Origin of the sequence: Maricaulis alexandrii (genome assembly GCF_005871165.1) — a bacterium.
In the GTDB taxonomy this organism is placed as follows: Bacteria; Pseudomonadota; Alphaproteobacteria; order Caulobacterales; family Maricaulaceae; genus Maricaulis; species Maricaulis alexandrii.
In genome coordinates this window covers 1-56727 of sequence record NZ_SWKP01000005.1, presented here as the reverse complement: position 1 = coordinate 56727, position 56727 = coordinate 1, and the positions used below count along the sequence as shown (strand labels likewise).

At 63.5% G+C, this 56727-nt stretch carries 51 protein-coding genes and 1 pseudogene (1 of these 52 only partly in view); 34 read left to right on the top strand and 18 right to left on the bottom strand.

Going from position 1 to position 56727, the window contains the following annotated elements:
* Positions 1-628, top strand: partial view of a hypothetical protein gene (locus FCS99_RS03590; protein ID WP_138510686.1) — the 3' portion only. It extends 146 nt beyond the left edge of the window; only the last 628 of its 774 coding nucleotides appear in the window; the start codon falls outside the window, past its left edge; it ends in the stop codon at positions 626-628.
* On the opposite strand, the gene FCS99_RS03585 is transcribed toward FCS99_RS03590, so the two are convergent.
* A complete protein-coding gene (locus FCS99_RS03585) occupies positions 625-1182 on the bottom strand; it encodes a tryptophan-rich sensory protein (RefSeq protein ID WP_171036227.1) in 558 nt (185 codons plus the stop codon). The two genes, FCS99_RS03590 and FCS99_RS03585, sit on opposite strands and share 4 nt — an antisense overlap.
* A 141-nt stretch (positions 1183-1323) precedes the next feature.
* On the opposite strand from FCS99_RS03585, the gene FCS99_RS03580 reads away from it, so the two are divergent.
* Together FCS99_RS03580 and FCS99_RS03575 are read left to right on the top strand one after the other, a co-directional pair.
* The gene (locus FCS99_RS03580; protein WP_138510682.1) at positions 1324-1866 is read left to right on the top strand and encodes a GNAT family N-acetyltransferase; all 543 of its coding nucleotides are present in this window, start codon (positions 1324-1326) and stop codon (positions 1864-1866) included.
* Positions 1867-1956: 90 nt separating this feature from the next.
* On the top strand, positions 1957-2802 hold the full coding sequence (locus FCS99_RS03575; protein ID WP_138510680.1) for a universal stress protein: 846 nt from the start codon (positions 1957-1959) through the stop codon (positions 2800-2802).
* Between the two features lies 1 nt (position 2803).
* On the opposite strand, the gene FCS99_RS03570 is transcribed toward FCS99_RS03575, so the two are convergent.
* The gene (locus FCS99_RS03570; RefSeq protein ID WP_138510678.1) at positions 2804-3535 is read right to left on the bottom strand and encodes a LytTR family DNA-binding domain-containing protein; all 732 of its coding nucleotides are present in this window, start codon (positions 3533-3535) and stop codon (positions 2804-2806) included.
* A gap of 157 nt (positions 3536-3692) precedes the next feature.
* Between FCS99_RS03570 and FCS99_RS03565 the strand changes: the two genes are divergently transcribed.
* The 8 genes from FCS99_RS03565 (at position 3693) to sucD (ending at position 11098) form a co-directional block, all read left to right on the top strand.
* Positions 3693-4112 (top strand): DUF2141 domain-containing protein, encoded by a 420-nt coding sequence (locus FCS99_RS03565; RefSeq protein WP_138510675.1) that lies wholly within the window; start codon positions 3693-3695, stop codon positions 4110-4112.
* Positions 4113-4122: 10 nt separating this feature from the next.
* The gene (locus FCS99_RS03560; protein ID WP_171036226.1) at positions 4123-5637 is read left to right on the top strand and encodes a carotenoid oxygenase family protein; all 1515 of its coding nucleotides are present in this window, start codon (positions 4123-4125) and stop codon (positions 5635-5637) included.
* 9 nt (positions 5638-5646) lie between these two features.
* A complete protein-coding gene (locus tag FCS99_RS03555) occupies positions 5647-6045 on the top strand; it encodes a DUF2306 domain-containing protein (RefSeq protein WP_138510671.1) in 399 nt (132 codons plus the stop codon).
* A gap of 78 nt (positions 6046-6123) precedes the next feature.
* The gene (locus FCS99_RS03550) at positions 6124-6867 is read left to right on the top strand and encodes a hypothetical protein (RefSeq protein ID WP_138510669.1); all 744 of its coding nucleotides are present in this window, start codon (positions 6124-6126) and stop codon (positions 6865-6867) included.
* 157 nt (positions 6868-7024) lie between these two features.
* Positions 7025-7453 (top strand): TQO small subunit DoxD, encoded by a 429-nt coding sequence (locus tag FCS99_RS03545; RefSeq protein ID WP_138510667.1) that lies wholly within the window; start codon positions 7025-7027, stop codon positions 7451-7453.
* Between the two features lie 81 nt (positions 7454-7534).
* Positions 7535-8884 carry a hypothetical protein gene (locus tag FCS99_RS03540; RefSeq protein WP_138510665.1) on the top strand — a complete coding sequence of 450 codons (1350 nt, stop codon included), beginning with the start codon at positions 7535-7537 and terminating at the stop codon, positions 8882-8884.
* A 106-nt stretch (positions 8885-8990) separates the two neighbouring features.
* Positions 8991-10190, top strand: coding sequence for an ADP-forming succinate--CoA ligase subunit beta (sucC, locus tag FCS99_RS03535; protein WP_138510663.1), 1200 nt, complete (start codon positions 8991-8993; stop codon positions 10188-10190).
* Positions 10190-11098: a succinate--CoA ligase subunit alpha gene (sucD, locus tag FCS99_RS03530; RefSeq protein ID WP_138510661.1), complete on the top strand. Its 909-nt coding sequence runs from the start codon at positions 10190-10192 to the stop codon at positions 11096-11098. Before sucC ends, sucD begins: the two co-directional genes overlap by 1 nt.
* A gap of 77 nt (positions 11099-11175) precedes the next feature.
* Here the strand turns inward: sucD and FCS99_RS03525 are convergent, their stop codons facing one another.
* The gene (locus FCS99_RS03525) at positions 11176-12036 is read right to left on the bottom strand and encodes a LytTR family DNA-binding domain-containing protein (protein ID WP_171036225.1); all 861 of its coding nucleotides are present in this window, start codon (positions 12034-12036) and stop codon (positions 11176-11178) included.
* A gap of 174 nt (positions 12037-12210) precedes the next feature.
* Between FCS99_RS03525 and FCS99_RS03520 the strand changes: the two genes are divergently transcribed.
* The 3 genes from FCS99_RS03520 to FCS99_RS03510 all read left to right on the top strand — a co-directional run bounded on the left by FCS99_RS03520 (position 12211) and on the right by FCS99_RS03510 (position 17239).
* Positions 12211-13434, top strand: coding sequence for an acyltransferase family protein (locus tag FCS99_RS03520; RefSeq protein WP_138510645.1), 1224 nt, complete (start codon positions 12211-12213; stop codon positions 13432-13434).
* Between the two features lie 73 nt (positions 13435-13507).
* Complete coding sequence (locus FCS99_RS03515; protein WP_138510643.1) at positions 13508-15931, top strand: prolyl oligopeptidase family serine peptidase; 2424 nt, start codon at positions 13508-13510, stop codon at positions 15929-15931.
* A gap of 144 nt (positions 15932-16075) precedes the next feature.
* Positions 16076-17239: an ATP-binding protein gene (locus FCS99_RS03510; RefSeq protein WP_138510641.1), complete on the top strand. Its 1164-nt coding sequence runs from the start codon at positions 16076-16078 to the stop codon at positions 17237-17239.
* A gap of 72 nt (positions 17240-17311) precedes the next feature.
* Here the strand turns inward: FCS99_RS03510 and FCS99_RS03505 are convergent, their stop codons facing one another.
* The 4 genes from FCS99_RS03505 to FCS99_RS03490 form a co-directional block, all read right to left on the bottom strand.
* Positions 17312-18130, bottom strand: a complete 819-nt coding sequence (locus FCS99_RS03505; RefSeq protein ID WP_138510639.1) for an enoyl-ACP reductase FabI — start codon at positions 18128-18130, stop codon at positions 17312-17314.
* A gap of 31 nt (positions 18131-18161) precedes the next feature.
* Positions 18162-19376 carry a beta-ketoacyl-ACP synthase I gene (gene fabB / locus FCS99_RS03500; RefSeq protein WP_138510636.1) on the bottom strand — a complete coding sequence of 405 codons (1215 nt, stop codon included), beginning with the start codon at positions 19374-19376 and terminating at the stop codon, positions 18162-18164.
* Positions 19377-19396: 20 nt separating this feature from the next.
* Complete coding sequence (gene fabA, locus FCS99_RS03495; RefSeq protein ID WP_138510634.1) at positions 19397-19915, bottom strand: bifunctional 3-hydroxydecanoyl-ACP dehydratase/trans-2-decenoyl-ACP isomerase; 519 nt, start codon at positions 19913-19915, stop codon at positions 19397-19399.
* Between the two features lie 89 nt (positions 19916-20004).
* The gene (locus tag FCS99_RS03490; protein ID WP_138510632.1) at positions 20005-20571 is read right to left on the bottom strand and encodes an SH3 domain-containing protein; all 567 of its coding nucleotides are present in this window, start codon (positions 20569-20571) and stop codon (positions 20005-20007) included.
* A 159-nt stretch (positions 20572-20730) separates the two neighbouring features.
* Here FCS99_RS03490 and FCS99_RS03485 point away from each other — a divergent pair, with 159 nt between their 5' ends.
* The 3 genes from FCS99_RS03485 to FCS99_RS03475 all read left to right on the top strand — a co-directional run bounded on the left by FCS99_RS03485 (position 20731) and on the right by FCS99_RS03475 (position 24160).
* Positions 20731-21648, top strand: coding sequence for an MBL fold metallo-hydrolase (locus FCS99_RS03485; RefSeq protein ID WP_138510630.1), 918 nt, complete (start codon positions 20731-20733; stop codon positions 21646-21648).
* A gap of 91 nt (positions 21649-21739) precedes the next feature.
* Positions 21740-21958 carry a hypothetical protein gene (locus FCS99_RS03480; RefSeq protein WP_138510628.1) on the top strand — a complete coding sequence of 73 codons (219 nt, stop codon included), beginning with the start codon at positions 21740-21742 and terminating at the stop codon, positions 21956-21958.
* Positions 21959-22024: 66 nt separating this feature from the next.
* Positions 22025-24160, top strand: a complete 2136-nt coding sequence (locus tag FCS99_RS03475; RefSeq protein ID WP_138510626.1) for an alpha/beta hydrolase family protein — start codon at positions 22025-22027, stop codon at positions 24158-24160.
* On the opposite strand, the gene FCS99_RS03470 is transcribed toward FCS99_RS03475, so the two are convergent.
* On the bottom strand, positions 24157-24900 hold the full coding sequence (locus FCS99_RS03470) for a HesA/MoeB/ThiF family protein (protein WP_138510624.1): 744 nt from the start codon (positions 24898-24900) through the stop codon (positions 24157-24159). The two genes, FCS99_RS03475 and FCS99_RS03470, sit on opposite strands and share 4 nt — an antisense overlap.
* 115 nt (positions 24901-25015) lie before the next feature.
* Between FCS99_RS03470 and FCS99_RS03465 the strand changes: the two genes are divergently transcribed.
* Positions 25016-25513, top strand: a complete 498-nt coding sequence (locus FCS99_RS03465; RefSeq protein WP_138510622.1) for a hypothetical protein — start codon at positions 25016-25018, stop codon at positions 25511-25513.
* Positions 25514-25545: 32 nt separating this feature from the next.
* A complete protein-coding gene (locus tag FCS99_RS16350) occupies positions 25546-26862 on the top strand; it encodes an ATP-dependent DNA helicase (RefSeq protein WP_138510620.1) in 1317 nt (438 codons plus the stop codon).
* 150 nt (positions 26863-27012) lie between these two features.
* On the opposite strand, the gene FCS99_RS03455 is transcribed toward FCS99_RS16350, so the two are convergent.
* From FCS99_RS03455 to FCS99_RS03425, 7 genes and pseudogenes are all read right to left on the bottom strand, one after another.
* Complete coding sequence (locus FCS99_RS03455; protein ID WP_138510618.1) at positions 27013-27504, bottom strand: hypothetical protein; 492 nt, start codon at positions 27502-27504, stop codon at positions 27013-27015.
* A gap of 3 nt (positions 27505-27507) precedes the next feature.
* Positions 27508-28461, bottom strand: a complete 954-nt coding sequence (gene cysK / locus FCS99_RS03450; RefSeq protein WP_138510616.1) for a cysteine synthase A — start codon at positions 28459-28461, stop codon at positions 27508-27510.
* A gap of 63 nt (positions 28462-28524) precedes the next feature.
* Positions 28525-28980: a dUTP diphosphatase gene (gene dut / locus FCS99_RS03445; protein WP_138510614.1), complete on the bottom strand. Its 456-nt coding sequence runs from the start codon at positions 28978-28980 to the stop codon at positions 28525-28527.
* 144 nt (positions 28981-29124) lie between these two features.
* Positions 29125-30307, bottom strand: a pseudogene (gene coaBC, locus FCS99_RS16380) (bifunctional phosphopantothenoylcysteine decarboxylase/phosphopantothenate--cysteine ligase CoaBC).
* Positions 30308-30383: 76 nt separating this feature from the next.
* Complete coding sequence (locus tag FCS99_RS03435; RefSeq protein ID WP_138510612.1) at positions 30384-30929, bottom strand: protoglobin domain-containing protein; 546 nt, start codon at positions 30927-30929, stop codon at positions 30384-30386.
* A 55-nt stretch (positions 30930-30984) separates the two neighbouring features.
* Positions 30985-32523: a 2-polyprenylphenol 6-hydroxylase gene (ubiB, locus tag FCS99_RS03430; RefSeq protein WP_138510610.1), complete on the bottom strand. Its 1539-nt coding sequence runs from the start codon at positions 32521-32523 to the stop codon at positions 30985-30987.
* 75 nt (positions 32524-32598) lie between these two features.
* Positions 32599-33381: a class I SAM-dependent methyltransferase gene (locus tag FCS99_RS03425; protein ID WP_138510608.1), complete on the bottom strand. Its 783-nt coding sequence runs from the start codon at positions 33379-33381 to the stop codon at positions 32599-32601.
* Positions 33382-33528: 147 nt separating this feature from the next.
* Here FCS99_RS03425 and mutM point away from each other — a divergent pair, with 147 nt between their 5' ends.
* The 7 genes from mutM to recF all read left to right on the top strand — a co-directional run bounded on the left by mutM (position 33529) and on the right by recF (position 41132).
* Positions 33529-34392: a bifunctional DNA-formamidopyrimidine glycosylase/DNA-(apurinic or apyrimidinic site) lyase gene (gene mutM, locus FCS99_RS03420; protein ID WP_138510606.1), complete on the top strand. Its 864-nt coding sequence runs from the start codon at positions 33529-33531 to the stop codon at positions 34390-34392.
* A 113-nt stretch (positions 34393-34505) separates the two neighbouring features.
* On the top strand, positions 34506-35429 hold the full coding sequence (locus FCS99_RS03415; RefSeq protein WP_171036224.1) for a TraB/GumN family protein: 924 nt from the start codon (positions 34506-34508) through the stop codon (positions 35427-35429).
* Between the two features lie 118 nt (positions 35430-35547).
* Positions 35548-36324: an enoyl-CoA hydratase gene (locus tag FCS99_RS03410; RefSeq protein WP_138510602.1), complete on the top strand. Its 777-nt coding sequence runs from the start codon at positions 35548-35550 to the stop codon at positions 36322-36324.
* Positions 36325-36435: 111 nt separating this feature from the next.
* A complete protein-coding gene (rpsT, locus tag FCS99_RS03405) occupies positions 36436-36702 on the top strand; it encodes a 30S ribosomal protein S20 (RefSeq protein WP_138510600.1) in 267 nt (88 codons plus the stop codon).
* A gap of 485 nt (positions 36703-37187) precedes the next feature.
* Entirely contained in the window at positions 37188-38672 is a 1485-nt protein-coding gene (gene dnaA / locus FCS99_RS03400; RefSeq protein WP_138510599.1) for a chromosomal replication initiator protein DnaA, read from the top strand.
* Between the two features lie 172 nt (positions 38673-38844).
* Positions 38845-39963: a DNA polymerase III subunit beta gene (dnaN, locus tag FCS99_RS03395; protein ID WP_138510597.1), complete on the top strand. Its 1119-nt coding sequence runs from the start codon at positions 38845-38847 to the stop codon at positions 39961-39963.
* Between the two features lie 65 nt (positions 39964-40028).
* Entirely contained in the window at positions 40029-41132 is a 1104-nt protein-coding gene (recF, locus tag FCS99_RS03390; RefSeq protein ID WP_233352643.1) for a DNA replication/repair protein RecF, read from the top strand.
* Here the strand turns inward: recF and FCS99_RS03385 are convergent.
* On the bottom strand, positions 41129-41878 hold the full coding sequence (locus FCS99_RS03385) for a CPBP family intramembrane glutamic endopeptidase (RefSeq protein ID WP_138510593.1): 750 nt from the start codon (positions 41876-41878) through the stop codon (positions 41129-41131). The genes recF and FCS99_RS03385 overlap by 4 nt on opposite strands.
* A gap of 109 nt (positions 41879-41987) precedes the next feature.
* On the opposite strand from FCS99_RS03385, the gene FCS99_RS03380 reads away from it, so the two are divergent.
* The 8 genes from FCS99_RS03380 to gyrB all read left to right on the top strand — a co-directional run bounded on the left by FCS99_RS03380 (position 41988) and on the right by gyrB (position 51856).
* Complete coding sequence (locus tag FCS99_RS03380) at positions 41988-42650, top strand: TetR/AcrR family transcriptional regulator (RefSeq protein ID WP_171036223.1); 663 nt, start codon at positions 41988-41990, stop codon at positions 42648-42650.
* 234 nt (positions 42651-42884) lie between these two features.
* Positions 42885-44285 (top strand): circularly permuted type 2 ATP-grasp protein, encoded by a 1401-nt coding sequence (locus tag FCS99_RS03375; RefSeq protein WP_138511226.1) that lies wholly within the window; start codon positions 42885-42887, stop codon positions 44283-44285.
* 1 nt (position 44286) lies between these two features.
* The gene (locus FCS99_RS03370; RefSeq protein ID WP_138510589.1) at positions 44287-45228 is read left to right on the top strand and encodes an alpha-E domain-containing protein; all 942 of its coding nucleotides are present in this window, start codon (positions 44287-44289) and stop codon (positions 45226-45228) included.
* Between the two features lie 5 nt (positions 45229-45233).
* Positions 45234-46034, top strand: coding sequence for a transglutaminase family protein (locus tag FCS99_RS03365; protein WP_138510587.1), 801 nt, complete (start codon positions 45234-45236; stop codon positions 46032-46034).
* 34 nt (positions 46035-46068) lie between these two features.
* Complete coding sequence (locus FCS99_RS03360) at positions 46069-46800, top strand: proteasome-type protease (RefSeq protein WP_138510585.1); 732 nt, start codon at positions 46069-46071, stop codon at positions 46798-46800.
* 32 nt (positions 46801-46832) lie between these two features.
* Positions 46833-48752: a hypothetical protein gene (locus tag FCS99_RS03355; protein ID WP_138510583.1), complete on the top strand. Its 1920-nt coding sequence runs from the start codon at positions 46833-46835 to the stop codon at positions 48750-48752.
* A gap of 7 nt (positions 48753-48759) precedes the next feature.
* The gene (locus FCS99_RS03350) at positions 48760-49386 is read left to right on the top strand and encodes a LysE family translocator (RefSeq protein WP_138510581.1); all 627 of its coding nucleotides are present in this window, start codon (positions 48760-48762) and stop codon (positions 49384-49386) included.
* Positions 49387-49459: 73 nt separating this feature from the next.
* Complete coding sequence (gyrB, locus tag FCS99_RS03345) at positions 49460-51856, top strand: DNA topoisomerase (ATP-hydrolyzing) subunit B (protein WP_138510579.1); 2397 nt, start codon at positions 49460-49462, stop codon at positions 51854-51856.
* 185 nt (positions 51857-52041) lie between these two features.
* Here the strand turns inward: gyrB and FCS99_RS03340 are convergent, their stop codons facing one another.
* Both FCS99_RS03340 and polA read right to left on the bottom strand, forming a co-directional pair.
* Entirely contained in the window at positions 52042-52890 is an 849-nt protein-coding gene (locus FCS99_RS03340; RefSeq protein ID WP_138510577.1) for a CPBP family intramembrane glutamic endopeptidase, read from the bottom strand.
* A 648-nt stretch (positions 52891-53538) separates the two neighbouring features.
* On the bottom strand, positions 53539-56325 hold the full coding sequence (polA, locus tag FCS99_RS03335) for a DNA polymerase I (RefSeq protein ID WP_138510575.1): 2787 nt from the start codon (positions 56323-56325) through the stop codon (positions 53539-53541).
* Positions 56326-56727 lie beyond the last annotated feature (402 nt).

The window sequence follows — 56727 nt, the reverse complement described above, 5'->3', positions numbered from 1 at the left end:
CTGTCCCGACGGTAGCGGCACGCAGGTCGAGACCTGGGATGCGCTGTCCAATTCCAGCTGGGGGCGCCATCTCGACTGGGAGCCGGTCTCCTATATGAGTTTCCCCTATCCGGTCGCGATCTGTGAAAACGGTTTCGTGGTCGACCGGCGCGGCGAGGATCAGACGGAAGACTGGATTGCGACCCGTACAACCCTGATCGCGGACCCCGGCTATCAGGCTCTCTTGGGAGAGCACACATCGCACTTCATCTATGCCCGCCTGCTTGAACTGGAGGGGGCACCGGCCGCCGAAGTGTCCTGGCAATACCTCCTGTCCAGCTGGGAGGCTGATCAGTGTGGCATGACGGACGCTTATGAGGCCTATGTCCGTGAATATCTGCGGGTCGCCAGTGCCGAGCTGGACGCCATGACGCCAGAAGACGAACTCTTCACGGTCTACAATCTCCTGGTCATCAACATGCACCGCCGGATTGGCGATTTCGCCGAGGCCGATGCCCGGCTGGCAGAGTTCCAAGCGGACCATGCTGATCTGATCAATGAGAGCTGGGAACAGGCCTTCTCACGGCTCGACGGGGCCCTGGCTGCGCGAAATTCGGGCCAGGTGGAGATCAATCCGCGGGAAGACTAGAGCCCGCCGCCCCAGGTCGCGCCGGTGTTCAGGCGCATGAGTTCAAAGCCGAGAATGACCAGGAAGGTGTGCCAGGCCAGCGGCAGCCACAGAAGCACGCCCGCCGCGCGGGAGCTGCGGCTGACCAGATAGCTGGCCAGCATGGCATAGGCCCAAAGGCCCAGGGCGATGACAAATCCGGTGGCGACATCTCGCAGGGAGAAGAAGGCGATGATCTGGCTGACCATGCCGGCGAGCCAGATCAGGACCAGAAGGCTGCCCCAGAGACGCGTTCCGTCCCGTCCGGAATGCTGCACGATCCACAGGGCGATGACGGCGAAAGCCGGCACGAACAGGCCGATAATGTTCAGAATGGAATAGGCAGGCGTCCAGGTCGGGGCATTCAGCTCGGTCAGCCAGGCATAGGCGCCGCTGGCATGCACCCAGCCGGACAGGCCGCCGGTCAGGCTGGCAGCGCCGATCAGATAGACCAGCAGGGTGACAATTCCGGGGCCGTGATGCTTGTCGGCCATGGTGATCCATTCACTCCAGGCAGCGGTTTGCCGTCTCGCCATGCAAGACCAACGCCATGAACACTCATTCAGGTTTGCGGTCACACTAGACCAGGCCGATGACACTGGCAGTCCATGGGCAGTCATAAAGAATGCGTGTATGGACAGAAGGACTTGCAGTGCCCCAACCCCGGATGCCCCGTCATGCTTCCTGTCACGCTCGAGACCGACCGTCTCATTTTGCGTCAGCCCAACCTGTCGGATTTTGAACCGCTCTGTGAAATGATGGCGGATGAGGAAACCACGCGTTTCATCGGCGGCACACAGACCCCGCCCATTGTCTGGCGCAGCCTATGCGGCATTGTCGGCCACTGGCATTTGCGCGGATACGGCTTCTTCAGCGTCATCGAGAAATCCAGCGGCAACTGGCTGGGCCGGATCGGTCCCTGGCATCCGCATGGCTGGCCGCAGCCGGAAGTCGGCTGGTCGCTCAACCGGGCCAGCTGGGGCAAGGGCTATGCGACCGAGGCGGCCCGCATCACCATGGATTGGGCGTTCGATACGCTGGGCTGGGCCGATACGGTCCACCTCATCCACCCTGACAATGCGCCCAGCCAGGGCGTGGCGCGCAAGCTGGGTTCCCGCAATACCGGCGAGCAGGTTGAAGCAGCCGGATTCAACATCATGGTCGATGTCTGGGGCCAGACGGCGGATGAGTGGAAAGAGAACCGCAAGGCCCTGCTGTGATCTGCCCTGCGACAAGCTGGTAGTCGACAAGCCCGCCGCGGCGTCGGACAATCAGGGCTGACCCGGCATTGAAGGATCAGGGAGGCCCTCATGAGTATTCGGCGCATCTTGGCGGTTCTGACAGGATCCGAGCGCGATCAGGAGCTCCTGGTCCGGACCCTTCCTTTTGCGCGATCCTGGAAAGCGTCGATCGACGGTCTGTTTGTCCGGCGCAATGTGGCCAGTGGCGCGGACTTCCTGGGCACGGCCTTCTCCACCTATGGCATGGAAGCCGTCCTGGAATCCCTCGACGATGCCGCCTCTGCGGCCAGCGTCCAGGCGCATCAGGCCTTCGAGAGGATGGCGGATGATGCGCCGTCGAGCGCGGTCGGGCGGTTTGTCGAATTTGTCGGCCTGCCGACCGAGGCCATGGCCGTCGAGGGCCGGCTGAGCGACCTCCTCGTTCTGGACAAGCCGGACAATGACCAGCTGGCCTACAACCAGATCCTGATCATCGAGGCCGCGGCCCGCGAGTCCGGACGTCCGGTTCTGGTCCTGCCGACCACGGGCGACGCCATCGCCGTCTTCAAGACGGTGGTCATCGCCTGGGACGGATCGCTGGAAGCCTCGCGCGCCGTGATGGAAAGCCTGGCGATCCTGCAGGAGGCGGACACGGTCCGGATCATCCATGCCGGACCGGAAGGCGAGGTCTCGGCCTCGACCGTGGCCGCCCTGGCGCACTATCTCGCCCTGCATGGCGTGGAAGCCGCGACCGACACGGTCAGTGTCGAGGGTCAAACGGTGACGGAAGCCCTCGTCGAGGCGGCCGAGGCCGCCGGCGCGGACCTTCTCGTCATGGGCGGTTTCGGGGCCAAGACCTGGCAGCGCATGCTCAGCCGGGACGAAACCACCGGCTTGCTCCGGGCGACCTCCCAAGCTCTCTTGCTCGCCAACTAGATCAGTACCAGCCCGCCTCGCGCAGGGCCGGGGCGTAGGTGCGGCTGACCGGCGCTTCAAGCCCGTTGCTCAGGGTCAGAACCGCCCGGCCATCGCCGCGGCTGACGCGCTCGACGGCATTGCGGGCCACCCACCAGGAACGGTGCGTGCGGGCCCCGTCCAGGGCCTCGACGGCTGCGATCGCATCGCTCAACCGCATCAGGATGAGAGCATCGCCGGCATCGGTATGGACGCGCAGATAATGATCTTCGGCTGCCAGGGCGAGGAGGGTGGCGCGGCGCAGGCGATGCGGCAGCTTCTCGGTCAGGGCGGGCAGGGCCCGGGCCGCATCCGGTTCACGCTCACCCTGCCGGGCTTCGGCGATCATCGATACGGCCACCACGGCCGCTGAAATCACCCAGACGAAGAAGAACATCATCGGCAGGACATAGAGCGGGAAAGGCCCGCTCAACCAGAACTGGATCAGGGCAACGGCGACGGTGACCGGCAGGGTGACGACAATCGTGGTGACCAGGCCGCGCGGAATGCGGGGCCAGTCCGGGGCGTAACGGTCCAGAACCCAGCCGCACAGATCGCCGGCGACCCATCCCAGGCCGATCAGGCCGGTCCAGTAGACCCAGATCCAGGGCACACCCAGCCGCCCCGTCTCATAGGGCGCAAGAATGGCCAGCAGCGTGCCGACGCTCACGATCGCGGCCAGTTTGGGCGCGTAGGTTTTCAAACGGTCGATCATTCAACGCCTGTCATTCGCGAAGCGCGAATGAACACCTAGCGCAATTCGCGCAGCCAGACAGCCCGTTTGCGCAATCCGTGTTTCCCGACGGCGGGCTCTTGGTCATCCCTGTTTTCGACGCCGGTCACCAGGCCGGTCCCAGACAGGAGATGACCCGATGATCACATCCATGATGACAGCCATGCTTTTGGCCGCAGCGGCCGGATCGGCGCCGGAGAGCGAAGCCAGTCTGACGGTGACGGTGGATGGCCTGGCGCCCCAGGGGGCCGTGATGATGGCCCTCTATGCCGACGAGCCGAACTGGAATGGCGGGGATGCCGTGGAAGGTCGCCGTGTGGCGGTCGAGGGTTCCACCGTCACGGTCGAGTTCGCGGCCCTGCCCGCCGGCGACTACGCGATCCGCTTCTATCATGACGTGGATGGCGATGGTGAGCTGGACACCAATCTGATGGGCATTCCCAGCGAGCCTTTCGGCTTTTCCAACAATGCCCGCGGCAATTTCGGTCCGGCCGCTTGGGCGGACTCGGTTTTCACCGTGGCGCCGGGTGGCAATACCCACGCCCTGCAGCTGGACTAGGGAGCGACCCATGGAGATGAACCGCCGACACATGCTGTCCCTGCTGGCCGCCGGCGGCACGGCCACGGCCCTGCCGGGCCTGGCCTTTGGTGAGACGCCGGCCGACCCGGTCTTTGCCGCCTTCGAGGCCGCCAGCCAGGACGATCCCTGGACGCTCGGCTTCACCGATGCGCCGGCAGACGGCTTCCAGTCGACCGCACGCCGCCTGCACGGGCGGCTGCCCTCCGGTCTGTCCGGGGTCCTGCATCGCAATGGACCGGCCCGGTTCAGCCGCAATGATTGGCGCTATCGCCACTGGTTTGACGGCGACGGCATGGTTCATGCCTGGCGTCTGGACCGCGGGTCTGATGTCACCCACACGGCCCGTTTCGTCCAGACCCATAAATGGCAGGCGGAGCAGGCTGCCGGCCGTTTCCTCTATCCTGCCTTCGGCTCACAGCCGCCCAATGCCCGGGGCCTGCACGGTCCTGACGACATCAATGCGGCCAATACCTCGGTGATGATGGTCAATGGCGAGCTGATGGCCCTGTGGGAAGGCGGATCGGCCTGGCGGCTGGATCCGGACACGTTGGACAGCCGCGGTCCGCGCAATTGGGGGGAAGGCCTGGGCGGCCTGCCCTTCTCCGCCCACCCCAAGGTGGACCCGGACGGTACGATCTGGAATTTCGGCCAGGCCGCGTCGCACGACATGCTGGTCATGTATCAGATTGGTGTCGACGGCCAGCTGCGCCGGGCCGATCTCATCCATGACATTCCCGGCGGCATGATCCACGATTTCGCCGTCACGGACCGGTCCCTGCTCTTCCTGGTCGGCAATCTGGCCTTCCGGCGCATGCAATTGCCCTTCCTGGACAGTTTTGGCTGGGATGACAGCCGCGGCATGCGGGTCATCGCCATCGACAAGGGTGACTGGTCGCGCCGCCGCACCTGGGAATTGCCGCCGGGCTTCCTCTTCCATGTCGGCGGGGCCTGGGAAGATCCGGATGGGACCATCCATGTTGATGCCGCCCTGTCGGATGATTCCGAAGTGGCGACCGGCCATGCCCGCGATGTCATGCTGGGCACGCCGCGCCTGGAGCACCAGAGCATCAGCCGCATGCGCCAGATCACCCTCTATCCGGACGGGCGGGCCGAACAGGCCGTCTTTTCCGATGTCTGTGCGGAGTTCCCGCAGGTCGATCCACGCTATACGGGCCTGGCCCGGTGCCTCACCTGGCATGTCGGCTGGCCGGATGGCCATATGCGCGGTGCCACGCAGATCGTGCAGCGCGACGTCATTTCCGGCCAGACCCGCCGCTATGATTTCGGCACCGACATTGTGGTGGAGGAGCCGCTCTTCATTCCGTCCTCCGAACGCTCGGAAGAGGGCGAGGGCTGGCTGGTCCATACCGCGCTGAACAAGCGGGAAGCGGCGACCGAACTCCATGTCTTCGACGCACAACGCCTGGAAGACGGGCCGGTGACCAGCTGGCGTCTGCCCTATGCCTGCCCGCTGGGCTTCCATGGCTGCTGGCGCGACCTCTAGGGGCGGGCGATGAATCTCCAGGCCTTCCTCGACGCTTCGCCTGTCATTCAGCTGCATGCGCTGGCCGCGATCGCCGCATTGCTTCTTGGGGCCGTACAATTGTTCGGCCCCAAGGGCACCCTGCCGCACCGCTGGCTGGGCCTGGTCTGGGCGGGTTTGATGGCGCTCGCCGCGATCACCGCGATTTTCATCCGCGAGGTGAATGCGGGCGGATTTTCCTTCATCCACCTCTTCATCCCGCTCACCCTGTTCGGCCTCGTCGGTCTGGCCCGCTCGGTGCGGCCCGGTGCGCGCAAGGGCAGCCACCGCCGCCTGGTCCTGACCCTCTATCTGGCCGCTCTCGTCCTGCCCGGCCTGTTCACACTGGTCCCGGGACGGCTGATGCACAGCGTCCTGTTCGGTGCGTGAGCCAGTCGTAATCCGGGTGTCATGCTCGGGACATGTGATCCCTGGGAGGCTGTCAGGTTGACAGGAGGGGGACTGACCATGTTGAGAACCATGGGCCTTGCAGCCCTGATTTCGCTCGGACTGGCAGGCTGGGTTTCGGCCCAAACGGTGAATGACTGGATGGACCGGATCGACCCGGCGGACTTGCAAACCGGCGGGATCGTGCTGGACCTGCATCATGCCGGCGAGGTCGACGGCTTCATGCGCTTTGGCTGGCATGCCAATGGCGAAGAGATTGTCCTGTGGGACCGCACCATGTGGGCCTCGCGGGAGATTTTCGAGACCTATGAAGCCCATGTCGGACTGGCGGGACTGGATCCCCGCCGGGTGGCCATCCGCTTCCACCAGGGTGAAACTCTCTACCGTTTCGCCACTGAGTTTCAGGAGGGCGAAGCGCTGGGCTATGTGCTGATCGAGCGCCCCGGCCAGGATGAAGCGCGCCAGAATCTATCGGCTGAACTGCCCCAGGGCAGCGTCCTGCGGGCGAGCGTCTTCATGCTGGCGGCGATCCTGCCCCTTGAGGTCGGCGAGCAGATCGAACTCGACTGGTACGCGCCGATGGACAATGCGGTTTCACGGGTCACGCTGAGCGCCGCTGAGGCGGTCACGATCGACACGCCGGACGGTCCGGTCGACACCATCCGGCTCGAACAGCGCGGCGGACAGCCGCCCAATGACATTTTCGTGGTTCCGGGAACCCGTGACGTGGTGCGGATCGATATTGTCGGACAGGACTTGTATTTCCTCGCCCGCGCCGGGGCAGAGCCGGCCGTCACGGACTGATCCCTGGCGGGCCGCCTGGTCATGCCGGCCAGCCCGCTCTTCCACCTGTTTCAACCGCTGGCCGGCATCCGGATTCGCGCGAGAGGGGCAGTCGGTTGAAGCCGGTCCCTCGCCGCCGCACACTGGACCGTCATCACAACATCTTCCGGGGGGAGAGATGGAAACGACGGAAAAGCCGGCCCAGTTGGCGCGGTTCATGCCCGACTGGCTGGTCGGCGGCCTGATCCGCCTGTCGCTCGCGCCGATGCTGTGGATGTGGGGCCGCGCCCATGCCGGCCCGTGGCCGGATGTCATGCCGGATATCATTCATGCGGCCTCGGTCTGGAATGTCCCCTTCATCGCCCCCGCCCATCTGGCCCAGATCGCGGTCTGGGGCTGCCAGATCACGGCGGCTCTCCTTGTACTGGGCGTGCTCACGCGTCTCGTCGGCCTGGCCTTGTTGCTGGCAGCGGGCGTCTACGGTCTCTGGGTGGCACCGGAGGTCTGGCCGATGACGCTGCTGTTTGCAGCCTCCGCCTTCTATCTCTTCGCCCGCGGCGGCGGCGGCCTGTCGATCGACGGGGCTGTGGTGGCGACGACGCGCTGACCGTTCAGCGGGCGTAACGGGATCGCAAGACCTCGTTTTGCAGACTGGCTGGCAGGATCGGATTTTCGAGTTGCCCCTTCCATGCCGCCCGAGCTGAAACAGAAGCTGAAACAAGTCCTGGCCGGGCGGTCTTCCGTCGATATGGGCCAGTTCCAGTTCCTCAACCTGGACAAGGTTCGCGAAGGCGCTGGCGGGGATTGGGAACGCCTGCGCGAGAAAGTCTACGAGGTCTCCAGCCATTTCATCGAGAAACGGCTGGATCCCGGCGATGTCGTGATCCGGTGCCAGGGCGGTTATCTGATCATTTTCGAGGCCCGCGACCCGGACGCCTCCGAAGTTGCGGTCCGGGAAATCGCCGAAGAACTGGAGCACTTCTTTCTCGGCGATCGCGAATTGAGTCTGCTCGAAGTGCTGGGCGAAGCGCGCAGCGTGCCGACCGAGGAATTGCTGGAAATCGTCGCCCGCACCCAGGACGAGGCGCCGGCTCCGGCCAAGCCCCGCAAACCCGCCGAAGCCCGGCCGGACGGTGATCCGGCCCCGCCCTGGAAGCGGGACAAGCGCGTGGCCAGTGATGACAAGGCCATCACCGACTGGAAGGATGCGCCCCGTCCTGAGGCTAGGCCCGGCTACGCCCACCGGCCCGAGGCCGTCTACAAGGAAAGCAATGCGGTCTGGGACGATATCGTCTTCAAACCCTGCTGGGACAGCCGCCGTTCGGCCCTGCTGCACAATATCTGCGTCGCCCGCCGCGTGGTGAAAGGCTTTGCCTATTACGGCCGCGACACGCTGATGGGGTCGGATGACCGCGTCCTGCACCGCAAGCTGGATGAAAGCGTGGCCCGGGCCGCCCAGCGCGGTTTCCAGAAATCCTGGTCCCGGGGCTGGGCCTGCGCGATCATTGTGCCCGTGCACTACGACACCGTCGCGACCCTGTCCCAGCGCATGAAGTATTTCAACATTCTGCAATCGGTTCCGGAGGCGATGCGGCGCTATTTCTTCCTGCGCGTCGATGGCGTGCCCAAGGGAGCGCCGCTGGGGCAGATGCAGGAAATCTTCCGCTCCATGAAACCCTTTGGCGCCTATGTTCTGGCGCATCTGGATTTCGGCGCCGCCGACCTGAAACGCTTCGAGGGGTGCGGGGTCGGGATTTTCGGCACCGAAGTGCCCAACCGCATGAATGAGGACGGGCCCGAGGATCATCAGGTCCTGGCCCTGAATGACTGGGTGGCCTCGGCCCGTCTGCTCAAGGCGGAGACCTATCTTACCCAGACCGCGACCCTGGATGTGCTGGAAGCCGGCCTGTCCGTCGGGGTCCGGTATTTCTCCGGTCCGGCCATCCTGCCGGAGACCCCCCTTCCGGAACCGGTGCGGCCCCTGGACCTGTCCGAAATCCGCGATAACTGGTACCGCGATCACGCATTGGAGCTCTAGCTCAGTGACAACGGTGGCGAATGCGTTGCGCTCGGCTTGGCGGGTGTTATAACGCGGTTCCCATCTGGCCATACATTCGCTTCATTTCCTCCCGCGAGGCCCCTTTATGAATATCCATGAACACCAGGCGAAAGCCGTTCTGAAGACCTTCGGCGCGCCCGTCGCTGAAGGCGTTGCCATTTTCTCTGCCGACGAGGCCGCTGCGGCGGCCGACAAACTGCCCGGACCGCTCTGGGTGGTGAAGTCGCAAATCCATGCCGGCGGTCGCGGCAAGGGCAAGTTCAAGGAACTCCCCGCCGACGCCAAGGGCGGTGTCCGCCTCGCCTTCTCCAAGGAAGACGTGGTCAAGAACGCCCAGGAAATGCTCGGCAATACGCTGGTCACGCACCAGACCGGCCCTGAAGGCAAGCAGGTCAACCGCCTCTACATCGAGGACGGCGCCGACATCGCGACCGAGCTTTACTGCTCGCTTCTGGTGAACCGTGAAACCGGCCAGGTGGCCTTCGTGGTCTCCACCGAAGGCGGCATGGACATCGAGCAGGTCGCCGAAGAGACCCCGGAAAAGATCCAGACCATCGACATCAACCCGGAAACGGGTGTGACCGCCGATGACGCCGCCAAGATCTGCGATGCGCTGGAACTGACGGGCACGGCCCGCGAGGACATGATGAGCCTCGCCGGCATTCTCTACCGGGCCTTCACCGAGAAGGACATGGCCCTGCTCGAGATCAACCCGCTGATCGTCATGGACAATGGCCGTGTGCGCGTGCTGGACGCCAAGGTGTCCTTCGACGGCAATGCGCTCTTCCGTCATCCAGACATCATGGAACTGCGCGACACGACCGAGGAAGACGCCAAGGAAATCGAGGCGTCCAAATACGACCTCGCCTATGTCGCCCTCGACGGCAATATCGGCTGCATGGTCAATGGCGCGGGCCTGGCCATGGCGACGATGGACATCATCAAGCTCTATGGTGCCGAGCCGGCCAACTTCCTCGACGTCGGTGGCGGCGCCACGACCGAAAAGGTCACGGCCGCCTTCAAGATCATCACCGCCGACCCGAACGTCAAAGGCATTCTGGTCAATATCTTCGGCGGCATCATGCGTTGTGACGTCATCGCCGAAGGCGTGGTCACGGCCGTGAAGGATGTCGGCCTGAAGGTGCCGCTCGTCGTCCGCCTGGAAGGCACGAATGTCGAGAAGGGCAAGTCGATCATCAATGAAAGCGGTCTCAATGTGATCGCCGCCGATGACCTGGACGACGCCGCCCAGAAGATTGTCGCCGCCGTGAAGGAGGCCGAATAATGTCGATCATCGTCGATAAGAACACCAAGGTCATCGTCCAGGGCCTCACCGGCAAGACGGGCACCTTCCACACCGAACAGGCGCTCCAGTATTACGGCACCCAGATGGTCGCCGGCGTGCACCCGAAAAAGGGTGGCGAAAGCTGGACCTCCGGTCTTGACAGCTCGGCTGAACTGCCGATCTACGCTTCGGTCGCCGAAGCCAAGGATCGCACCGGTGCCGACGCCTCCGTGATCTATGTCCCGCCGGCCGGGGCCGGTGCGGCGATTATCGAGGCCATCGACGCCGAGATCCCCTTCATCGTCTGCATCACCGAGGGCATCCCGGTGATGGACATGGTCAAGGTCAAGGCCAAGCTGGAGAAATCCAACTCCATGCTGCTGGGTCCGAACTGCCCGGGCATCCTGACGCCGGAAGAGTGCAAGATCGGCATCATGCCGGGCTCCATCTTCAAGAAGGGTTCTGTGGGCGTGGTCTCGCGCTCCGGCACGCTGACCTATGAAGCCGTCTTCCAGACCTCCCAGGTCGGCCTCGGCCAGACCACGGCGGTCGGTATCGGCGGTGACCCGGTCAAGGGGACCGAATTCATCGACGTGCTCGAGAAATTCCTCGCCGACGACGCCACCGAGTCGATCATCATGATCGGTGAGATCGGCGGGTCCGCCGAGGAAGATGCCGCGCAATTCTTGGCTGATGAAGCCAAGAAGGGCCGCAAGAAGCCGACCGTCGGCTTCATCGCCGGCCGCACTGCACCTCCGGGCCGCACGATGGGCCATGCCGGCGCCATCGTCTCCGGCGGCAAGGGCGGTGCGGAAGACAAGATCGCGGCCATGGAAGCGGCCGGCATCCGTGTCTCCCCGTCGCCGGCCCGTCTCGGCACCACGCTGGAAGACCTGCTCAAGGGCTAGTCCTCCGCGATTGAACACAAAGAAGGCCGCACTCCCTCCGGAGCGCGGCCTTTTTCATGTCTGCAGCCCGGCCAGTGTCAGGCCGCTTCCAGCTCGCTGCGATAGCGGCGGCTGCCGGGAATGGTCTCACCGGTGTCCAGCGTGATGGCGACATCGCCTTCGCCGGTCGGGGTGATCTCGCGGACCCGGTCGCGATTGACCAGCCAGGAGCGGTGGACGCGCACGGCATCGACACCGGCCTCGCTCAATTGTTTCTGCAAATCGGCCAGGGTCAGGCGCGCCAGATGCTCGCCGCCGGCCAGCCGGACCTCGACATAATTGCCGGCCGCCTTCGCTGTCAGGAATTCCTCGGCCGCGATGCGCAGGGTGCGGCCGCCGCATTTCAGGGTCAGCCGGTGCGAGCGCCGCGCTTCCGCGCGGGCCATCAGGGTTTCCAGGCGGCTGTGTTCCAGGGCCAGGGCCACGGCAATGATCACCTGATAGCCGATATAGGTCCCCAGATCCTTGCGCGCCTCATAGAGGATTTCCTGGAAGGCGGAGGTGTGGATGAAGGTATAGGTGCCGTCATAAGCCACCACCCAAGCCAGTTTTCGCAGCATGACCATGCCGGTCACATGGATGGCGACATAGGCGATATAACCCGCGACATGCACGGGCAGGGAGGTTTGCCAGCGTCCGGGCTCCACGGGGAAGCGCACGCCCAGGGCCATCATCACCGGGGCGAAGAGGGCGGTCATGAGCACGCTGGAACCTTCCGTCACCCAGCCGACCAGAGGCGGGTGATCGATCTCCATCCGGTCGAACTCGGTGGCGATCGACAGCGAGGCGATGATCCAGAAGGCCAACAGGCTCAGCCAGGCAAGGCGGACCGCATTCCAGTGTGCACGCCGTTCGGCCGCCCGCACCCGGTCCAGATCCATGTGTCGCGTGTCACTCATGGCTGAAGTCTTGCCCGCTTCCGCCATCGCGGCAAGCGCGGGACGCGCCGCTTGTCCCGGCTCGCCGCCGCTTGTCCCGGATCGCTGATTTTCATCCCGCGGACCTGCCGCTGAACCCTTCGGACTGTCTGGCGCGGGCGGGATGATGAGGATGGGCTGCAAAGGAGTTCGCCCATGTCCCTGTCCCCCTCCGTCAGCCCAGTCGTGACCGCGTCCTCGCGCCGCTATGATCTCGACTGGCTGCGCATTATCGTCTTCATTTTGCTGATCTTTTATCACATCGGCATGTATTTCAACACGGAGGGCTGGCACGCCAAGAGCCTTCACGCCAATGACGCGATGGAGCCCCTGATGTGGCTGTCCAGCCCCTGGCGCCTGCCGCTTCTCTTCTTCATTTCCGGCGTCGCGATCCGCTATCTGGCCGACAAGCTGGGGGCCGGGCGGTTCGCCCTCGACCGGACCTGGCGCCTGCTTCCGGTCATCCTGTTCGGCATGTATGTCATTGTCGCGCCGCAGACCTGGTCGGAACTGCGCATCGCCGGCGAGATCGGTCCGGGCTTCTGGGAATTCTATCGCCAGTATGCCGGTCAGTGGGAGGGCCCTTGGTCGGTCTTCACCCCGACCTGGAACCATCTTTGGTATGTCGCCTATCTCTTCGTCTACTGCCTGCTCCTGGCGCCGCTCATCCCGCTTCTGCGCGCCGGAGCGGACAGCCGTTTGATGCAGACGCTGGGGCGCTGGGCCTCGGCCAACTGGATCGGCTCGCTGGGCCTCTTGATCCTGCCGCTGGCGCCCTTCCTCCTTTACCGCTTCACCCTCGTGCCGATGTTTCCGACCACGCACGATCTGACCGGGGATTGGGCCAATCATGCCGGTTCGCTGACCATCCTGCTCTACGGCTATGCCTTTGCCCGCAATGAAGGGCTCTGGAAGGCCATCGACCGGGCCTTCCCCCTGGTCGCTGTGGTGACGGTCACGCTCTTCGTCCTGCTCTACGCCGCCTATACGGATTTCGACTGGGTGGCCGAGCGCGCCTATCTGCTCTGGCCGGCCCGGATCGCGCGGATCGTGTTTGCCTGGTCGATCATCCTCACCCTGCTGGGGGCGGCACGGCGCTGGCTGAACACGGACGGGCCGTTGCGCCGCTATCTCACCCAGGCGGTCTTTCCCTACTACATCCTGCACCAGACCATCACTGTGTCGGCGGGCTATGCGCTGCGCCAGGCCGGGCTGGATGTCTGGACGGAATTCTTCATCCTGGTGGCCGTCACCGGCGGTGGTTGCGCCCTCGGTTTCGAGATCGTCCGCCGCATCCCGTTCCTGCGTCCGGTCATGGGGCTGAAATGGTCGCCGGATCCGGTGCGGCCGGTCGCATCCCGGCCCGCTGCCGCCGAGTGAAGATTACAAAAAGTTTAGGGGATGGGCGGCGCAAGCCGCCTATCTTCGTCCCCGAACTCTGATCGGGGGAAGCATGTTCCAATCGCTCTTCAAGCTGGGCCTCGGCCTGGCCTCAGCCACGGCCCTGACGGCCACGAGCCAGGCCCAGGAAACCTATCGTCTGCCGCCGCAGGAGCTGGTCGACATTGTCGATGCCGCACCCTCGCCCTGGACCTCGCTGTCCCCGTCCGATGACACGCTCTTGCTGATGCACCGGGAGGCCCTGCCGCCGGTGGCCGAACTGGCCCGGCCGATGGAACGACTCGCCGGTCTGCGCCTGGATGCCACGCTGAACGGCCGACACGGTCCGCGCTCGATTGTCGGCCTGTCCTTCATCGATCTGGACACAGGCGAGGAGCAAAATGTCGACCTGCCGGAGGATGCCGGCATTTCCTTCACGACCTGGTCGCCGGACGGCTCCCAGCTGGCCTTCGTGATGACGCGCAATGACACGCTCAGCCTCTGGGTCGTCGATGTCGCGACTGCGCGGGCGCGCCAGCTTGTGCGCTCGGGCATCAATGCCGTCTTCTCCCCGATCGACTGGATGCCTTCGGGTGATCAGATCCTGGTCAGCCTGGTCGATCCGGATCGCGGTCCCATGCCGGTCGCGCCGCGCGTCCCGGCCGGTCCCGTCATCCAGGAAGCCTCGGGCTATGAAGCCCCGGTGCGTACCTATCAGGACCTGCTGGAGGACGAGCATGACGCCGCCCTCTTTGCCTGGCTGTCGGCCTCGCAACTCGCCCTCGTCAACACGACGGGCCGGCCGCGCCTGCGCGAAATCGGCGCGCCGGGTCTCTACTATTCCGCCGATCCCGCCCCGGGCGGTGATTACATCCTGGTCGGTGAGATGGAACAGCCCTTCTCCTACCAGGTGCCCTGGTATTCCTTCCCGGACCGGACCTTCGTGATCGATCTGGACGGCGATGAGGTCGCGACGATTGCCCGCCAGCCCCTGGCCGACAATGTGCCGATCGGCGGCGTCATCACGGGCCGCCGCTCGATTGGCTGGCAGGCCAGCCACGAAGCCCGCCTGACCTGGGCGGAGGCCCTCGATGGCGGTGACCCGCGCACCGAGACTGACCAGCGCGACAGTGTCTGGGCCCTGGCCGCGCCGTTTGACGGCGAGCCGGTGGAAATCCTGCGCACGGAGGACCGCTATTACGGCACCCGGTTCACGGCGGTCGGCCAGACCGGGTTTGCCATGGAGTATGACCGCGATACCCGCGTGATCCGCCGCTGGCTGGTCGACTTCGCGGACCCGTCGGTCGAACCGCGCCTGGCGGAAGAGCGCAATTACCAGGACCGTTATGCCAATCCCGGCTCGGCCCTGACCGTGCGCAATGAATTCGGCCAGGATGTCGTCGGCGTGCATGAGGGCTACATGTATTTCGCCGGCGATGGCGCCACGCCGGACGGCGATCGTCCCTTCCTCAACCGGGTCAGTTTCGAGTCCTTTGAGACCGAGCAGATCTGGCGCAATTCCGGTGAGAATTATGAAGAGGTGATCGGCCTCACCGCGCCGGACGCCTCGTCCTTCCTGACCAGTTGGGAAGACCCGGTGACGCCGCCGAATGTGCGCTGGCACCAAGCGGGCGAGGAGACGGTCCAGCTGACGCAGTTCGAGAACCCGCATCCCCAGCTCAATGAAATCAGCCGCCAGCTGATCACCTATGAGCGCGAGGATGGCGTGCCGCTCTCGGCGACGCTCTACCTGCCGGCCGATTACGAGTCGGGCGACACCCTGCCCGTGCTCGTCTGGGGTTATCCGCTGGAATACAATGACGCCTCGACCGCCGGTCAGGTCTCCGGCTCACCCTATGAGTTCGCCCGCCTGGCCGGCACCAGCCCGCGCTTCCTGGTGACCCAGGGTTATGCCCTGCTGGAAAACGCCACCATGCCCATCGTCGGCGATGATCCGGAAACGGTGAACGACACTTTCATCCACCAGCTCGTCCTCTCCGCCGAGGCGGCGCGTGATGTCACGGTGGAGATGGGCTTTGGCGATGGCGAGCGTCTGGCGATTGCCGGTCACTCCTACGGCGCCTTCATGACCGCCCACCTTCTGGCGGCCTCCGACGTGTTCCGCGCCGGTATCGCCCGCTCGGGCGCCTATAACCGCACCCTGACGCCTTTCGGCTTCCAGTCGGAACGCCGGACCTTCTGGCAGGCGCCCGAGGTCTATTTCGAGCTCTCCCCCTTCATGCATGCCGACCAGATCAACGAGCCCATGCTCATGATCCACGGCCAGATGGACAATAATTCGGGCACCTACCCGATGCAGTCCGAACGCATGTATGCCGCCGTCAAAGGCAATGCCGGTACCGCCCGCCTCGTCATGCTCCCCTATGAAAGCCACGGCTATCGCGCCCGCGAAAGCGTCCTCCACGTGCTGGCGGAGAGCATCGACTGGCTCGACCGCTGGGTGAAACCGGAAGTAGATCCGATGGGGGAGGACTAGAGGGGCGCAGGCTAACCCAACGCACTGATGCGTTGTCGGAAGCCCCATTTGCATTTCTAGTAGATTTTTGGCGTTGCCGGTTCTAACAAGTTATAGTGATTTTTGCTTATAACTTGTTAGAACTAAATACACGAGAGAACCTGGATGGATCCCTATACCAACCCTTTCTCCCCGGGCGCAGGTTCTCGACCTCCCCAACTCGCCGGTCGCCTAGGAATTCTTGAGGACGCTAAAATTGCGTTGGGGCGTGTTGCGCAAGGGAAGTCTGCCCAATCGCAAATCCTCTTGGGTCTTCGGGGTACCGGGAAGACCGTTCTTTTGAACGAAATCGAGCGCTATGCTGAAGAGAAAAACTATCTGACTTCATTTATAGAAGCACCTGAGGACAAAACGCTTACAGAGATGCTTTATCCGCAGATGCGACAGGCGCTCAGAAAGATGTCGGTGGTTGAATCCGCGCGTTCTTTGGCCAACAAGGCATTGTCGGGGTTAAGAAATTTCGCATCTGTCTTTAAAGTGAAAATCGGTGAGGTGGACATTGGTGTTGAGCCAACGCCAGGGGTTGCAGACAGCGGAAACCTGGAGTTCGACTTAACAGAAATGTTTGTGCTCATTGGCGAGGCGGCGAAGGCGTCTGGTCGTGGGTGGGCGCTGCTTATAGACGAAGTGCAATATTTGAAAAAAGAAGAGCTGGCCGCGATTATCGTGGCAGTGCATCGCGTGGGTCAAAAAGGCCTTCCACTTGTCGTCGTGGCAGCTGGACTGCCTCAAATAGCGAAATTGTCTGGCGACGCTAAGTCTTATGCCGAGCGCTTGTTTTCCTATCCAGCGGTAGGTGCCTTGAACAAAGAGGCTGCGGAAGATGCATTGGTAAATCCGATTCAGAACGAGGGTGCAGAAATTGATCCAGAGGCTCTAGAGGAAATAATTGCCAGGACGTCTGGATACCCGTTTTTTATTCAAGAGTGGGGGCATCATTCTTGGAATGTAGCGGAGGGTCGTAGGATATCTTTTCAGGACGTTGAAATAGCCACATCCCGAGCTCTTGCTCGTCTGGATGAGGGTTTCTTTCGCGTGAGGATGGACCGACTTACCAATGCCGAGATCGACTACGTTCACGCAATGGCCGCTTTGGGTCGTGGACCGTATAAATCTACAGATGTGGCGAAACAGCTTGAAAAGGCCCCGTCTGCTTTGGGGCCATGTCGCGCAAGCATCATCAAAAAAGGTATGATCTACAGCCCCAACTATGGTGAGGTCGAGTTCACAGTGCCGTTGTTTGATGATTTTCTGCGTCGAAATAGGTGATTTAAAACCGCCCAACAAAAAACCCCGCCGGCTTCACCGGCGGGGTTTTTCACGTTCGTTTGTCGGTGACGCCTACTCGTTCTCATCCATGCTCGGCACGGCCACAGCGTGGAAGCCGGCATCGACATGCAGCGTTTCGCCCGTGCAGGAGAAGCCGAGATCGGAGAGGAGGTAGAGGGCGGCACCGGCGACGCCTTCCATCTTCGTGTCCTGCTTCATCATCGACCATTCGCGGCCGGTTTTCATCAGGGATTTGCCGCCGGAAATGCCGGCCATGGCCAGGGTGCGCATCGGGCCGGCGGACAGCGCGTTGACGCGGATGTCCTGCGGACCGAGATCGCGGGCCATGTAACGCGTGGAGGCTTCCAGCGCGGCCTTGGCGACACCCATGACATTGTAGGACGGCACGACGCGCTCGGAGCCCAGATAGGTCAGCGTGATCATGGATCCGCCATTCGGCATGAGATGGGAGGCGCGCTTGCCCGCATCCACGAAGGAGAAGGCGGAGATTTCCATCGCCCGGCGCCAGCCCTCGCGGGTGGTGTTCTCGGTGAAGGAACCGACCAGCTCGTCCTTGCCGGCAAAGGCAATGGCGTGGACCAGGAAGTCGATCGTGCCCCACTTGTCTTCCAGCGCCTTGAAACAGGCATCCATGGACTCGTCATTGGTGACGTCGGCCTGAACCATGAAGGGTTCGCAGGGCAGGCTTTCCACCAGCGGCTTCACCCGGCGTTCCAGCGCTTCGTCCTGGTAGGAGAAGGCGATCTCGGCGCCCTGGGCGGCCAATTGCTGGGCAATGCCCCAGGCAATCGAGTTCTTGTTGGCGACGCCCATGACAAGACCGCGCTTGCCCTTCATCAGCTCGCCGGCCGGGAAAACAGTATCGCTCATCGTGACATCCCCTCTTGGATCAGATGCGATCTTAGACTTTTTCGAACACCACGGTGCCGTTCGTGCCGCCGAAGCCGAACGAGTTCGACATGGCGGTCTTGAGATCGGCCTCGCGGGTTTCGGTGACAATCGGCAGGTTCAGCGCCGCGATGTCCGGGTCCATTTCGAACACGTTGATCGACGGAGCGACAAAGCCGTGCTTCATCATCAAAAGCGTGTAGACGGCCTCGTGCACGCCGGCTGCGCCGAGCGAGTGGCCCGTCATCGACTTGGTGCCGGAGATCATCGGCGCATTGTCGCCGAAGACTTCCTTGACCGCTTCCATCTCCTTGATGTCGCCCACCGGCGTCGCCGTGGCGTGCGGGTTGAGATAGTCGATCGGGTTTTTGACCGTTTCCATCGCCAGCTTCATCGAGCGCACGGCCCCCTCGCCGGACGGCGCGACCATGTCATAGCCGTCCGAGGTGGCGCCATAGCCGGTGATCTCGGCGATGATATTGGCGCCGCGCGCCTTGGCCCGCTCGTATTCTTCCAGGATGACGACGCCCGCACCGGCTCCGCCGACGAAACCGTCACGGTCCTTGTCGAAGGCGCGCGAAGCCTGTTCCGGCGTGTCGTTATACTTGGTGGACATGGCGCCCATCGCGTCGAACAGATTGGAGAGGCCCCAGTGGATCTCCTCGCAACCGCCGGCGAACATCACGTCCTGCTTGCCCCACTGGATCTGCTCGGCAGCGGCGCCGATGCAGTGCAGGGAGGTCGTGCAGGCGGAGGTGATGGAATAGTTCACGCCCAGGATCTTGAACGGCGTGGCCAGCGTGGCCGAAGCCGTCGAGCTCATCGCCTTGGGCACGGCAAACGGACCGATGCGGCGCGGACCCTTGTCGCGGGTGATGTCCGCGGCCTGGATGATCGTGCCGGCCGACGGACCGCCCGAACCCATGATGATGCCCGTGCGCGGATGGGAGATATCGCTCTCCTCCAGGCCGGCATCGGCGATGGCCTGTTCCATGGCCATATAGTTCCAGCCGGCACCTTCCGACATGAAGCGGTAGACCCGCTTGTCGACATGCTCGGCCGGATCGATGGTCGGCTTGCCGCCGACATGGCATTTGAAATTGTGCTCGACGAAGCTGTCCATGCGGCCAATGCCGCTCTTGCCGTCTTTGAGCGAGCGCGTGACTTCCTCGGCATTATTGCCGATCGGGGAAATCACGCCGAGGCCGGTGATGACTACACGACGCATTGGGGGTCTCCTCGGAAGGGTCAGGCCATTTCGCCGGGCTTGAACAAGCCGACGCGCAGATCCTTGGCGGTATATATGGTTTTTCCGTCCGCTTCGACACGTCCGTCGCCGATTGCCATGATCAGGCGGCGCTGGATGACGCGTTTCAGGTCGATGACATAGCGGACCAGTTTCGTATCCGGCGTGATCTGGCCGGTGAATTTCACTTCGCCGACGCCCAGGGCACGGCCCTTGCCGGGATTGCCCTTCCAGCACAGAAAGAAGCCGACGAGCTGCCACATGGCATCCAGGCCGAGGCAGCCCGGCATCACCGGATCACCCTTGAAGTGGCAATCGAAGAACCAGAGGTCCTTATTGATGTCCAGTTCGGCCACGATCTGGCCCTTGCCGTATTCACCCGTCTCGTCATCGATATGGAGAATACGGTCCATCATCAGCATGGGCGGTGCGGGGAGCTGGGCGTTTTCAGGCCCCCACATCTTGCCTTCGCTGGAAGCAATCAATTCGTCGTAATTGAAGGAACTCTGGCGGTCAGTCATATGGCCGGTCGGTTGCGCCGCAAAAGCACGGCACGGGCCGGCTCCGGGCTGGTCACGAAAACCCGGCTGCCAAGGCTGTCCGGGTGGGGTTAGGGCAGAGCGGTATCATGCGCGCGAGAGGCGCTCAAGGCGGGGTTGCCGTCACCGCCGGCCGTGCCGGCCTCGTCGGTGCCGCGTTCATCCGGATAGACCCCCCACAGGGTCTGGGTCCGGACCCAGCCGCGATAGCCCTGGGCCTCGACCCGGCACCAGCCGGTCCGGCAGCGTTCCAGCGCCAGGACCACGCCGGGTTCGGCAATGGCCTCCACCGGCGATTCGGCGTTGTCGCGGGCATGCAGGGGCGTGTCGTCCAGCGTGTAGACCGAGCGTCGTCCGGACAGGATGGAGCGGTGCATCCAGGTCACTTCGCCGCCCGGATCGCGCACCCGGCGCCAGTCCGGGGTTTCCGCGATCACCTCCATGGGCAGGCCGGCCTGGACATAGCGCCAGGCAATCGGATGCGAGGAGGATGGGCCGGAGCGGCCATTGGCGACATCGACCTTGAGTGACACGAAACGCGGTACCTGCTGGCCGGACGGCGTATCCGGCGCATCATCCTGGGCCTGGACCGAAACCGGCAGAACAAGGGCGAGCAAGAGGACGAGAAAACCGCGCATGGTGACAGACTCCTTCACCCCGCTTTCTCACCCCCGCGGGGTGAATAGGCCGTAAAGAAAACCGCTCTCGCGCAAGCGTGATGGTGAAATCCGCGAACACCCTCCTATATGTATCGGGACCGGCCCGTGCCGGTCCCAGTTTTTCAGGGAGGGGAAATCATGAGTTTTCGTCTGGCAATCACCAGTGTCGCCGCGCTTCTGACGGCGGGTATCCCGGCCGGTCTGGCAACCGGCGCCGCCCAGGCCCAGCAAGAGGCCCCGGAGGTCACGTCCACGGATCTGGGCGATGGGCTCTACATGCTCTCCACCGGCATGGCGGGCAATCTGGCCCTGCTGACCGGTGAGGACGGGGCCGTCATGGTCGATGACCAATTGCCTAATACCGGTGCGCTGATCGAAGGCGCCGTGGTCGAGATCGCCGGTGAGAGCGCGCCGCGTTTCATCGTCAATACGCACTGGCATGGCGACCATACCGGCGGCAATGCGCATTTCGCCGAACAGGGGTCCACCATTGCGGCCCATCACAATATCCGCCGCCGTCTGGACGAAGCCGATCAGGAATGGGCCCAGAACCCCGCCATCCTGCCCATCATCACGTTCGGCCAGGACCTGACCTTCCACATGAATGGCCAGACGGTTGAAGTCGTTCACGTGCCCAATGCCCACACGGATGGCGATGCTTTCGTCTATTTCCGCGAGGCGGATGTGCTGCACATGGGCGATGTCATGTTCTCCGGCCTCTTCCCCTATATCGACCTGTCGGCCGGCGGCTCCGTGGACGGTTATATTGCTGCCATGGAACAGGCGCTTGCCATGGTCGGTGACGACACCCGCATCATTCCGGGCCACGGCCCGCTCTCCACGCCGGCCGAGCTGGAAGCCTCCATCGCCATGGTGCGTGAGGCCTCCTTCCGCGTCCGCACTCTCGTCGAGGGCGGCGCCGATCTGGAGGCGCTGCGTGAAGCGGAGCCGCTGGCCGACCTGCATGATGACTGGAATTGGGGCTTCATCACCACCGACCGCTTCGTGCAGACGCTCTATAATGACGCCGTCGGCAATGCCTATTCCTACGAATAGGTAAGTCTTTAAGCGGGCTCGTGAATTTCCTGACCGGGATTTAAGTCTGCGATCAGTTTCCGGTGAGGCGGACGGCCCTATTGTCCAGGCCATGGTCTCACCGGAAAACCCCCCGACCGGACCGGAGCGTTCCAAACCGCCCGTCCCCTCCTTCCGCCGCCAGCTCGGCTTTTCAGCCGGGCTCGGCGCGGGCCTCGCCCTCTGGCTCATCATCGGCCTGGCCACCGGCAGCGCCATCCTTGGCTTCGTCTTCGGACTGGTGCCGGGCGTGGTGATCGGTGTCGGCCTGAAATGGACGGCCTGGCGCTGACAGTCTGCGACTTGGCGTTGCAGGGGATTGATCCGGCTGGCTATCCTGCCCCGGTGGGGGTGCGTCATGCTTCGTTTTGTGTGTCTTGTTTGGGGACTGGCCTGTGTCTGGGCCGGACCGGGTTGGGCCTGGCAGGCCGAGATGGCCGAGCTTCCGCCTGCTGCAGACACTTCAACGGAAGAAGCGGCCGCCACAGAGCCGGGGCCTGGCGAGGCCTTTCTGGATGCCTGGCTGCAGGATCAGCCCTATTCCCTGCCATCCCTGTCGCCCAATGGCCGATACATCACCTATTTCGAGGAAAGCGGTGAGGGTGAGGATCGCCGGGTCCGGCTGATCGTGCGCGATCTCGACGCGCCGCCCGAAACCGCCTTCAGGGCCCGCAGCTTCGGTGATCTCCATCCACTCTGGCATTCCTGGGCGAGCGATGACCGCTTGTTGGTCGCCGTCGCCTTCGGCATCGAAAACCGCTACGGCCAGGAATTCCTCGGCGGCATGCCCCTGTTTTCGCGGGTCGTTTCGGTTGACCGGGAGCTGACGGAAGAGGGTGTCGCCCTGTTCGGGTCGGACTCCCGACGCATTGCCCGGTCCAATTGGAGCCTGCTCGATGTGGTCGATTATCTGCCGGATGACCCGGACCATATTCTCATGGCGGCCCATCGGGGCAATGCCCTGCATCTCTGGCGCGTCAATCTTCTGACCGGTGATGCAGAAGTCGAGGAGCGTGGCAATCACACGACCCGGGCCTGGTTCACCCAGGACGGTGTCGCCGTCATGCGGTTCGAAACCTATCGGTCCGGACGCCGGATCCGTATCCGCGCGCGCAGCGATGCGGAGGATGACTGGGATACGGTGCTGACCATGCGCCGTCGCGACCTCGAGGAGCGGGAAGAGGAATTCGTCTGGGCCGGGCAGGGCGGCCGGCCGGGTGAAATCCTGGTTCTGGCCCGTCCGGACGGGCACAATTTCACGGGCATCCACCGCTACGATTTGGAAACCGGTGTGTTCACGCAGAGCATTGCGGAGCGCGAGGATTACGATATCGCCGACTCCCTGATCGATCCGCAATCGGGCGAGTATCGCGGCTACGCCTATGTCGGCGAGCGGATGCAGTATGACATTGTCGACCCGCTTCTGCGTCGCCATTACGAGGCGCTGACGGCCTTTTTCGGGGACCAGATCGAGCTCTTCCCGGTCGATTCCGGCGGCTCCCGCCTCCTGCTCCGGGCTGATGGTCCGGTCGAGCGTGCCTCCGTCTATATCTATGATGCCGACCAGCAGACCGTGGACCCGGTCTTTTCCATGGTGCCCGCCCTTCAGGGCTTTCCGCTGCAGCCGATGGCCGCCTATCCGGTGCAGGCCCGGGACGGGCTGACCATTCCCGGTTTCATCACCTGGCCCGCCAGCGGGGCCGGGCCGGAGACGCCTCTCGTCGTGTATCCGCACGGCGGACCGGAAGCGCGTGATCGCATCGCCTTCGATCCGATGGTCCAGTATCTCGCCAGCCTGGGTTATGCGGTCTATCAGCCCAATTTCCGCGGCTCGACCGGTTATGGCCACGCCTTCATGACCGCCGGTCATGGCCAGTGGGGGATGGCCATGCAGGATGACATCGCGGACGGTGTCCGGGCCTTGATCGCGGCCGGTGAAGTCGACCCTGAGCGCGTCTGTCTTCTGGGTTTCAGCTATGGCGGCTATGCGGCGCTGTCCGGTGTCATTCGCGATCCCGATCTCTACCAGTGCGCCTTTGCCGGAAGCGGGGTCTATGACCTGCCCGATTTCCTGGACTTCAAGTCCGATGATGACGGGCTCAGCGAATACTGGACGGAACTCATGGGGGATCCGGACGACCCCGCAGTCCTGGCCCGACTGGAGGCGGCGTCGCCGCGCCGTCAAGCGGCCCGGGTCAGCGTTCCGGTCCTACTCTACCATGGTGAGAATGACCGGACGGCCTCCGTGGACCAGGCGCGGAACATGTCCCTGGCTCTTGAGGAGGCGGGCATCGCCCACACCTATATCGAGGAAGAGGGCGTCGGCCATAACTGGTCCAACAATGGCGACACCACGCGGCGCCTCTTGTTGAACATCCGTGATTTTCTCGCCGATGCCATGGATGGCCGGGTCGACAGTTTCGTCCCGTTGGAACCGGAAAAGCCGGAGGGTACAGAGCCGCTGGACGAGTCGGATCGGCCCGACGAGGACTAGCCGCCGCAGACCGGGCAGGCCGGGTCTTTCGCCAGTTTCACGGTGCGGCTGTCCAGGCCCAGCGCGTCGAGCAGAAAGATGCGACCGTCCAGCGCCTCACCGGCCTCGCAGATATGCTTGATCGCTTCCAGCGCCATCAGGGAGCCGATCACGCCGGTCAGGGCGCCGACAATGCCGACCCGGGCACAGGTTTCCGCATCCGGCGGTACTTCGGGCACCCAGCAGCGATAGCAGGGCGCGTCCGGTGAGGCGTTGAACAGGGCGACCTGACCGTCCCAGCGGCCCACCGCCCCGGAGATCAGCGGGATGCCCAGCGCCCGGCAGGCGGCATTGACCGCAAAGCGCGTCTCGAAATTGTCGCAGCCATCCAGCACCAGGTCGGCGCCCTCGATCAGGGCCTGGGCATTGTTCTCGTCAAGCGCTGCCGTCACGGCGGTGACGGCCGTGCCCGGATTGAGCGCGGCCAGGGCCTTCGCCCCGGTTTCGGCCTTGGGCGCGCCCACATCGGCCGTCCTGAACAGGATCTGGCGCTGCAGATTGTCCAGACTGACCGTATCGGGGTCGATCAGGGTGAGGCGTCCGATCCCCGCAGCGGCCAGGTAAAGCGCCGCCGGCGCGCCCAGCCCGCCCGCGCCGATCAGCACGGCATGCGCCCGGCCCAGGGCTTGCTGGCCCGGCCCGCCAATTTCGCGCAGCACGATGTGGCGCGCGAAACGTTCGATATCGATCTCATCGCTCATGTCTGACAGGTGCGCCATCTCGCGGTGTGGTTCAAGCGCCGGGATGGGGTCTGTACAGCGCGAGGGAGCGTGATAGCGTGTTCGTGATCCGCCGGTGGGGGCACAGGAGATCAGCATGATCAGATCAGCCGCGCTCGCGCTTCTGATGGCTACCGGATTGATGGCGTGCAGCACCCCGACACAGACCGCCCGTCCCCTCCCGGCCTATATCGGCATGGACCGGGGCGAGCTTGAAGACGAGCTGGGCAATACGGCCCGCGAGACCGTTGACGCGGACGGACGCACAATCCTCACCTACATCGTCGATCTGGGCGAGCCGGCCGAACAGCGCGCGGCGCTGTCCCGCGCCCCGTCCTATTGCACCCAGGCGACCCCGAGCACCGGGGATCATGACCGCCGGCATTATGACCGCTGTGCCCGGCCGGAACCCGATCCGGTCCGGCCCAACCCGTCGGCTTTCATCTGCCCGGTCAGTTTCACGCTCGAGAATGACGAAGTGATCGAGGCGGAAGTGGATGGCCGCGACTGCCGCCGCAATTCGGACCGCAACAGCGTTCGGGACCTGTTCGACCGGCGGCATCGCACACCGCATGTCGATGCGGGGCCCGGCTAGGCTTTTGCCGCAAACAGGGCCAGTTTGACGCCATGACCAGCGTCTCCCAGCTTGCCGCCGCGCGGCCCTCCCTGTCCGACCATCAGGAACGCCTGCTGGACTGGCTGGCGACAGCGCGTCCGAATGTCTTCATCACCGGGCGGGCCGGGACCGGCAAGACCACGCTGATGCGGGAATTCCTGCGCCGGGCGGGCAATCGGGCGGCCGTCATCGCGCCGACCGGCGTGGCGGCGATGCAGGCGGGTGGCCAGACCATCCACTCCTTTTTTCACTTCCCGCCGCGCATGATCGGCGCGCGGGATATCCGCAAAGTGCGTCACCGCCGTGTCGTGCAGGCACTGGAAACTCTGGTGATCGACGAGATTTCCATGGTGCGTGCCGACATGATGTGGGCGATCGACCAATCCCTGCGTCTCAACCGGGAACGCAATGAGCCCTTTGGCGGGGTCCAGATCGTGCTCGTGGGCGATCTCGCCCAGTTGCCGCCCGTCGTGCAGGGGGCAGAGGCGGAATATCTCGAGGCGACCTATGGCGGGCCCTTCTTCTTCCACCCGCCCAGCTTCCGCGATGCCGGTTTCTCCTTTGTCGAGCTGGAGCAGGTTTTCCGCCAGACGGACGAGTATTTCATCAACATCCTCAATGCCGTCCGCGACGCCAATCTCAATAATGACGAGGCCGCCGACCTCAATGAGCGCGTCACCGGCCGCTCCGGTCTGGAGGCCTCTCTCACCCATGTCGTGCTGACCGCCACGAATGAAGCCGCCTGGCGGATCAACCAGGCGCGTCTGGACGGCTTGCGAACGCCCAGCCGGTCCTTTGAGGCCAAGGTGGAGGGTCAGTTCGATCCGCGTCTTTTCCCGGGCGAGGAGCCGCTGACCCTCAAGATCGGAGCACGGGTCATGCTGACTCGCAATGATCCCCAGGGCCGCTGGGTCAATGGCACGCTGGGGGAGGTGGAAGGCTTTGACGAAAAGGCTGTCCGCGTTCGCATCGGCGACACGACCCATGCCGTGGAAGCCCAGAAATGGGAACGCAATGCCTATGCCTTCGATCCGGAAAAACAGGCCCTGACCAAGACCACGGCCGGCTCTTTCACCCAGTATCCGCTGCGGCTGGCCTGGGCGATGACGATCCACAAGGCCCAGGGCCTCACCTTGGACAAGGTCTATCTCGACCTGGCCCGCCGCCTCTTCGCCCACGGCCAGGCCTATGTCGCCCTGTCCCGCGCCCGCTCCCTGGAAGGCCTCGAACTCTCCCGGCCCCTCACACCCGGCGATATCATCGCCGACCCGCGCATTTTCGATGTGAAAGCCTTCTGCGATCCCGCGCCGGCGAGCGTGGAGGCCTAGGGGGAAGGTTTCTTCCTCATTTAATGGGGAAGTGGGCCGATGCGCAGCATCGGGTCGAAGGGGCGGCGCGAAGCGCCGGAAATCCGGCTTCTCCGGCCCCTCCGCCCGGCATGTGCCGGGCACCTCCCCATGACATGGGGAGGAAAGGCCTCACTCCCCGGGGAAAGTCCGCATCATTTCCGACCGGATATCCGCGACCTGCCGCGCGAAATGGCGGCGCAGGCGCTGCTGGTCATACGCGCTGGAGTCATGGTCCGCGAACGCCTGGTCCAGGAAGGCCTTGGCGCGCGCTTCCAGCACATCCAGCCGCGCCTCGCTGCCGTCAAAAGTGGTGCTGAAACAGCGTCCGACCAGATGATCCACATCGGATTCGGTCAGGGGCAGGCGCGGCGGTGGTCCGGGGTCGGTCTTGATGCCGTCCTGATGCGGTTTCGGGTCCGGTTTGATATGATCGGCATAGTGTTCCAGTCGCGCGTCGAGCGCGTTGCGGACCCTTTCCCGTGCCCCTCTGTCCAGGTCATCCCGCCCCGAGAGCGCCTTGGTCAGGCGGCGATGGGCCAGCTGCCAGGCAAAGTCCGGATTGGCGGGCGACGTCTCGCACGCCTCTCGCGCGATCGCATCAATGTCCGGAAATCCGGCCATGACCTATTCGGTATCAAACAGGGCCGTCGACAGGTAACGCTCTGCAAAGCTTGCCAGAATAACGACGATCGTCTTGCCCGCCATGTCATCGCGCTGGCCGACGTCCAGCGCCGCCTTGAGCGCTGCGCCGGAGGAAATCCCGCCCGGCACGCCTTCCAGCTTGGCGGCTTCGCGGGCCAGGGCGAAGGCGTCCTCATTGGACACGGTGACGATCTCGTCGATCAGTCCGGTGTCGAGGATATCCGGCACGAAACCCGCGCCAATGCCTTGAATTTTATGAGGGGCCGGATTGCCGCCGGAGAGGACAGGGCTGTCCGTCGGCTCCACCGCCACGACATGGAAACCGGGCTTTTTCGCCTTGAGCACCTGACCACACCCGGTCAGCGTGCCACCCGTCCCCACACCGGAGATCAGCACATCGGCTTCACCGGCCGTGTCATGCCAGATTTCCAGCGCGGTGGTGTCACGGTGGATCGCGGGATTGGCCGGGTTGGAAAACTGGCTCGGCATCACCGCACTGGGCGTTTGCGCAATGATTTCCTCGGCTTTGGCGATGGCGCCTTTCATCCCCTTGGGGGCTTCGGTGAGGACAAGTTCAGCGCCCAGATGGGCCAGCAGTTTGCGGCGCTCGATCGACATGCTTTCCGGCATGGTCAGGATGAGGCGGTGTCCCCGGGCCGCGGCAACAAAGGCCAGGGCGATGCCGGTATTGCCCGAGGTCGGCTCCACCATGACGCTGCCTTCGCCCAGTTTCCCGGCCGCTTCCAGCGCATCGATCATCGCCACGCCGATCCGGTCCTTCACCGAGGCCAGCGGGTTGAAGAATTCCAGCTTGGCCAGGATGCGAGCCTTGGAGCCATGCGCCTCCGCCAGCTTTTTCAGCTCGACAAGCGGTGTGTTTCCAACGGTTTGCTCGATTGAGCTATAGATGCGGCCGCGGCCGGTCGTGTCGGTCATGATGGGGTCTCCCGTTTGGGCAGAGTTTAGATCACAGGCGGTCGAAAGCCATGCCGGATGAAATTACTTCGTCCCCGTCGATCCGAATCCGCCCGCGCCCCGCTCGGTCTCGTCGAGGCTGTCCGCGACCTCCCAGACCGCCTGGGTGACCGGGGCGATGATCATCTGGGCGATCCGGTCGCCGCGCTGGACGGTGAATTCGGTCTGGCCGTGATTGATCAGATTGACCCGGATCTCGCCGCGATAATCGGCATCCACCGTGCCCGGCGTGTTGACGCAGGAAATCCCGTGCTTGGCGGCCAGACCGGAACGGGGTCGCACCTGGGCCTCATAGCCGGCAGGCAGGGCAATCGCGATGCCGACCGGGATCAGCCGCCATTCGCCCGGCGGGATGGAGACCGGCTCATCGTCCGGCACAGCCGCGCGCAAATCCATGCCGGCCGATTGCGGCGTCTCATAGGCCGGCAGGGCCAGGCCTTCATAATGCGGCAGGGGCAGGATTTTCACGGCGACGGTCATGGCAGGCTTTCCTCGGTCAGAATCGGCTGCGACTATAGGGGCAGGCCCGCCCCTGTCGGGCAAGCGTGGGACGGGTTTTCCTCACGGTCTTCCACAGGTCTGCGGCGTGCCGTGTGGATAAGTGTGGATGGCTGTGGGGAAGTCTCAGAGCGCAGCGGCAATCTGACGGGCCAGCGCGTCGGCAACGGCCTGTTTCGGCATGCGTTCCCAGACCTCGACCTTGTCCTCCATGACCAGGAGGACCGCGTTTTCCGCGCCGCCCATCACATCACCGGACACATCATTGGCCACGATCCAGTCACAGCCCTTGCGCACCCGCTTGGCCTTGGCCAGGGCTTCCACATCATGGGTTTCGGCCGCAAAGCCGATCACCAGTCCGGGCCGGTCTTCGTCGAGATGGGAAATCGTCTTCAGGATGTCCGGGTTTTCCGTCAGGGCAAGGCTGGTGAACTCGCCCTTGTCCAGTTTCAGCTTCTTGTCCGCCGCTTCGGCCGGTCGCCAGTCCGCCACGGCGGCCACGGCGATGAAGACATCCGTCGGCAGGGCCTTTTCGACCGCCGCCAGCATTTCCAGCGCGGTCTCCACATGCACCGTCTCCAGCCCGTCCGGATCGGCCAGGGCCGTCGGGCCGGCGACCAGGGTGACCTTCGCGCCCAGGGCGGCACAGGCCTTTGCGATCGCATAACCCTGCTGGCCGGAAGAATGGTTGGAGATGAAGCGGACCGGATCGATCGGCTCACGCGTCGGTCCCGCCGTGATCAGGACATGGCGTCCTTTGAGCGTGTCAGCCACGGATCAGGCCTTCAATCGCATCGGCAATCGCGACCGGTTCGGCCATGCGTCCGGGGCCGAATTCGCCACAGGCCATCTCGCCCTCATCCGGCCCGACAAAATGCACACCATCGCCCTTGAGGGTCGCCAGATTGCGCCGCGTGGCCGGGTGCTCCCACATGCGCACATTCATCGCCGGCGCCATCAGGACCGGCTTGTCCGTCGCCAGAAGTGTGGTGGAGGCCAGATCACCGGCCAGACCATTGGCGGCCTTGGCCATCAGATCGGCCGTCACCGGCGCGACCACGACCAGATCGGCCGAGCGGGAGAGTTCGATGTGGCCCATCTCGGCTTCACCGGTGAGGTCGAAGAGCTCGCTGTAGATCCTGTCGCCGGACAGGGCGGACAGGCTCAGCGGTGTCACGAATTCCGCCCCCGAGCGCGTCAGGATGCAGCGGCTCGCAATGCCGCGCTTCTTCAGCTCGCGGATGAGTTCGAGGCTCTTATAGGCGGCGATACCACCGCCGACGATCAGGAGGATGCGCGGTTCGGACAAGGACAGGCTCCCGGATTGACGCGCAAGAGGTAGCCGGTTTGTCGCGATTTCCCAAGCGTTGGAAACGTCTTCGGGATCAGGTTCCCGTGAGCAGGTGCTGGATTTTCACCGCGTCATGGTCCAGCGCTTCGCGCTTTTCCATCTTGTGGCTGAAGAAGGCCCCCACGGTCAGCTCCATGTCGTAGAGCGTGATCCGGGTCAGGGCGACCAGGTCCTCGGGCGAGAATTTGCGCCGGTCCTCGGCGGCCAGCTCGATGATCCGGGTGAGCATGTTGGTATAGGCCGCCGTATAGACATGGGAATGGTATTCCAGCTTGGAATGCCGCTCGCCCATCTGGTCGGTGGCTTCGTAATACGCGTCGTCGAACCGGCAGGAGAAGAGGCGGTCGCAATGCGCGATCATGCCGGCCCGCAGATAGGTGATGTTCTCGGAAATCTCGAAATAGTGGGCGACTTCCGGATTGCCGACGAGATGATCGAACACGCCTTCCAGGGCCCGTTCGGCATACTTCATCAGCCGCGGCTTGAGATGCCGGACCCGGTCCATCGTGTCTTCGTCGAGACGAAAGAATTCACGTTGGATCGACCGTTGCTCTTCAGTGATGGGGTTCAACCTTGCCATGGAAGAAAGGGAACCACACCTTTGTTTAGGGAGTGTATATGCAAACGTTCAAATTCTACCCGAAAGTGTAGACGAGCAGTCCGCCCAGAAGGGCTGCACCGCCCAGCCAGGCGAGGCGCAGGGCCCAGGGCCGGATTTTCGGGCCACCGCCCAGTTTCAGCTCGCCTGCTTTCAGCTTGGTGGCAATGTCCGACCAGTCCTCGATCGCGTTCGGCAGCAGGCGCAGTGCGTCGTGCAGGCGGACCAGGTCCTCGCCCAGATCGCGGATCCGGCCTTCCGGACCCAGTTCGCGCCGCATCCAGCGTTCCACGATGGGCGCAGCGGCACCCCACATGTCATGCTGCGGATCAAGCTGACGGGCCACGCCCTCGCACTGGACCATGGTCTTCTGCAACATCACCAGTTCCGGACGCAGGCGCATGTCGAACAGGTCCGTGATCTCGAACAATTGCAGCAGTACGCGCGACATGGGGACTTCATCGGCCTTCTTGCCGAAGATCGGTTCGCCCACCGCACGCAGGGCGCTGGCAAAATCATCCACCGAGTGGTGGGCGGGCACATAGCCGGCGGCGAAATGGGCGCGGGCGGCAGCCTGGTAGTCGCGGGTCAGGAAGCCGTGAAGGATCAGCGCCAGGAAGCGGCGCTCGGCCCGGCCGATCCGGCCCATGATCCCGAAATCCACCGCCCAGACATCGCCCGTTTCGTCGGCGAACAGGTTTCCGCCATGCATGTCGGCATGGAAGACGCCCCGGTCCAGCGCCGTCGCCAGGAAGGCGCGGGTCAGCTTGGTCGCCAGGGCCGCCCGGTCCAGCCCGCTGGCGGCCATGCGATCCGTGTCCGACAGCGGAATGGCATCGATCCATTGTGTCGTCAGCACCTGTTTGGACGAGCGCTCCCAGTCCACGGTCGGGATGCGATAGCCCTCCGCGACGGCGGCGGCCTCTGCCAGTTCCGACGCCGCTGCCGCTTCCAGGCGCAGATCGGTCTCGACCGTCAGCGAACGGGAGACCGTCTCGACGAATTTCTTCGGCTCGAGGCGTTTGCTGGCCGGGAAAAAGCGTTCGGCCAGGGCGGCCCCGAGGGAGAGGGTGCGGATGTCGCGCGCAATGCGTTTCTCGATGTCCGGACGCAGAATTTTCACGGCGACATCGCGTCCGTCCGGCGTGCGCGCCTTGTGGACCTGGGCGATGGATGCCGCGGCCACGGGCGGGCCCAGCTCGGCGAAAAGCCTGTCAGCCTCTGCCCCGAATTCGGCCTTCAGCACGGCGCGAGCCTTTTCATCGCCAAAGGCGGGCATCTTGTCCTGCAGGCGCGCCAGGCCGCGGGCAAATCGCTCGCCGACCACATCGCTGCGCGTGGCCAGGATCTGGCCGAACTTCACATAGGACGGACCCATGCGCTCCAGCGCCCGGGCCAGGCGTTCCCCCGGATTCTCCGCCTGATCCTTGCGGGCAAACAGGCGCAGCGTCGCACCCAGCAGCCGGGCCGGGGCCGGATAGACGGACTGGTACTCGGCCGGCAGCACCGCATCATGGCGCGCCAGCGTCAGAACAGCCCGCACGAGGCGGAAGAAGGAGGCGAGGCTTGAAAACATCCTGGCCGGTTTAGTGCCCCGCAACGCGCTTGGCGAGCGTGGCGTGAAGTCGCGCCGGTCGGATCATGGACGGGTTCAGGCCCAGCCTGTGTGCAGGGCGGCGATCCCGCCGGAGAAATTGGTGAAGCTGACCCGCTTGAAACCGGCCTCGCGCAGCTCCTCGGCAAAGCTCTCCTGGTCCGGGAAGCGGCGGATGGATTCCACCAGGTATTGATAGCTGTCGCGATCCTTCGCCACCCATTCGCCCAAGGTCGGCATCACATTGAAGGACCAGGCATCATAAACCTTTTCCCAGGCACGGCTGGTCGGGCGGGTGAATTCCAGGCACAGGAAGCGGCCGCCCGGCTTCAGCACGCGGCGCATGTCCTTCAGCGCTGCGATCCGGTCCGTGACATTGCGGATCCCGGTCGAGATCGTCACGCAATGGGCGGAGCGGTCCTTCAGGGGCAGGCATTCCGCATTGCCGGTCACCCAGCTGATACGTCCGGCCTGGGCTTCGCTGACACCGCGCTTCACGCCGGCGCGCAGCATCTGCTCATTGATGTCCAGAACGACAGCCTCGGCCTTGCGGTTGTCGCCGCGGCGCTCGCCGACGCGGTCGGCCTTGTTCAGGAAGCTGCGGGCCAGATCCCCCGTGCCGCCCGCCACGTCGATCAGGCGTTCACCCGGCTGCGGATTGGCACGCGTGATGACCATGTCCTTCCAGACGCGGTGGACGCCCACCGACATCAGGTCATTCATCAGGTCATAGCGCCGGGCCGAGCGGTCGAACACGCCGCGGACGAGCCCGGCCTTTTCGGACCGGTCCACATCGGCAAAGCCGAAGGACACCGTATCTTGCGTTGAAGTATCGCTCATGACGGGGACCATAGACCCAGCCCGCCCCGGCGAAAAGCGGCCGGGGCGGTTGATAGTGTCGCAGCATCGTCCGGGGCTGGCTTTCGGCGGGGACGCTACCTATCAGTAGGGTTCCGGTTGTTGTCCATCACAAGGGTCCGCGATCTCATGCCTGAACTTCCCGAAGTCGAAACTGTGCGTCGCGGATTGGTTCCGGCCATTGAAGGGCGCCGGATCGAGGCGGTTGTGCTGAACCGGCCGGACCTGCGCTTTCCGTTTCCCGAGCGCTTTGCGGAACGGCTGACCGGGCGCCGGGTCGAGCGGCTCGACCGGCGGGCCAAATACCTTCTCATCCGGCTGGATGACGGAACCAGCCTGCTGTCGCATCTGGGCATGTCCGGTCGCTATTCGATCGAAGCGGAGGCCGGTATCCGCCAGCCGGGCGATTTCGTGCATGCCGAACCGGCCAATCCCCGGCATGACCATGTCGTGCTCTCGGTCGAGGGCGGGGTGACTGTGCGCTATAATGATCCGCGCCGCTTCGGCTTCATGACCCTCTACGCAACCCAAGAGGAGGCGGCGCAGCCCTTCCTGGCCGGCCTTGGTCCCGAACCCAATTCCAACGCCTTTTCGGCCGCCTATCTGGATGAGGCACTGGCCGGACGCCGGACGCCGATCAAGTCCGCCCTGCTGGACCAGCGCATCGTCGCCGGCCTGGGCAATATCTATGTCTGTGAGGCGCTCTACCGCGCCGGCATATCCCCGCGCCGCCAGGCCGCCAGCATTCCTGGCAAGCGGGCCGCGCGCCTGGCGCCCGAAGTGCGGTCCGTGATCGACGAGGCCATCGCCTCCGGCGGATCAACCCTGAAGGACTTCGCCGCTGCGGATGGGGCCTTGGGGTATTTCCAGCACCGGTTCCGGACCTATGGCCGCGAAGGCGAGGCCTGTCTGACGCCCGGCTGTAACAGCCGCATCCAGCGGATCGTCCAGTCGGCCCGGTCCACATTTTTCTGTCCGACCTGCCAGCGCTGAGGCCGGTTGACCGGAAAGGGGGACAGGCAGCGGCCCGTTCCCCGCACTGTTTCGCCATGATCCCGTCTACAAATCCTGTCAGACATCACGGCCACCAATGGAGTTTTGTGACCATGCGTTTTGCTTCCACCCTTCGCCGCGCCGCCAGCGGCCTGGCCCTGTTCGCCGGTTTGATGAGCGTCACCCTGCCGGCCCAGGCCCAGCAGGACGTCGACTATTCCCAGGTCGAGGCCTCACCGGCGCTCTGGCATCTCGGAGACGCGGATTCCGACATCTACATTTTCGGGACCTTCCACATCCTGCCGGGCGATCTGGACTGGCAGTCCGACGCGGTCACGACCGCCTTTGCGGTCTCTGACATCCTGATGCTGGAAGCCGATGTGCATTCGCCGGAAGCGCAGCAGACCATGCAGGCCCTGATCCCGCAGCTTGCCTTCAATCCGCCGGGCGTCACCCTGACCTCCATGCTGGATGAAGAGGGGCGGACCCTTCTGGCGGAGATCGCGCCGCGCCTCGGGGCCTCCGTGGCGTCGCTGGAGCCCATGCGCCCCTGGTTTGCCCAGATCGTGCTGACGCTCGGCCAGATGCAGCAGATGGGGTTCGATCCCAATGCCGGCGTGGAGATGGCGCTCCTCGCGCAGCGCCCGGAGGGCATGGCGATGGACTATTTCGAAACGGCCGAAGAACAGCTCGGTTTCATGGCCGGACTATCGGATGACGTCCAGGCCGCCGGGCTGGTGGAAGGCCTGCGGGAAATGGAGCGCCTGCCTGAAGAGATCGACAATATGGTGCTCGCCTGGGCCGAAGGGGACATGGAGACCGTCAACACCCTCTTCCTGGAGCAAATGCGCGATGAAGCGCCGGAGGTCTATGAGGCCATCATCGTTCGCCGCAATCATAACTGGGTACCGCAGATCATCGAGCGGCTCGAAGGCGAAGGTGCCTATTTCATTGCGGTCGGGGCCGGTCATCTTCCGGGCGAAGAAGGGGTTATCGCCCTGCTCCGCGATCAGGGGTACACGGTGGAGCGCCAATAGCGCACCCTGGCCCGGGTGACTCTCGTTGGCCCCCGGTATCGACGCTGGGGGCCGGCTGGGTTATAGCGGCGCCGTTTTTCCCGCGCGGGGGATGCCGCGCCGTCACATGGAGTGCCGAATGGCCTACAAGACGATACAGGTGAAGACCGAAGGGCGTGTGGGTGTCATCACCCTCAATCGTCCCGAAGCACTCAATGCGCTGTGCGACGAGCTCACCACGGAACTGTCGGCCGCCCTGGCCGGCTTCGAACAGGATGACGGCATTGGCTGTGTCGTCCTGACCGGTTCGAAGAAGGCCTTTGCTGCCGGGGCCGACATCAAGGAATTGCAGGCCCGCGACCAGGTCAGCCTTCTCATGAACGATCCGTTCGCGAAGACCTGGGAATCCGTGGCCCGTTTCCGCAAGCCGATCATTGCGGCCGTTTCCGGCTATGCGCTGGGCGGTGGCTGCGAAATCGCCATGATGTGCGATTTCATCATTGCTTCCCAGACCGCCAAGTTCGGTCAGCCGGAAATCAATCTCGGTGTCATGCCGGGTGCTGGTGGCACGCAGCGTCTGCCGCGGGCTGTCTCCAAGGCGAAGGCCATGGATCTGTGCCTCACGGGCCGGATGATGGATGCCGAGGAAGCCGAGCGGGCCGGACTCGTGTCGCGTGTCGTCCCGGCCGAGGACCTGATGGATGTGGTGATGGAAGCGGCCGAGACGGTCGCCGCCAAGTCGCTGCCGGTGGCGATGATGACCAAGGAGACCATCAACCGGTCCTTTGAAGTGGGGCTGACCGAGGGTATCCTGTTCGAGCGTCGCGTCTTCCAGTCGCAATTCTCGCTTGAAGACCAGACCGAAGGCATGGCGGCGTTCGCGGAAAAGCGGGCGGCGCATTTCAAGCACCGCTAGGGCAGGGTGCCATTGAGCGGTTGACGGCCCGGCCCCAAGGGCCTATACGCCGCCGCTCACGGATTTCACCGGGTCATTTCGCGGCCCGGCACGACGAAGAGGTTAGGATCGATGGCCAACACCAACTCGGCCAAGAAAATGGTTCGCAAGATTGCGCGTCGCACGGCCGTCAACAAGGCTCGCCGCTCGCGCGTGCGGACCTTTGTGAAGAAGGTCGAACTGGCGATCGAGTCCGGCGACCAGGCTGCTGCCAAGACCGCTCTGGTCCAGGCGGAATCGGAACTGATGCGCGCTGTGTCCAACGGCGTCGTTCACAAGAACACCGGCTCGCGCAAGGTTTCGCGCCTGTCGGCCCGCGTGAAGGCGATGGCGTCCTAAGCCACCTTTTACGACCGATTATCAAATGCGCCCGGGGCACACGCCTCGGGCGTATTTTTTTGTCCGGACGTTGGATGGCGACCGGTTCAATTTGCGAAATTCCGGTCATGTGAGGAATTTTTTTAATCCTCATACGGAGGGGTTGCCAAAGCCGGCTTTCGGTGATCCGCGCGCCAGAAATGGGGACGTTTTGGTCGTGAAAAAAGACCGGAAATTTTGTCATAAATCCGTCACAAAAGACAAACATCGATCCGGTCACGGATTTCTCGTGTCAAGCGAAGAATCTCTGATTCGAGGCGTTGAATCCGGTTGACCGAAAATGGGGAAAGCGTAACCTTTGGACCTCTGAGGGCGATCATCCCCATGCGGATAACATTCCGGGTCTGGCGACCAATTCTGCGGCGCTGGGCGAGGGGAAATTTTGCCGAAATTACAAACACATGGCTTGCGCGTAGTGCGTGGGAACAACAAAAGTGTGGCGAACGATGGCGTATAACAAATTGGCTGTGGCAGAAGCCAAGAACGCGGGTGCAGAGGTCGAGGGTGCAGGGGGGATTTCCGCAACTTGGCGGCAGGTTCGCGCCCATCTGAGAGACGAGTGCGGCCCGGCAATCTACTCCCAGGAAATCGCACGTCTTCGGGTCCGTGTTTCCGAAACGGGTGCCATTATCATCGTGGCTCCGAGCACGTTCAATCGCGACTGGGTTGAAGACCATTGGGGTGCCCGAATTCGCGGTATCTGGGCGGAACTCGACTCCACCCATCGCGCCATTCACCTGCTCGCCGAGGGTGATCCCGAGCCGCAGCCCCTGGTTGCGCCGGGCGCAGCCCGTTTGTCCCAGCCGTCCGCGCCGGTCCGTGAAGTCCGTGAAGCGCTGCAAAAGCCCCTGTCGTCCGCCAAGCCGTCGACCCAGGCGGACGGGGAGTCCGATGCGGACAATCTTGGTGAAACGCGTTTCACCTTTGACAGTTTCCGCGTCGGTCCGGCCAATGAAGTCGCCGCCGCGGCCGCACGCACGGTCGTGGGTGCCCAGACGCCGCCCTTCAATCCGGTCTTCTTCTATGGCGATTACGGGGTTGGCAAGACGCACCTCATGCACGCCGTGGCATCGGCCTTCGAACACCATTCCCGTCCGCGCAAGGCCCTTTACCTGACAGCCGAGGAATTCCTGTCCGGTTTCGTGTCGGCCATGCGGGCCCGCGACACGCTCTCCTTCAAGGAGATGGTGCGCAGTGTCGATGTCCTGCTGATCGATGATGTCCACTTCATCGCCGGCAAGCCGAAGACGGAAGACGAGCTGCTCAACACGATCGCGGCCCTGGTTGCCGAGAACAAGCAGGTTGTCCTCGCCTCGCACCGTCCGCCGTCGGAACTCCAGGTCGCGGATGAGCGTCTGCGTTCCGTGCTGGTCGGTGGTCTCTCCTGTCCGCTGGGCAAGCCAGATCTCGATCTGCGCCGCCAGATCCTGGACTGCAAGATCGCCCAGGCGAAATGCCACTATCCGGTGCTGGACGTGCCTGAGCCGGTGCGCGATTTCCTCGCCGCCCGCATCACGACCAGCCCGCGGGAGCTGGAAGGCGTCCTCAACAATGTCATCTGCCGCACGGCCCTGCTCGGCCTGCCGGTGACGATGGAAGCCGTTTCCACCGCCCTGCGCGAATTGTCGCTCAGCTCGGAAAAGCGCCTGACCGTGGACGAGATCCAGAAAGCGGTCGCCTCGCACTTCGGTGTGACGCCGGCGGATATCTGCTCCAAGCGCCGCACTCAGAGCGTCGTGCGTCCGCGCCATGTGGCCATGTATCTGTCCAAGACGCTGACCACGCGGTCCCTGCCGGATATCGGCCGCCGTTTCGGTGGCCGGGACCATTCCACGGTCATTCACGCGGTCAACAAGGTGACCTCCATGATGGAGTCCGGTGATCCGATTGCCGATGAAATCGATCGCCTCACCCGCGACTTGCAGGGCTGACCTCGCTTGCGAACACGGTTAATGAGAACGCGCTGACGCTGGAGAAATCTCTTGCGAAGGCGCGTTTTCATGTATCCTCTTTGGTCCACCCTGATTTGCACACGAGCGTCCGGCCCGCTGTGCCGTCCCTCAAGACGCTGACAACACATACGCTAAAAGCGGAACGCGAGACATGAAGCTGACGATCGAGCGCGCGACCCTCCTCAAGGCCCTGGGCCATGTCCAGGCCGTTGTCGAGAAGCGCAACACCATTCCGATCCTGTCCAATGTGCTGATCTCGGCCGGTCCGGACGGTGCCAGCTTTGCCGCGACCGACCTGGATATCGAGATCCTGGAAACCACCAATGCCAGCTGCGAGGGCGAAGGCCTCATCACCGCGCCGGCGCACACGCTCTATGACATCACCCGCAAGCTTCCCGATGGCGCCGATGTCACGCTGGAGATGAATAGTGGCGATCCGCGTCTGACCCTTCGGGCAGGCCGGTCCAACTTCAACCTGCCCTCCCTGCCGCCCGGCGATTTCCCGGTCATGCCGACCGAGGATCTGGAACACCGCTTCCAGATGCCGGCCAGTGAACTGGCGCGTCTGATCGACAAGACCCGTTTCGCGATCTCCACCGAAGAGACCCGCTACTATCTCAACGGTATCCATCTGCACGCCGCCGACCAGGATGGCCGCAAGACGCTGCGCGCTGTCGCCACCGATGGTGTCCGCCTGGCCCTGGCCGAGATCGACCTGCCGGACGGGGCGGACGGCATGCCCGCCGTGATCGTGCCGCGCAAGACGGTCCAGGAAGTCCGCCGTCTGCTGGAAGATGCCGATGACGATGTCGAAGTCTCCGTCTCCGAGGGCAAGATCCGTTTCCGTCTTGGCCGCGCCGTGCTGACGTCGAAACTGATCGATGGCGCTTTCCCGGACTATGAGCGCGTCATTCCGCGCGGCAATTCCAAGCTCATGTCGGTCGAGAACAAGCGTTTCGCCGAAGCCGTGGACCGTGTCGCGACCATTTCGGTCGAAAAGTCCCGTTCGGTGAAGCTCACCCTGGGCGAGGACTCGCTGACCCTGGCGGTGAACAATCCGGAAAGCGGCCAGGCCGAGGAAGAGCTCGCCGTCTCCTATTCGGAAGATGGTTTCTCCATCGGTTTCAACGCCCGCTACATGCTGGACGTCGCGTCCCAGATCCAGGGTGACGAAGCCCGCTTCCACTTCGCCGATGCCGCCTCGCCGGCGCTGGTGACGGACAGCGGCGACCCGGACGCGCTTTACGTGCTGATGCCGCTGCGCGTGTGACGCCGGACGAAGAAGCATACGAGACTGACCAGCCGCCGCCGGTGCCACCGGCGGCGGTTCGTCGTTTGCGCCTGACCGATTTTCGCAGCTATGCCAGCCTCGATCTCGATCTGGAGCCGCGCCCGGTGGCCCTGTTCGGGGCCAATGGGGCGGGCAAGACCAATCTGCTCGAAGCGCTCTCCTTTCTCGCTCCCGGACGCGGGCTGCGCTCGGCCGGGGCGGACAGTGTGGTCCGCAAGATCGACGGACAACCCGCGTCCAGCTGGGCTGTCTTTGCCGAGCTTGAGACGCGTGACGGGGAGCGGCGCGTCGGTGTCGGTTCCGGTGAGGGCGGTCGCCGGCAGACCCGGATCGATGGTGAGCCCGCACCCCAGGGCGAGCTGGCCCGCCTGGTGCCGATGATCTGGCTGACCCCGGCCCAGGACCGCCTGTTTGCCGGACCGCGGGCGGACCGTCTCCGTTTTTTCGACCGGCTCGTCTATGCCGCCGACCCTGCCCATGCCGAGGCGGCCTCCGCCTATGAGAAAATCCGCACCCGCCGCCAGCGCCTTCTGGATGAAGGCCGGGCCGACCCGTCCTGGCTGGACGCGCTCGAGCAGGACATGGCGGGGCACGGCGTGGCCATGGCCGCGGCACGGCTGGACGCCTTGATCCGGCTTCAGGGCGAGATCGATGCCCGGCCGGAAGGCGTGTTTCCGCAAGCCGACCTGGCGCTGGACGGTGCGGTGGAAGCGGACCTGGCCGGCGGTGCCGATGCCGGCACGGCCGAGGACAATTTCGCCGCCGCTCTGCGGGAAGGCCGGCAGCGCGATGCCATTGTCGGCCGGACCCTGACCCGCGGCCCCCACCGGACCGAGCTCGTCGCCCGGCACCGGATGAAGGATCAGCCGGCGGCGGATTGCTCCACCGGTGAACAGAAGGCCCTGATCCTGACCCTCGCCCTGGCCCAGGCCCGGGCGCTGGGTCAGCAGGGCGGCCAGGCACCGCTTCTCCTGTTCGATGAAGCCTGTGCCCATCTGGATGCGCCGCGCCGGGAAGGACTGGCCCGGGAGATCCTGGCGACCGGATCCCAGGCCTGGCTGACGGGCGTTGAACGGGTCCTGTTCGAACCCTTTGGCGGCCACATCCAGTATTTCGAGGTGGACGCGGCCGAAGTGACCCGCTGCTAGGCGGGGACGGGTTCGGCCTTGTCGGCCGCTTCATGATGATCCACCAGCGCGATCATTCCGCCCGCGGCGGCATCGACCAGGCAGTGCAGGAGAATGGCGGGCCAGAGCGTGCCGGAGACCAGGAAAATCCCGGTCATCACGAGGGTGACCGGTGCAATCCGACCGAGCCCGGCGGCGCCCTGATAGATGTGCGCCAGCAGGAAGGCCGCGACCGAGACAAACGCGGCCAGCCAGAGCGGCAGAACCAGGGCGAGGGCGCCAATCAGGAAGCCCCGGAAAATGATCTCCTCCGTGACCCCGGCGGTGACCGACAGGAATTGGAAGTCGCGATGTTCCTTCCGGGTTTGCGGCCGCAGGAGATCCATCCCTTTCGCCGTGTCGAATTGCTGCCGGATGTTCGCGCGGGCCTCGCGGGACGTGGCCGCCAGATAGATCGTGTAGATGACATAGGCCGAGGCCAGCAGGGCCGCGATCCATCCCGCCAGACCGCGCCAACCCGTTCCGGCTGACAGGCCCAGCGTTGCCAGATCGCGGCCGGAGCCGAGCCAGGCGGCGACACACAGCGCCGCCGTCGTCCACAGCATGAGCATGGTGCGGGCATAGGCCTTGCGCTTGGAATAGCCCGGCTGGCTGGCGCGTTTCCGGCGCAGGTCCAGCAGGTCAACCACCCAGGTGATGACCAGCAGGACGGCGATGGCTGAGAGGCCGGCGAGCAGGGCGGGTTCGGTCAGGAGCGGGGAGAGCATGGCATGTCCTTCGGCTGGGCGGGATTGACCTGCCGGGTCCCTGATGCGACCAAGCAGACGATCAAATTGCGAATGCGAATTCTCATTCGCATTTAGAGAGTGGGTTGAGATGAGTCAAGGCACCAAACCGGCCAGCCAGGCGCGATCGCGGGCCACGCGGGACAAACTTGTGGCCGCGTTGGAGCGCCTGCTCCGTACCCGCGCCTTCGACAGCCTCACCATGGCGGAGCTGGCCACTGAAGCCGGACTGGCCGTGGGCACGGTCTATCGCCGCTTCGAGAACAAGGACGCCTTCATCCCGGTGATCTTCGAGCTCTACCGGGCCCGGCTCGACGCCTACATGGCCGCCGAGGGCCGGATTGAACTGGACCCCGGGCAAGGCCTCCGCGCGGCGCTTCGCCAGATCATGGGCTCGGCCTGGGGTTTTCTGCGTGAACACGGCCACCTGCTTCAGGCGGCCCATCTCTATGCCCGCCTGCGTCCCGATCTCGTGGGCGATGACTGGCAGGCCTATATCGATGCCAGCCTGGCCTCGGCCCGTCAGGTCATTGACCTGTTCGCCGATGAGGTCCGGATGGGTGATCCGGAGACGGCGGCCCAGATGCTGGCCTATCTGCTCAACACCCTGCCCCTGGAGCGGGGCCTCTATCCGGAGGACGGGGCCGGGGCCCTGATCCGCCTGAGCGACGACCAGTTTGTCGCCGCGATGGCGGACACGATCTACGGATATCTGGTTACCGGGCCGGATTCGGACGAAAACCCGAACCCCTAGAGTTGCCCGACCGCGCTCGACACTATAAAAAACAAGGTGTTCTGGGAGCTATCAAGCGCCGCCATCAAGAGCGGGCGCGCGGCGACCACAGGCCCGGCTTCTCCCGCTCTGCCGAATGCAGGCGGGATCGTCAGAACACAGTCCTTCAGACGCGGTGCGGTTCGGCGCATCGCCGGAATTCGCGGCCCTGTGCGCGCGATCCAGCGGCAAAGGTGATGTGTGGCGTTCAATGAGATGCATGATGAAGCGGGCGCACCGCGGGAACCCTATGAGGAGTATGCGCGCTGGCTGTCCGACTACACGCCCGCCGAACTCGCCCGCAAGTCGCGCGAGGCGGAGACATTCTTCCGTCGTACCGGCATCACCTTCAATGTCTACGGAGCCCGGGATGCGGATGAGCGCCTGATCCCGTTCGACATCGTGCCGCGGGTCATTTCGGCCCGCGAATGGGCGCGGCTGGAGCGCGGCATCGAGCAGCGGGTCCGCGCCATCAATGCCTTCCTGCACGACATCTATCACAAGCAGGAAATCATTAAGGCGGGTCGCCTGCCGCTCAATCTGATCGCCGAGAATCAGGCCTTCCTGCCCCAGATGATCGGGGTGTCGCCGCCGGGTGGCGTCTATACCCACATTGTGGGCACCGACCTCGTCCGGACCGGTCCGAACGAATTCTACGTGCTCGAAGACAATGCCCGCACACCGTCGGGCGTCTCCTACATGATCGAAAACCGGGAAACCATGCTGCGCATGTTCCCGGAACTCTTTTCCCGCGTCCCGGTCCAGCCGGTCGGCGATTATCCGGTCAATCTGCGCCGGGCTTTGGCCCGAAGCGCGCCGCCGGCCAGTCGCGGGGCCCGGCCGACCATTGCCGTGCTGACTCCGGGCATCCACAACTCCGCCTATTTCGAGCACGCCTTCCTGGCGGACCAGATGGGCGCCGCCCTGGTCGAGGGGCATGACCTTCGCGTCGTGGATGGACGCATCGCGATGCGAACCACGCAGGGTTACACGCCGATCGATGTCCTCTACCGCCGGGTGGATGATGACTATCTCGATCCGCTGAACTTCCGGTCGGACAGTGTGCTGGGCGTTCCGGGCATCATGGATGTCTACCGCGCCGGCGGCATCACCATCGCCAATGCGCCGGGCACGGGCGTGGCCGATGACAAGGCGATCTATTCCTACATGCCGGAGATCATCGAATTCTATACCGGCAAACCGCCCATCCTGAAGAATGTCCCGACCTGGCGCTGTGCCGAGCCGGACGCCCTGGCCTATGTCCTCGACAATCTGGAGGACCTGGTCGTCAAGGAGGTCCATGGCTCCGGCGGTTACGGCATGCTGGTCGGGCCGGCGGCGAGCAAGAAGGAAATCGCCGGCTTCCGCAAGAAGCTCAAGGCCAGGCCGGCCAACTATATCGCGCAGCCGACGCTTTCCCTGTCGACCGTTCCGGTTCTGACCAAGGCCGGGCTGGCCCCGCGCCATGTCGATCTTCGGCCCTTTGTCCTGGTCTCGCCGGACCGGATCGACATCACGCCGGGCGGGCTGACCCGCGTCGCGATGAAGAAGGGCTCCCTGGTGGTGAACTCCTCCCAGGGCGGCGGTACCAAAGACACCTGGATACTGGAGGACTGATATGCTGGGACGGCATGCCTGCGGCCTCTACTGGATGTTCCGCCAACTCGAACGCGCTGAAAACACGGCCCGCCTGGTCGAGGCCGGCTTCCGCATGGCCCTGACCCGCTCGGTCAGTGCCGAGGGCGAATGGGAGTCCATCATCACCACGGCGGGTTGCCGCGATGCCTTCCTGGAGGTCCACGACACGTTCGAGACCGGGCCGGTGATCGATTTCATGATGCGCAGCCCGGACAATCCGGCCAGCGTCATGACCCTGTTCGAAGGTGCGCGGCGCAATGCCCGCCAGGTCCGCACTTCCCTGACCCGCGATGTCTGGGAAGCGGTCAATGAAGGCTGGATGACCCTGCGCGAACTGCTGCGGCGCCCGGTCCGTATTGCAGAACTCCCAGCCCTCATGTCCGCGGTGCGGCAGCAGAGCGCCCTGGTCCGGGGTCAGCTCTACGGTACCATGCTGCAGGACGATATTTTCGCCTATGCGCGGCTGGGGACATTCGTGGAGCGCGCCGACAACACGGCCCGCCTGCTGGACGTGAAGTATTACGTCCTCCTGCCCGCCACCTCTTATGTCGGTTCCTCGCTCGACAATGTGCAATGGGAGACGGTGCTGCGCTCGGTCTCGGCGGACCGGTCCTATTCCTGGCTGCATGGCGGCGAGAATGATCCGTCGCATATCGCCGACTTCCTCATCCTGGACCGGCACATGCCGCGCTCGCTCTATTATTGCTGGTGCGAGATCGTCGACAATCTCTCCGCCCTGGAGCGCGAGTACGACATGCGAAAGCCCTGCCAGGACATGGCCGAAGAGGGGCAGGCGCGGCTCAACCGGATGACGATCGACGACATCTTCGCCGCCGGCCTGCACGAATTCATCACCGACTTCCTGTCCCGCAACAATGCGCTCGGCCGCCAGATCGAAGCCGATTACCGCTTTTACGAGTAGAGCCGATGCAGCTGACCATCGCCCACCAGACCCGCTATACCTTCGAGACGCCCATCCCCTACGGCCTGCAGCAAGTCCGGTTGAGACCGCTCAGCAGTGACGTGCAGGATGTGTCGGACTGGGAGCTGACCATCGAAGGGGGCACACTGCAGGCCCGCTTTACCGATGAGCACGGGAATGCTGTCGATCTGGTGCGGGTTGATCCGGGCAGCCGCGACCTGGTGATTGCCTGCCGTGGCGTGGTGGAAACCCGCGATACGTCGGGCATGACGGGGCCGCACAAGAGCCCGGCACCGCTCTGGTATTATACCCGCCAGACGGATCGGACCCGTCCAGGACCGGCCATGCGCAAACTGGCCAAAGCCCTGCCGGACGATGCCGAAAACACGTTGGCGCGTCTGCACGCCCTGTCGCGGCTGATTGCCGAGGAAGTCCGCTATGATGTCGGGTCCACGCATGTGGCCACGAGCGGCGAGGACGCTGCGGAAAAGCGTCACGGCGTCTGCCAGGACCATGCTCATATTTTAGTCGGCATGGCGCGCCAGATGGGCCTTCCCGCCCGCTATGTCAGTGGCTATCTGCTGATGGACGGGGTCGTGGACCAGGAAGCCAGTCACGCCTGGGCCGAAGTCCATATCGACAGCCTCGGCTGGGTCGGTTTCGACCCGTCCAACGGGATCTCCCCGGACGAACGTTATGTCCGCGTCGCCACCGGGCTGGATTATGGCGAAGCGGCTCCCATTTCGGGCGTGACCTATGGCGGCGGCGAGGAAACCCTGCTTGTCACCCTGCAGGTCCAGCAGTAACGCTGGACCCGGCTTTTCTGGAGAGTGATTCCCGGTGACCTATTGCGTCGGCATGCGCCTCAATTCGGGTCTGATCTTCATGTCCGATACCCGCACCAATGCGGGCGTCGACAATGTCTCCAAATTCCGCAAGCTCTTCACCTGGTCCGTGCCCGGCGAACGTGTCATCACGATCATGACGGCGGGCAATCTGGCGACCACGCAGGCGGTCATCAACCTGCTGGAAGAGCGTTCGAAAATTCCCGATGAGCGCCGCCCGACCTTCCTCGAGGCGCCGACCATGTTCCAGGTCGCCACGATTGTCGGCGACACGCTGAAGGAATGCGTCCGCCACCAGGCCGGCGAGGGGCCGGTCTCGGAGAGCCCGTTCAGCGCGACGCTGATCGTCGGCGGCCAGATCAAGGGCATGGAGCCGCGCCTCTTCCTGGTCTACCCGGAGGGTAATTTCATCGAGGCCGGCGAGGAGACGCCCTTCTTCCAGTCCGGCGAAACCAAATATGGCCGCCCGATCCTGGTGCGCGCCTTCGATCCGGCGATGAGCATGGAGGCGGCGGTGAAGCTGCTCTATGTCTCCTTTGACAGCACGCTGAAAGCCAATCTCTCCGTCGGCCTGCCGCTGGACATGCATGTCTACACGGCCGACACGCTGGAGCCGGGCATCCAGCGTCGCATCGAGCCGGATGATGACTATTTCAACCAGATTTCCTCCGGCTGGAGCGACGCCCTGAAAGTCGCCTTTGACGCGCTTCCGGATTTCAAGTTCTAAGTTTGGTGACCATTTGAGATTTGGGTGAAGCTTTGGACATCGAGCAGCTGGACAGGGTTAGAAAAGATAGGATTGCTCGCTGGTATGGTGAATGGCGCGGAGCCGATTATTCATGGGAAGGACTCGGCAAGAGAAGCGCCGACGGTATCCCACGGCACCAATGGCTCGGGCACTACCACAAAGATGGAATTGTTCATCGTCAGGGTGACGTGCCGAAAGGTGCCGTCGCCTGTTCTCTGCAAGACTATTGGCGCTTTGACCATGTCAGGCAAAAATTTAGGTCAGATGACGAGCTGAGAAGCGCTGGATTGCTCATCAGCCATGTAGGCACGCCTTTTCATATCGCGCACTTTCCGAATGCGGAGGCATCAGGCCTAGCGCCACAAATTGCACATAGCTTCAAAAACAATTGGAGCTCATCGGAGACTGCACGGCTGCAGGAAGAGGTTGAGCGGAAGTTGGAGGCGTCTTCATCGGACCGTATGGGTGTCGAGGAGCATGAGGATGGATCTCGGCATCTCGTCGGTTTTGACGGTCGTGCTCAGCTGAGTGGTTCGATATTGCAGGCCAAATGGTTCGCCGATCGGGAACTCGATATCTATGCTAGGAACTGCCTTTTAGTTGGGCCCGCGGTCTGGCTCCAATCACACATGGGTGGTGGGTCGGGTTTCTTGAGTTCCTTATTTGATGGGAAACTTCATTGGTCGGGAACGGCAAATGGATCGATTTCGTTTAGCGGTAGCATTTTTTGTGATGAGGCGAGCATAACGCCACACGATCCCGAATGCGCACTTGACCTTCATGGTTGCGAATTTTTTGAACGGGCTGATTTTCATTCGGCGAACTTGCATTCAATTTCTATCGCAATGGGCGTGTTTCATTCGAGAGTTTCTGTCTGGCGACTACGCGTACAGCAAAATTTTGAAGCGTATTGGGCTCGCTTTGACGACGTATTTCGGGCCGATCAAGCAAAAATCGGGGGCTCGTTTAATTCAATCAGAAGCACGTTCGCTGAACGATTTGAAGCCGATGGAATTGTTGTTCAGGGAAGCTTTGAAGCTCAGGATTGCAGGTTTTGTGGTAGTTTCTCGCTTGGCGACGATATTGCCCCCAAGGGTGCAGAGGTTAGGCGAGCGAGACTTGAGGGGAAGGTAAATTTCTCCAGTTCTGAGTTTCATGGGAAGTGTTCCTTCAAAAATGTTGAGCTGACGGATGATCCAGCGAACTTTCAGGAGGCATTTAGCGGAGCGATATTTAAGAAGCGGGCCCTATGGTCTGACCAATGCGTCCACGCTGTTGCTGCTTTTGGAGGGGCTCGGCTAGAAGATGGAATAGATTACCCATCCTTGGTTGAGTCAGAGGAAGAGAAGGTTTTTTTCGAAAAAGCGCTTGAACCTGCAAGTCAATCCGGTGACACAGCGCTTCTCGCATTAGAGTCTGGCGCTAGAACCTTGCAGACCGCAGCAGAGATCCGAGGTGATGTTCTGAGGAAGCATCGGCTCCATAAACTTGCGCTGATGGCGAGGCAGCGGCAGTCGCGTGCCCCATTTGCTGAAAAGCTTTTAGCCAAGGCTTATGGTTGGTGCAGCGATTACGGATTGTCGCCCCTTCGTGCAGGTCGGTCTCTGTTGACGCTTTTTGTGGTCAGCGTGTGCTTCTTTCTTCTATCGATAGGAGTTATGGCCCCAGCGGCATGGGAGGGCGTTGGCCTTTCACTTGGGGCACCGGTCCATCCAACAATTGCAAGCGTTCTGGAATTTTCTTCCGGCAACATGTTCGGTCCCATCGCAATATCGACTTTTGACGCAGAGCCATTTTCTCATTTGGGTGTCGGCGACTCGTTTCGGCTTCGAGCTTGGCTGGGCGCGTGGGGAGTACTTCAACAAGTCATAGCTGTTGCTTTCTGGTTCCAACTCATTTTGACAATCCGCCGCCGCTTCCAGATCGCTTAGCCCATTCATGAGCCTGGAAAACCTCCTCCTCTTTGCCGGCGCCCTGCTGATCCTCTTTGTCACGCCGGGACCGGGCATTGCTGCCATGATCGCGCGCACGCTGGATGCCGGTCCCTGGCATGCGGCGGTCTATGGCGTGGGGATCCTGACCGGGGATATTTTCTGGTTCACCCTGGCCGTCACCGGCCTGGCGGCCATCGCCGACCAGCTGGGGGCCTTCTGGATGGCGGCCAAGATCGTCGGGGTGGCCTACCTTTCCTGGATGGCGTTCCGCGCGTTCTGGAGTGCCTGGACGGGCGCCCGGCCCAAACCGGTCTTCCGCTCCGGTTCGAAGACTTCGTGGGCGGCGACCTATATCGCCGGCGTGGCGATGCCGCTTTCCAATCCCAAGCCGATCGCCTTCTACCTCACGCTCGTGCCGGCCTTCGTGCCGCTCGAGGCGATCAATCTGCCCACCTATCTTCTCATGGTCGCGATGATGGCTGCGCTCGCCGTGCCGACCGCCGGGGCCTATATCGGCGGCGCCCACAAGGCCCGTATCTGGATGACCCGCCCGTCCGTCCGCCGCGGCGCCGATATCCTCACCGGATGCGTCATGACCGCCATCGCCATCGTGCTTCTGGTTGCGCGCTGAGACTCACGCGTACGCGCATGCGCGCGTGTGCGCGCGAGTGGTCACAGACCGGCGAAACCTGTACAACAAAACCATGACGGAAGAAGCGAATCAGGAATACGGCGCCGACTCGATCAAGGTCCTCAAGGGCCTCGATGCCGTGCGCAAGCGTCCGGGCATGTATATCGGTGACACCGATGACGGTTCCGGCCTCCATCACATGGTCTACGAGGTCGTCGACAATGCGATCGACGAAGCCCTGGCCGGCCATTGTACGGAAGTCGTCGTGCGCCTGCACGCGGACGGATCCGCTTCCGTGCGGGATGATGGCCGGGGCATCCCGACCGACATCCACGCCGAGGAAGGTGTCTCCGCTGCCCAGGTGATCATGACCCAGCTGCACGCCGGCGGGAAGTTCGACCAGAACTCCTACAAGGTGTCCGGCGGTCTGCACGGTGTGGGCGTCTCGGTGGTGAACGCCCTGTCCGACTGGATGGACCTGACCATCTGGCGCAATGGCAAGAAGCACCACATGCGTTTCCGCCGCGGCGATGCCGAGGAAGATCTCAAGGTGATCGGGGATGCCGAGGGCCAGAAGGGCACGGAAGTGCGCTTCATGCCGTCCGAAGAGACCTTCACCATGACCGAGTTCGATCGCGACACGCTGCAGCACCGCCTGCGCGAACTCGCCTTCCTGAATTCCGGCGTGAAGATCACGCTCAAGGATGATCGCGGCTCCGAGCCTTTCTCCGACACGATGATGTATGAGGGCGGCGTGGCGGCCTTCGTCTCCCACCTCGACCGCACCAAGACCCCGATCTTCACACCGCCGGTCCTGATCCAGGGCGAGCGCGATGGGGTCACGGTCGAGGCGGCGCTGGAGTGGAATGACAGCTATCACGAGAATGTCCTCTGCTTTACCAACAACATCCCGCAGCGTGATGGCGGCACGCACCTGGCCGGTTTCCGCGGTGCGCTGACCCGGATCATCAATTCCTATGCGGCTTCATCCGGCCTCGCCTCCAAGGCCAAGGTGGCGATCTCCGGTGATGATGCGCGTGAAGGCTTGACCTGCGTGCTCTCGGTGAAGGTGCCGGATCCGAAATTCTCGTCCCAGACCAAGGACAAGCTGGTCTCCTCCGAAGTCCGTCCCGCCGTGGAAGGCGCGGTCGGCGAGGCGCTGGCGGAATGGTTCGAGGAGCACCCCAACGAAGCCAAAATGGTCGTCTCCAAGATCATCGAGGCCGCGGCGGCCCGCGAAGCCGCCCGCAAGGCCCGTGAACTGACCCGCCGCAAGTCGGCGCTGGATATCACCTCCCTGCCCGGCAAGCTCGCCGACTGCCAGGAGAAGGATCCGGCCAAGTCCGAACTCTTCATCGTCGAGGGTGACTCGGCCGGTGGTTCTGCCAAGCAGGGCCGCCACCGCGAAAACCAGGCCGTGCTGCCGCTGCGGGGCAAGATCCTCAATGTCGAGCGTGCGCGCTTCGACAAGATGCTCTCCTCCGACCAGGTCGGCACGCTGATCACGGCGCTGGGGACGGGCATCGGGCGCGACCAGATCAATTACGAGAAGCTGCGCTACCACAAGGTCATCATCATGACCGATGCCGACGTGGACGGCGCCCACATCCGCACGCTTCTGCTGACCTTCTTCTACCGGCAGATGCCGGAGCTGATCGAGCGCGGCTATCTCTACATCGCCCAGCCGCCGCTCTACAAAATCGCCAAGGGCCGGTCCGAGCGCTATGTGAAGGACCAGGCCGAGATGGACGCCTACCTCATCGAGGAGGGCGTCTCCGAGGCCACGCTGACCCTGCATGATGGAGAGGTGACCTCCGGTCAGGACCTCACCGAACGGGTTGCGGCGGCGCGCAGTATCAAACTGTCTGTCGATCGCCTGACCGCGCGGGCCCCGGGCTTTGCGCTCGAGGCCGCAGCCCTGGCTGGCGCGCTCGTGCTGGACCCGGACGCCGAAGCGCTGAAGCGCGCGGCCGATCGCCTCAATGCCGTTTCCGACGAGGGCGAAGACACCTGGCAGGCCGAGCTGGGCGAGGACATGTCGCTCATTCTCTGGCGCGAGGTTCGGGGCGTGACCGAGAAGATCGTGCTGGAGCCCAATCTGCGCGAAAGCCCGGATGCCAAGCGCTTGTCCGAACGCGCTGCTGTCGTCGCCAATGACTATATGGGGCCGGCGGTCTTTGCGCCGAAATCCGGCACGGTGGTGATCAATTCGCCCAGCCAGCTGGTCGACGCCGTCACCACGGCCGGTGCCAAGGGCATGAAGATCCAGCGCTATAAGGGTCTGGGCGAAATGAATCCCGGCCAGCTCTGGGAAACCACGCTCGATCCCAATGCGCGCTCTCTCCTGCAGGTTTCGGTGACCCATGCCGACACCGCCGACGAGCTCTTCACCAAGCTCATGGGCGATGTCGTCGAACCGCGTCGCGACTTCATCCAGGAACACGCGCTCGAGGCCGAGGTCGACGCCTGATTTTCCTCCCCATTTTATGTGGAGGTGTCCCGCAGGGACGGAGGGGCCGGCGAAGCCGGTAATTCGGCGCCGGAGCGCCGCCCCATCGACCCGCTGCTCCGCATCGGCCCACTTCCCCATTTCATGGGGAAGAAACGCACAAAAAACGCCCGCTGGATCGCTCCGGCGGGCGTTCTTGTTTGGGGTCAGAGGCCTTCCTTGCGGGCCTTGAACCAGTAGACCAGGCCGAACCCGGCGGTCACGATCGCGATCATCCAGCCATATTCCCCCGCCCAGAAAGACGTGCTGTCATTATAGGCGGTCAGCGGGTCGAAGATTTTCTGGATGAAGACATTGTGGGCCGCGTGGAACATCACGGACGGCCACAGGCTGCGGGATTTGAACGTGTAATAGGTCATCACCACGGACATGCTGGTGATCATGATGGTGAAGACCGTCATCTGGGTCAGGGCATCGCCGCCGCCATACCAGACCACGACCGGCCAGTGCCAGAAGGACCAGATCAGCCCGCTCACCAGGGCGACCGCGCCGAAGGGCATCACCTTGCGCATTTCCCAGACCAGGAAACCGCGCCAGCCGATCTCCTCGCCGACCACCGTGCTCATCGCCCGGATCGCACCGACCGTGCCCAGCAGGGCCACCACCACCGCGATCAGACCCCATTGCGGGATGTCCGCCAGACCCGTTTCGGCCCGCCATTCGCCGATCGTGTCCATGTCCGGGAACCCGCCCAGGCCGAGGGCATAGATCAGCCCATAGGTGATGCTCACATAGACGACCGGGACCAGAAACGCCTTCGCATTGAAGCGCCAGCGTCCCCAATTCCACGGCAGGCTGCGGATCGAGCGGCCGCGGATCAGCAGGGTGGCGAAAGCCGCCATGGCCGGCATCCACATCAACGGCCCGACATAGAGACTGGTCGGGTTCAGCGTCACCAGCGCCCAGTGAAAGACAGCGCTCGTCGCGCCCACGATCAGCAGGAAGATCGTGATGGATATCCACGCATCCCGGCGTGTTGCGGTCTCGGTACTCATGTCGGCGTCCCCGGCCTGTGATTGATCCGGAGTGTGTCCCGCATCCGCCCTCCCGGCAAAACGGGGAACCCGCACGAGGCCATCCCGCCGACTGCACGATCGTTCAAAAACGGGCGAAAGCCGACAGTCACCACCCCTTTGTCATCCCTGCCGAATGCCCCGCGAAAGCGGGGCGCAGAGCAGGGACCCATTTCGAAGAGCCTCGCTTGTGCAGGCATGGGTCCCGGATCTCCACCCGGCTCAAGGCCGGGCATCCGTCCGGGATGACAAGGGGTGAGCTCGTTTTGGCCCCGAGCCTTCGAAAGAAGGGTCAAGGCAAGTTGAGTTCAAAGGAAGCTTGGGCTCCCGTGCTCGCGTCATCCGGTTCAAATATCCAGCGTTCAACGGCGCGCGTTACTGCGGTGCGCACAATAGGATAGAGCAAGGTCTCGGCTTCTACTTGCACATTGCTCACACTCCCGTCACTTCCGTCAGGCCTGATATCGAAAGTGGCCGTCGCGGAAATGGGAAACTCGTCAATGTCGGCTGGCGGAGGGCAACCCCCGGCCATGCAGGGCAATTCCGGTTCGATCCTCACTCGAGGCTCCGGAGCCGGGATCGGGCAGGCTTGCAGCGCTAACCCCGCCACAATCGCGACCAACCAGGGCATCAATGAGCCTCAGCCCAGCTCGCCCCCGCCTTCGCATCGACCTCCAGCGGCACGCTCAGCTCCAGGGCCGGCGCACACGCCTCACTCATCACCTTTGACGCCAGGGCGATCAGATCGTCCGCCTGGTTTTCCGGCACCTCGAAGACCAGTTCGTCATGCACTTGCAAGAGCATGCGGGCGTCGAGCTTGGCGGCTTTGAGGGCGTCGTCCATGCGGATCATGGCGCGGCGGATGACGTCGGCGGCCGAGCCTTGGATCGGGGCATTGATGGCCTGGCGTTCCGCGAACATGCGCATGTTCGGATTCTTGTCCTTGATCGAGGGGAAGTGGGCGCGGCGGCCGAAGATGGTCTCGACATAGCCCTTCTCCTTCACCTCGGTTTTCATGCGCTCCATATAGTCCGCAATGCCGGGGAATTTCTCGAAATAGGCGTCGATGAAGGCCTTGGCCTCCTCGCGCGAGACATCGATCTGGTTGGCCAGGCCGAAGGCGGAAATGCCGTAGATCACGCCGAAATTGATCGCCTTGGCCTTGCGGCGGACCATCGGGTCCATCCCTTCCAGCGGCACGTCGAAGACTTCCGAAGCCGTCATGGCGTGGATGTCGATCCCGTCGCGGAAGGCCTGTTTGAGACTGTCCACCCCGGCGATATGGGCGAGAAGCCGCAGCTCCACCTGGGAATAGTCGGCCGCGACCAGGCAATTGCCCGGCTCGGCGATGAAGACTTCGCGGATCTTGCGGCCGGCCTCGGTGCGGATCGGGATGTTTTGAAGATTGGGCTCGGTCGAGGACAGGCGCCCCGTTGTCGTCGCGGCCAGCGAGAAGGAGCCGTGCACGCGCTGGGTCTTCGGGTTGATATGGTCGAAGAGCGAGTCCGAATAGGTGGATTTCAGCTTGGAGTACTGGCGGTATTCCAAGAGCGCCACGGGCAGGTCATGCCCCTCGGCGGCCAGCTGGTCCAGCACGGCCGCATCGGTCGACCAGGCGCCGGTCTTGGTCTTCTTGCCGCCGGGCAGGCCCATCTCGCCGAACAGGATTTCGCCGATCTGCTTGGGCGAGCCCAGATTGAACTCCCGGCCCGCAGCCTCGTGCGCGGCGGCTTCGGCGGCGGCCATTTTCTGGGAGAAGTCGGAGGAGAGCTGGCGCAACTGGTCCGGATCGACCTTGATGCCGGCCCGTTCCATGTCCGAGAGCACCTTGGCCATCGGCCGTTCCAGCGTCTCGTACACGGTCGCCTTTTTCTTCGCGACGACGGCCGGTTTCAGGATCTCCCACAGGCGCAGCGTCACATCGGCATCTTCCGCCGCATATTGCGTGGCCTTGTCCAGCGGCACCTTGTCGAACGTAATCTGGTTCTTGCCCGTGCCGCAGATCTCCTTGAACGGGATGCATTGATGGCCCAGATGCAGCTCTGCCAGCTCATCCATGCCATGCTTGTGCAGGCCGGCATCCATGACATAGGAAATCAGCATCGTGTCGTCATAGGGCGCGACATGGATGCCATAGCGTGACAGCACGCCCAGATCATACTTGATGTTCTGGCCGACCTTCAGGACGGTCTTGTCCTCCAGCAGGTCTTTCAGCGCCTTCAGGGCCGTATCCATGTCCAGCTGGTCCGGCGCCTTGCCGGTATCGAACATGTCGCCCGTGCTTGCCGGATCGACATGCGCCAGCGGGATATAGCAAGCGATGCCCGGCGCGGTCGCCATCGACACGCCGACCAGGCCGGAGGCCGTGGCGGAGAGGGCATCGGTCTCGGTATCCACCGCGACGACACCGGCCTCGCGGGCGCGCTCGATCCAGGTCTTGAGCGCGTCCATCGTCGTCACGCACTCATAATTCTCGCGATTGATGGGCGCCGTCGCATCGCCGGTCTCGTCCGCTGCCGGTCCGCCCAGCGCCTCTTCCACCTTGCGGGTAAAGGTGCGGAATTCCATCTCCTTGAGGAAGGGCACCAGGACTTCGGGATCCGGATCGCACAGGCCGAATTCGTCCATGTCCTCGACGACCGGTGTATCCACCTTGAGCGTCACCAGATCGCGCGAGATGCGCGCATCATCGGCATGGGCCAGCAGCTTCTCTCGGCGGCCCTTCTGCTTGATCTCGCCGGCCCGCTCCAGCAGCGTGTCCAGATCACCATATTCATTGATCAAAAGGGCGGCGGTCTTGATGCCTATGCCGGGCACGCCGGGTACATTGTCGACACTGTCCCCGGCCAGGGACTGGATATCGATCACCTTGTCCGGCCCGACGCCGAACTTTTCGACCACTTGTTCCGCCTCGATGCGCTTGTTCTTCATCGCATCGAACATTTCCACCCGGTCGCTGACCAGCTGCATCAGATCCTTGTCCGAAGACACGATGGTGACTTTCGCGCCCTTGGCCTCGGCCTGGCGGGCATAGGTCGCGATGATGTCGTCGGCCTCGTAATTCTCCAGCTCCACACAGGGCGTGCCGAAGGCGCGCGTCGCATCGCGGATGATGGAGAATTGCGGCACCAGATCCTCCGGCGCCGGCGGTCGGTGCGCCTTGTACTGGTCATACATCTCATTGCGGAAGGACTTGCCGGAATGGTCGAAGATCACCGCCAGGTGCGAGGGCGCATCCTCGCCTTTCAGGTCCTCCAGCAGCTTCCACAACATGTTGCAGAACCCCTGCACCGCCCCCACCGGCGTCCCGTCCGTCCGCGTCAGCGGCGGCAGCGCATGATAGGCCCGGAAAATATAGCCCGACCCGTCGACCAGATAGAGATGGGAGTTCTCGTCGATGGGCTTCTTGATGGCCATGGCGGGGATCCTCTTCGCATGCGTCGCGCGAGGTTAGCCTGACCCGTCCGGGGCGTCATCCGGGGAGGTCAGGGCAGGGGGCTCAATGTCCTCCTTCCCCTTGATGGGGAAGGTGCCGGGCGCATGCCCAGCGGAAGGGGTGAAAGCGCAAAGCGCTTTCTGATCTTTTGAAGGTCACCCACTCCACCGCGCATGCGCGCGGTCCCCCTCGCCCATCAAGGGCGAGGAGAGTCAAAAAGTCGCGAAACAAGATCTACACGTTTTCAATGCCATCGCCCTCCTTCTCCCCGGGGAGAAGCAACTATGTCGTTTGCATTTCTGATTGCCATGGTGTTTGGCGTTTCAGGACGAGGTTTGCAGCCTCGATGAGCTTTCGCATGACGGCGACGTTGACGAGTTTGG

Excerpts from the sequence above, each read along its gene's own strand:
- FCS99_RS03410 (WP_138510602.1), top strand. The coding sequence starts at position 35,548 with ATGGCCTACAAGACGATACAGGTGAAGACCGAAGGGCGTGTGGGTGTC.
- FCS99_RS03340 (WP_138510577.1), bottom strand. The coding sequence starts at position 52,890 with ATGAGTACCGAGACCGCAACACGCCGGGATGCGTGGATATCCATCACG.
- sucD (WP_138510661.1), top strand. The coding sequence starts at position 10,190 with ATGTCGATCATCGTCGATAAGAACACCAAGGTCATCGTCCAGGGCCTC.
- FCS99_RS03580 (WP_138510682.1), top strand. The coding sequence starts at position 1,324 with ATGCTTCCTGTCACGCTCGAGACCGACCGTCTCATTTTGCGTCAGCCC.
- FCS99_RS03455 (WP_138510618.1), bottom strand. The coding sequence starts at position 27,504 with ATGGCCGGATTTCCGGACATTGATGCGATCGCGCGAGAGGCGTGCGAG.
- FCS99_RS03485 (WP_138510630.1), top strand. The coding sequence starts at position 20,731 with ATGAGTTTTCGTCTGGCAATCACCAGTGTCGCCGCGCTTCTGACGGCG.
- dnaN (WP_138510597.1), top strand. The coding sequence starts at position 38,845 with ATGAAGCTGACGATCGAGCGCGCGACCCTCCTCAAGGCCCTGGGCCAT.
- FCS99_RS03545 (WP_138510667.1), top strand. The coding sequence starts at position 7,025 with ATGGAAACGACGGAAAAGCCGGCCCAGTTGGCGCGGTTCATGCCCGAC.
- FCS99_RS03570 (WP_138510678.1), bottom strand. The coding sequence starts at position 3,535 with ATGATCGACCGTTTGAAAACCTACGCGCCCAAACTGGCCGCGATCGTG.
- FCS99_RS16350 (WP_138510620.1), top strand. The coding sequence starts at position 25,546 with ATGACCAGCGTCTCCCAGCTTGCCGCCGCGCGGCCCTCCCTGTCCGAC.
- FCS99_RS03425 (WP_138510608.1), bottom strand. The coding sequence starts at position 33,381 with ATGAGCGATACTTCAACGCAAGATACGGTGTCCTTCGGCTTTGCCGAT.
- FCS99_RS03435 (WP_138510612.1), bottom strand. The coding sequence starts at position 30,929 with ATGGCAAGGTTGAACCCCATCACTGAAGAGCAACGGTCGATCCAACGT.
- FCS99_RS03375 (WP_138511226.1), top strand. The coding sequence starts at position 42,885 with ATGCATGATGAAGCGGGCGCACCGCGGGAACCCTATGAGGAGTATGCG.
- FCS99_RS03415 (WP_171036224.1), top strand. The coding sequence starts at position 34,506 with ATGCGTTTTGCTTCCACCCTTCGCCGCGCCGCCAGCGGCCTGGCCCTG.
- FCS99_RS03385 (WP_138510593.1), bottom strand. The coding sequence starts at position 41,878 with ATGCTCTCCCCGCTCCTGACCGAACCCGCCCTGCTCGCCGGCCTCTCA.
- FCS99_RS03370 (WP_138510589.1), top strand. The coding sequence starts at position 44,287 with ATGCTGGGACGGCATGCCTGCGGCCTCTACTGGATGTTCCGCCAACTC.
- FCS99_RS03555 (WP_138510671.1), top strand. The coding sequence starts at position 5,647 with ATGAATCTCCAGGCCTTCCTCGACGCTTCGCCTGTCATTCAGCTGCAT.
- FCS99_RS03480 (WP_138510628.1), top strand. The coding sequence starts at position 21,740 with ATGGTCTCACCGGAAAACCCCCCGACCGGACCGGAGCGTTCCAAACCG.
- cysK (WP_138510616.1), bottom strand. The coding sequence starts at position 28,461 with ATGACCGACACGACCGGCCGCGGCCGCATCTATAGCTCAATCGAGCAA.
- FCS99_RS03565 (WP_138510675.1), top strand. The coding sequence starts at position 3,693 with ATGATCACATCCATGATGACAGCCATGCTTTTGGCCGCAGCGGCCGGA.
- FCS99_RS03350 (WP_138510581.1), top strand. The coding sequence starts at position 48,760 with ATGAGCCTGGAAAACCTCCTCCTCTTTGCCGGCGCCCTGCTGATCCTC.
- sucC (WP_138510663.1), top strand. The coding sequence starts at position 8,991 with ATGAATATCCATGAACACCAGGCGAAAGCCGTTCTGAAGACCTTCGGC.
- fabB (WP_138510636.1), bottom strand. The coding sequence starts at position 19,376 with ATGCGTCGTGTAGTCATCACCGGCCTCGGCGTGATTTCCCCGATCGGC.
- polA (WP_138510575.1), bottom strand. The coding sequence starts at position 56,325 with ATGGCCATCAAGAAGCCCATCGACGAGAACTCCCATCTCTATCTGGTC.
- FCS99_RS03490 (WP_138510632.1), bottom strand. The coding sequence starts at position 20,571 with ATGCGCGGTTTTCTCGTCCTCTTGCTCGCCCTTGTTCTGCCGGTTTCG.
- FCS99_RS03380 (WP_171036223.1), top strand. The coding sequence starts at position 41,988 with ATGAGTCAAGGCACCAAACCGGCCAGCCAGGCGCGATCGCGGGCCACG.
- FCS99_RS03475 (WP_138510626.1), top strand. The coding sequence starts at position 22,025 with ATGCTTCGTTTTGTGTGTCTTGTTTGGGGACTGGCCTGTGTCTGGGCC.
- FCS99_RS03515 (WP_138510643.1), top strand. The coding sequence starts at position 13,508 with ATGTTCCAATCGCTCTTCAAGCTGGGCCTCGGCCTGGCCTCAGCCACG.
- FCS99_RS03585 (WP_171036227.1), bottom strand. The coding sequence starts at position 1,182 with ATGGCGAGACGGCAAACCGCTGCCTGGAGTGAATGGATCACCATGGCC.
- fabA (WP_138510634.1), bottom strand. The coding sequence starts at position 19,915 with ATGACTGACCGCCAGAGTTCCTTCAATTACGACGAATTGATTGCTTCC.
- rpsT (WP_138510600.1), top strand. The coding sequence starts at position 36,436 with ATGGCCAACACCAACTCGGCCAAGAAAATGGTTCGCAAGATTGCGCGT.
- ubiB (WP_138510610.1), bottom strand. The coding sequence starts at position 32,523 with ATGTTTTCAAGCCTCGCCTCCTTCTTCCGCCTCGTGCGGGCTGTTCTG.
- FCS99_RS03465 (WP_138510622.1), top strand. The coding sequence starts at position 25,016 with ATGATCAGATCAGCCGCGCTCGCGCTTCTGATGGCTACCGGATTGATG.
- dut (WP_138510614.1), bottom strand. The coding sequence starts at position 28,980 with ATGACCGTCGCCGTGAAAATCCTGCCCCTGCCGCATTATGAAGGCCTG.
- FCS99_RS03505 (WP_138510639.1), bottom strand. The coding sequence starts at position 18,130 with ATGAGCGATACTGTTTTCCCGGCCGGCGAGCTGATGAAGGGCAAGCGC.
- FCS99_RS03525 (WP_171036225.1), bottom strand. The coding sequence starts at position 12,036 with ATGAGTGACACGCGACACATGGATCTGGACCGGGTGCGGGCGGCCGAA.
- FCS99_RS03550 (WP_138510669.1), top strand. The coding sequence starts at position 6,124 with ATGTTGAGAACCATGGGCCTTGCAGCCCTGATTTCGCTCGGACTGGCA.
- FCS99_RS03560 (WP_171036226.1), top strand. The coding sequence starts at position 4,123 with ATGGAGATGAACCGCCGACACATGCTGTCCCTGCTGGCCGCCGGCGGC.
- FCS99_RS03520 (WP_138510645.1), top strand. The coding sequence starts at position 12,211 with ATGTCCCTGTCCCCCTCCGTCAGCCCAGTCGTGACCGCGTCCTCGCGC.
- FCS99_RS03365 (WP_138510587.1), top strand. The coding sequence starts at position 45,234 with ATGCAGCTGACCATCGCCCACCAGACCCGCTATACCTTCGAGACGCCC.
- FCS99_RS03540 (WP_138510665.1), top strand. The coding sequence starts at position 7,535 with ATGCCGCCCGAGCTGAAACAGAAGCTGAAACAAGTCCTGGCCGGGCGG.
- mutM (WP_138510606.1), top strand. The coding sequence starts at position 33,529 with ATGCCTGAACTTCCCGAAGTCGAAACTGTGCGTCGCGGATTGGTTCCG.
- FCS99_RS03470 (WP_138510624.1), bottom strand. The coding sequence starts at position 24,900 with ATGAGCGATGAGATCGATATCGAACGTTTCGCGCGCCACATCGTGCTG.
- gyrB (WP_138510579.1), top strand. The coding sequence starts at position 49,460 with ATGACGGAAGAAGCGAATCAGGAATACGGCGCCGACTCGATCAAGGTC.
- FCS99_RS03575 (WP_138510680.1), top strand. The coding sequence starts at position 1,957 with ATGAGTATTCGGCGCATCTTGGCGGTTCTGACAGGATCCGAGCGCGAT.
- FCS99_RS03510 (WP_138510641.1), top strand. The coding sequence starts at position 16,076 with ATGGATCCCTATACCAACCCTTTCTCCCCGGGCGCAGGTTCTCGACCT.
- dnaA (WP_138510599.1), top strand. The coding sequence starts at position 37,188 with ATGGCGTATAACAAATTGGCTGTGGCAGAAGCCAAGAACGCGGGTGCA.